This window comes from Streptomyces sp. NPDC059788 (genome assembly GCF_042732265.1).
GTDB lineage: Bacteria > Actinomycetota > Actinomycetes > Streptomycetales > Streptomycetaceae > Streptomyces.
On the sequence record NZ_JBHWHY010000058.1, the window covers coordinates 1 to 57,671 of the forward strand.

49 protein-coding genes, 1 tRNA gene, 1 other RNA gene and 1 pseudogene (1 of these 52 running past the window's edge) are annotated in these 57,671 nt (G+C 70.2%); 22 read left to right on the top strand and 30 right to left on the bottom strand.

Annotation, left to right across the window (positions count from 1 at the left end):
* The 3 genes from ACFV57_RS36200 to ACFV57_RS36210 all read right to left on the bottom strand — a co-directional run.
* Window positions 1-528, bottom strand: a 528-nt coding sequence (locus tag ACFV57_RS36200; RefSeq protein ID WP_385241285.1) for a transposase family protein, incomplete at its 3' end; no start/stop codon positions are given.
* A 330-nt stretch (window positions 529-858) separates the two neighbouring features.
* Complete coding sequence (locus ACFV57_RS36205; RefSeq protein WP_385241288.1) at window positions 859-1,515, bottom strand: Eco29kI family restriction endonuclease; 657 nt, start codon at window positions 1,513-1,515, stop codon at window positions 859-861.
* A gap of 77 nt (window positions 1,516-1,592) precedes the next feature.
* Complete coding sequence (locus ACFV57_RS36210) at window positions 1,593-2,432, bottom strand: GIY-YIG nuclease family protein (RefSeq protein ID WP_385241291.1); 840 nt, start codon at window positions 2,430-2,432, stop codon at window positions 1,593-1,595.
* Between the two features lie 118 nt (window positions 2,433-2,550).
* Between ACFV57_RS36210 and ACFV57_RS36215 the strand changes: the two genes are divergently transcribed.
* The 10 genes from ACFV57_RS36215 (at window position 2,551) to ACFV57_RS36260 (ending at window position 16,700) form a co-directional block, all read left to right on the top strand.
* Window positions 2,551-3,885, top strand: coding sequence for a DNA cytosine methyltransferase (locus ACFV57_RS36215; RefSeq protein WP_385241294.1), 1,335 nt, complete (start codon window positions 2,551-2,553; stop codon window positions 3,883-3,885).
* Window positions 3,886-3,889: 4 nt separating this feature from the next.
* On the top strand, window positions 3,890-4,711 hold the full coding sequence (locus ACFV57_RS36220) for a very short patch repair endonuclease (protein ID WP_385241297.1): 822 nt from the start codon (window positions 3,890-3,892) through the stop codon (window positions 4,709-4,711).
* A 576-nt stretch (window positions 4,712-5,287) separates the two neighbouring features.
* Window positions 5,288-7,636, top strand: a complete 2,349-nt coding sequence (locus tag ACFV57_RS36225; RefSeq protein WP_385241299.1) for an ATP-binding protein — start codon at window positions 5,288-5,290, stop codon at window positions 7,634-7,636.
* Window positions 7,633-9,297 carry a DEAD/DEAH box helicase family protein gene (locus ACFV57_RS36230; RefSeq protein ID WP_385241302.1) on the top strand — a complete coding sequence of 555 codons (1,665 nt, stop codon included), beginning with the start codon at window positions 7,633-7,635 and terminating at the stop codon, window positions 9,295-9,297. Before ACFV57_RS36225 ends, ACFV57_RS36230 begins: the two co-directional genes overlap by 4 nt.
* On the top strand, window positions 9,294-9,893 hold the full coding sequence (locus ACFV57_RS36235; RefSeq protein WP_385241305.1) for a hypothetical protein: 600 nt from the start codon (window positions 9,294-9,296) through the stop codon (window positions 9,891-9,893). The genes ACFV57_RS36230 and ACFV57_RS36235 overlap by 4 nt, the downstream gene beginning before the upstream one ends.
* A 30-nt stretch (window positions 9,894-9,923) precedes the next feature.
* Window positions 9,924-11,288 carry a sigma factor-like helix-turn-helix DNA-binding protein gene (locus ACFV57_RS36240; RefSeq protein WP_385241308.1) on the top strand — a complete coding sequence of 455 codons (1,365 nt, stop codon included), beginning with the start codon at window positions 9,924-9,926 and terminating at the stop codon, window positions 11,286-11,288.
* Between the two features lie 185 nt (window positions 11,289-11,473).
* Entirely contained in the window at window positions 11,474-12,034 is a 561-nt protein-coding gene (locus ACFV57_RS36245) for a hypothetical protein (protein ID WP_385241312.1), read from the top strand.
* Window positions 12,031-12,711, top strand: coding sequence for a hypothetical protein (locus ACFV57_RS36250; RefSeq protein WP_385241315.1), 681 nt, complete (start codon window positions 12,031-12,033; stop codon window positions 12,709-12,711). The genes ACFV57_RS36245 and ACFV57_RS36250 overlap by 4 nt, the downstream gene beginning before the upstream one ends.
* 539 nt (window positions 12,712-13,250) lie before the next feature.
* Window positions 13,251-13,418: a hypothetical protein gene (locus tag ACFV57_RS36255; RefSeq protein ID WP_385241317.1), complete on the top strand. Its 168-nt coding sequence runs from the start codon at window positions 13,251-13,253 to the stop codon at window positions 13,416-13,418.
* Between the two features lie 183 nt (window positions 13,419-13,601).
* Window positions 13,602-16,700, top strand: a complete 3,099-nt coding sequence (locus ACFV57_RS36260; RefSeq protein ID WP_385241319.1) for an NACHT domain-containing protein — start codon at window positions 13,602-13,604, stop codon at window positions 16,698-16,700.
* On the opposite strand, the gene ACFV57_RS36265 is transcribed toward ACFV57_RS36260, so the two are convergent.
* Entirely contained in the window at window positions 16,693-17,685 is a 993-nt protein-coding gene (locus ACFV57_RS36265; RefSeq protein ID WP_385241322.1) for an ArsR/SmtB family transcription factor, read from the bottom strand. The genes ACFV57_RS36260 and ACFV57_RS36265 overlap by 8 nt on opposite strands.
* Before the next feature lie 527 nt (window positions 17,686-18,212).
* Here ACFV57_RS36265 and ACFV57_RS36270 point away from each other — a divergent pair.
* The 3 genes from ACFV57_RS36270 (at window position 18,213) to ACFV57_RS36280 (ending at window position 20,687) form a co-directional block, all read left to right on the top strand.
* Window positions 18,213-19,154: an alpha/beta hydrolase gene (locus tag ACFV57_RS36270; RefSeq protein WP_385241424.1), complete on the top strand. Its 942-nt coding sequence runs from the start codon at window positions 18,213-18,215 to the stop codon at window positions 19,152-19,154.
* 124 nt (window positions 19,155-19,278) lie between these two features.
* Entirely contained in the window at window positions 19,279-19,530 is a 252-nt protein-coding gene (locus tag ACFV57_RS36275; protein ID WP_385241325.1) for a hypothetical protein, read from the top strand.
* Between the two features lie 14 nt (window positions 19,531-19,544).
* Complete coding sequence (locus ACFV57_RS36280; protein ID WP_385241328.1) at window positions 19,545-20,687, top strand: flotillin family protein; 1,143 nt, start codon at window positions 19,545-19,547, stop codon at window positions 20,685-20,687.
* A gap of 185 nt (window positions 20,688-20,872) precedes the next feature.
* Here ACFV57_RS36280 and ACFV57_RS36285 read toward each other — a convergent pair whose 3' ends face one another.
* The 3 genes from ACFV57_RS36285 to ACFV57_RS36295 all read right to left on the bottom strand — a co-directional run bounded on the left by ACFV57_RS36285 (window position 20,873) and on the right by ACFV57_RS36295 (window position 24,518).
* Window positions 20,873-21,430 carry a hypothetical protein gene (locus tag ACFV57_RS36285; RefSeq protein ID WP_385241331.1) on the bottom strand — a complete coding sequence of 186 codons (558 nt, stop codon included), beginning with the start codon at window positions 21,428-21,430 and terminating at the stop codon, window positions 20,873-20,875.
* Window positions 21,431-21,568: 138 nt separating this feature from the next.
* Window positions 21,569-23,383, bottom strand: a complete 1,815-nt coding sequence (gene ctaD / locus ACFV57_RS36290; protein ID WP_385241334.1) for a cytochrome c oxidase subunit I — start codon at window positions 23,381-23,383, stop codon at window positions 21,569-21,571.
* 391 nt (window positions 23,384-23,774) lie between these two features.
* The gene (locus ACFV57_RS36295) at window positions 23,775-24,518 is read right to left on the bottom strand and encodes a response regulator (protein WP_385241336.1); all 744 of its coding nucleotides are present in this window, start codon (window positions 24,516-24,518) and stop codon (window positions 23,775-23,777) included.
* A gap of 510 nt (window positions 24,519-25,028) precedes the next feature.
* Between ACFV57_RS36295 and ACFV57_RS36300 the strand changes: the two genes are divergently transcribed.
* The 6 genes from ACFV57_RS36300 to ACFV57_RS36325 all read left to right on the top strand — a co-directional run bounded on the left by ACFV57_RS36300 (window position 25,029) and on the right by ACFV57_RS36325 (window position 32,133).
* Entirely contained in the window at window positions 25,029-26,552 is a 1,524-nt protein-coding gene (locus tag ACFV57_RS36300) for a globin domain-containing protein (protein WP_385241339.1), read from the top strand.
* A complete protein-coding gene (locus tag ACFV57_RS36305) occupies window positions 26,549-28,111 on the top strand; it encodes a protoporphyrinogen/coproporphyrinogen oxidase (protein ID WP_385241342.1) in 1,563 nt (520 codons plus the stop codon). Before ACFV57_RS36300 ends, ACFV57_RS36305 begins: the two co-directional genes overlap by 4 nt.
* 350 nt (window positions 28,112-28,461) lie before the next feature.
* On the top strand, window positions 28,462-28,836 hold the full coding sequence (locus ACFV57_RS36310; protein WP_385241345.1) for a hypothetical protein: 375 nt from the start codon (window positions 28,462-28,464) through the stop codon (window positions 28,834-28,836).
* Between the two features lie 168 nt (window positions 28,837-29,004).
* Window positions 29,005-29,382 carry a hypothetical protein gene (locus ACFV57_RS36315; RefSeq protein ID WP_385241348.1) on the top strand — a complete coding sequence of 126 codons (378 nt, stop codon included), beginning with the start codon at window positions 29,005-29,007 and terminating at the stop codon, window positions 29,380-29,382.
* Between the two features lie 108 nt (window positions 29,383-29,490).
* Window positions 29,491-30,876: a cryptochrome/photolyase family protein gene (locus ACFV57_RS36320; RefSeq protein WP_385241351.1), complete on the top strand. Its 1,386-nt coding sequence runs from the start codon at window positions 29,491-29,493 to the stop codon at window positions 30,874-30,876.
* Between the two features lie 231 nt (window positions 30,877-31,107).
* Entirely contained in the window at window positions 31,108-32,133 is a 1,026-nt protein-coding gene (locus tag ACFV57_RS36325) for a hypothetical protein (RefSeq protein WP_385241354.1), read from the top strand.
* Between the two features lie 48 nt (window positions 32,134-32,181).
* Here ACFV57_RS36325 and ACFV57_RS36330 read toward each other — a convergent pair whose 3' ends face one another.
* Window positions 32,182-33,027 carry a class I SAM-dependent methyltransferase gene (locus ACFV57_RS36330; protein ID WP_385241356.1) on the bottom strand — a complete coding sequence of 282 codons (846 nt, stop codon included), beginning with the start codon at window positions 33,025-33,027 and terminating at the stop codon, window positions 32,182-32,184.
* Window positions 33,028-33,096: 69 nt separating this feature from the next.
* Here ACFV57_RS36330 and ACFV57_RS36335 point away from each other — a divergent pair, with 69 nt between their 5' ends.
* A complete protein-coding gene (locus tag ACFV57_RS36335) occupies window positions 33,097-34,968 on the top strand; it encodes a prolyl oligopeptidase family serine peptidase (protein ID WP_385241358.1) in 1,872 nt (623 codons plus the stop codon).
* Window positions 34,969-35,229: 261 nt separating this feature from the next.
* The gene (locus ACFV57_RS36340) at window positions 35,230-36,066 is read left to right on the top strand and encodes a pentapeptide repeat-containing protein (RefSeq protein ID WP_385241361.1); all 837 of its coding nucleotides are present in this window, start codon (window positions 35,230-35,232) and stop codon (window positions 36,064-36,066) included.
* Here the strand turns inward: ACFV57_RS36340 and ACFV57_RS36345 are convergent.
* From ACFV57_RS36345 to ffs, 10 genes are all read right to left on the bottom strand, one after another.
* Window positions 36,044-37,003, bottom strand: a complete 960-nt coding sequence (locus ACFV57_RS36345; RefSeq protein ID WP_385241363.1) for an SURF1 family protein — start codon at window positions 37,001-37,003, stop codon at window positions 36,044-36,046. The two genes, ACFV57_RS36340 and ACFV57_RS36345, sit on opposite strands and share 23 nt — an antisense overlap.
* Window positions 37,004-37,087: 84 nt before the next feature.
* Window positions 37,088-38,515, bottom strand: a complete 1,428-nt coding sequence (locus ACFV57_RS36350) for a DUF4232 domain-containing protein (RefSeq protein ID WP_385241366.1) — start codon at window positions 38,513-38,515, stop codon at window positions 37,088-37,090.
* Window positions 38,512-39,087: a SigE family RNA polymerase sigma factor gene (locus tag ACFV57_RS36355; protein ID WP_338015960.1), complete on the bottom strand. Its 576-nt coding sequence runs from the start codon at window positions 39,085-39,087 to the stop codon at window positions 38,512-38,514. The genes ACFV57_RS36350 and ACFV57_RS36355 overlap by 4 nt, the downstream gene beginning before the upstream one ends.
* A 603-nt stretch (window positions 39,088-39,690) precedes the next feature.
* On the bottom strand, window positions 39,691-40,830 hold the full coding sequence (locus tag ACFV57_RS36360; protein WP_385241369.1) for an aspartate-semialdehyde dehydrogenase: 1,140 nt from the start codon (window positions 40,828-40,830) through the stop codon (window positions 39,691-39,693).
* The gene (locus ACFV57_RS36365) at window positions 40,827-42,098 is read right to left on the bottom strand and encodes an aspartate kinase (RefSeq protein ID WP_003984653.1); all 1,272 of its coding nucleotides are present in this window, start codon (window positions 42,096-42,098) and stop codon (window positions 40,827-40,829) included. The genes ACFV57_RS36360 and ACFV57_RS36365 overlap by 4 nt, the downstream gene beginning before the upstream one ends.
* A gap of 286 nt (window positions 42,099-42,384) precedes the next feature.
* Window positions 42,385-43,050: a DUF5063 domain-containing protein gene (locus tag ACFV57_RS36370; RefSeq protein WP_385241372.1), complete on the bottom strand. Its 666-nt coding sequence runs from the start codon at window positions 43,048-43,050 to the stop codon at window positions 42,385-42,387.
* Window positions 43,043-43,642 carry a recombination mediator RecR gene (recR, locus tag ACFV57_RS36375; protein WP_360140410.1) on the bottom strand — a complete coding sequence of 200 codons (600 nt, stop codon included), beginning with the start codon at window positions 43,640-43,642 and terminating at the stop codon, window positions 43,043-43,045. The genes ACFV57_RS36370 and recR overlap by 8 nt, the downstream gene beginning before the upstream one ends.
* A gap of 204 nt (window positions 43,643-43,846) precedes the next feature.
* Window positions 43,847-44,203: a YbaB/EbfC family nucleoid-associated protein gene (locus ACFV57_RS36380; RefSeq protein ID WP_106968753.1), complete on the bottom strand. Its 357-nt coding sequence runs from the start codon at window positions 44,201-44,203 to the stop codon at window positions 43,847-43,849.
* A 510-nt stretch (window positions 44,204-44,713) separates the two neighbouring features.
* On the bottom strand, window positions 44,714-47,461 hold the full coding sequence (locus ACFV57_RS36385) for a DNA polymerase III subunit gamma and tau (protein ID WP_385241376.1): 2,748 nt from the start codon (window positions 47,459-47,461) through the stop codon (window positions 44,714-44,716).
* Between the two features lie 52 nt (window positions 47,462-47,513).
* Window positions 47,514-47,612: signal recognition particle sRNA small type (gene ffs / locus ACFV57_RS36390), an RNA gene on the bottom strand.
* A 119-nt stretch (window positions 47,613-47,731) separates the two neighbouring features.
* Between ffs and ACFV57_RS36395 the strand changes: the two genes are divergently transcribed.
* Window positions 47,732-47,819: transfer RNA gene (locus ACFV57_RS36395), tRNA-Ser, on the top strand.
* Window positions 47,820-47,882: 63 nt separating this feature from the next.
* On the opposite strand, the pseudogene ACFV57_RS36400 reads toward ACFV57_RS36395, so the two are convergent.
* From ACFV57_RS36400 to ACFV57_RS36455, 12 genes and pseudogenes are all read right to left on the bottom strand, one after another.
* Window positions 47,883-49,165: pseudogene (locus tag ACFV57_RS36400) on the bottom strand (tyrosine-type recombinase/integrase).
* Window positions 49,166-49,247: 82 nt separating this feature from the next.
* On the bottom strand, window positions 49,248-49,475 hold the full coding sequence (locus tag ACFV57_RS36405; protein ID WP_385241379.1) for a helix-turn-helix domain-containing protein: 228 nt from the start codon (window positions 49,473-49,475) through the stop codon (window positions 49,248-49,250).
* Window positions 49,476-49,957: 482 nt separating this feature from the next.
* Window positions 49,958-51,436 (bottom strand): ATP-binding protein, encoded by a 1,479-nt coding sequence (locus ACFV57_RS36410; RefSeq protein WP_385241382.1) that lies wholly within the window; start codon window positions 51,434-51,436, stop codon window positions 49,958-49,960.
* Between the two features lie 2 nt (window positions 51,437-51,438).
* A complete protein-coding gene (locus ACFV57_RS36415; protein ID WP_385241385.1) occupies window positions 51,439-52,266 on the bottom strand; it encodes a bifunctional DNA primase/polymerase in 828 nt (275 codons plus the stop codon).
* A 153-nt stretch (window positions 52,267-52,419) separates the two neighbouring features.
* Entirely contained in the window at window positions 52,420-52,884 is a 465-nt protein-coding gene (locus ACFV57_RS36420) for a hypothetical protein (RefSeq protein WP_385241388.1), read from the bottom strand.
* A gap of 206 nt (window positions 52,885-53,090) precedes the next feature.
* Window positions 53,091-55,205, bottom strand: coding sequence for an FtsK/SpoIIIE domain-containing protein (locus ACFV57_RS36425; RefSeq protein ID WP_385241391.1), 2,115 nt, complete (start codon window positions 55,203-55,205; stop codon window positions 53,091-53,093).
* Window positions 55,206-55,312: 107 nt separating this feature from the next.
* Complete coding sequence (locus ACFV57_RS36430; protein ID WP_385241427.1) at window positions 55,313-55,630, bottom strand: hypothetical protein; 318 nt, start codon at window positions 55,628-55,630, stop codon at window positions 55,313-55,315.
* 1 nt (window position 55,631) lies between these two features.
* Window positions 55,632-55,979, bottom strand: a complete 348-nt coding sequence (locus tag ACFV57_RS36435; protein WP_385241393.1) for an RRQRL motif-containing zinc-binding protein — start codon at window positions 55,977-55,979, stop codon at window positions 55,632-55,634.
* A complete protein-coding gene (locus tag ACFV57_RS36440) occupies window positions 55,979-56,830 on the bottom strand; it encodes a protein spdB (protein ID WP_385241395.1) in 852 nt (283 codons plus the stop codon). Before ACFV57_RS36440 ends, ACFV57_RS36435 begins: the two co-directional genes overlap by 1 nt.
* A complete protein-coding gene (locus ACFV57_RS36445) occupies window positions 56,827-57,105 on the bottom strand; it encodes a DUF6303 family protein (protein WP_385241398.1) in 279 nt (92 codons plus the stop codon). Before ACFV57_RS36445 ends, ACFV57_RS36440 begins: the two co-directional genes overlap by 4 nt.
* Entirely contained in the window at window positions 57,102-57,413 is a 312-nt protein-coding gene (locus ACFV57_RS36450; protein ID WP_385241401.1) for a hypothetical protein, read from the bottom strand. The genes ACFV57_RS36445 and ACFV57_RS36450 overlap by 4 nt, the downstream gene beginning before the upstream one ends.
* 103 nt (window positions 57,414-57,516) lie before the next feature.
* On the bottom strand, window positions 57,517-57,671 hold the 3' portion of the coding sequence (locus ACFV57_RS36455; RefSeq protein ID WP_385241403.1) for a DUF4097 family beta strand repeat-containing protein. The gene runs 655 nt beyond the window's last position; 155 of the gene's 810 nt are visible here — the last part of the coding sequence; its start codon lies beyond the right edge, outside the window — the gene reads right to left on this strand; it ends in the stop codon at window positions 57,517-57,519.

Below are 57,671 nucleotides of genomic sequence, written 5' to 3' on the forward strand. Positions count from 1 at the left end.
CGCAGCGACGTGATCGACGGCTGCCTCACCGGCACCGGACTCACCCCCGCCCCACCATGACGACATCACGCATTCAAGGTCAGTAGTGCAGCCCGCCAGCACCCGCCGCGCGAGCGGCGGTGGCGTCGTGCATCCGTCCCGGCCGCAACGTGTCGTCCCACAGGGTGCACCCTCTGCCGTCGGGATGACGGTGCCCTTCATCGCATTCTGTTTCTTCCTTGCCGACACGAACGCCCGCTTGCCCCTGCGGCCGGCAACAGGCCGACGGGCCTGAGCCTCGGTGGCACCCAGTCTGAGATCGACTCCCTTGGCCGGTGCGTAGGCGAGCACGTCCTCCAGCGTCCGATGTCGCAGGTCCGTACGGTCGGAAACGACGAAGCACCGGTCGTCCAGCAGCCGGCCCACCTCACCAGCAGCCCGGCTGACCGTCGAGCGATCGACACCGAACAAGACGCCCAAGACCGCGGGTGACAGATCGTGTCGCAGATGGATCAGCGTGGCTACCACCCCGTACCGGGCCGCCCGCACGCGGTGGGCGATTCCTCAACCTACCCCGTGCATGAAACCGTCGCCTCTCAGCTGACGCCGTCCACCGCCGGGCCAGCTCCTCTACCAAACCTGCCAGATGCCCCGCCGGGGCGCCTGTGAACGAGGGACGCGTCAGGCCCCCAATCGACCATGCCCCTCACGATCAGGGCTTGCCCGCCCGCTGTCACGCAGCAAATAGTAAGTCCGCGCCCCAGCCGGCCGGTCACCGCGTCGGCAACGGTGTAGTTGGCCAGCGCCTTCGGGGACCTCTCGAGGTCACCTCCTCCATGGCGCCGATCGCCTTGGAACGGACGTGGACGACAGTCGAGCTCACGGGGTGTCGAGGTCAAGGTAGCTCTCGGTGGCAGGATGGGGCCACGGCAGCTTGTCATAGTCGGTCACTTGCCGCGCAATGTGGATCTCGGCCTCCGCGACCAGCTTCTTGATGTCATGCACAACGCCACCGTGAGTTCGCCGACGCCCATCATGCACCGTGTCCCATTTACTCTTCTTGCTTTGGCGGGTCGTCGCCCCCTGCTCTTTGCTGCCGAAGCCCTTGAGTTTGCTGTTCCAAACCGGCGTGTATCCGACGCGAAGCGCGTTCTCTCCCAGGTCGGCGTGCACGTCAGGCAGCAGGAGGGCACGGAACCGGAAGTCGGTTATCGGGAGACCACCTTCCATGATCGACAAACGGTGCTGCTTGATCCTGCTATGGAGGGGATACCGCTCCCGAACCTTCTCCCCGGTGGCGGTGTTACTGGAAAGAGCCTGCCCCGCGTAGACAGGAATCTGAAGGCTGGCGAGCGGCAGGTATAGGTCTACGCTCGCGCCACGATAGTAAAGGGCATACAGCCCGGAACCCTCGAACCTCGGGATCTCGTCAGTCATGGATACCAGGGGTTGTCGCTCGAAAGTCTCACAGATGGTGTTCGCGATCTGCACGGTCGACAGTGGGTCGAACGACGCAGGGGTGTACTCGGCGGGCATGGCTTCCTGATAGGTGATCGAGCGTATGCGAGAACGGTCAGCTTGGACGGGCCGCGTTCGACTTCCGCGCTTCCTAGTCACTCGCCGGCATCGAATAGATCATCTTGGGTCATCTCCTCGGGCGACGCCTCGGGCTCAGTTTCGACCACTCTGCCGGACCGGTAGTACCGCCAAGCGCTTCTGTACTCGTCCGGGGAGTCCGCATACATAATCACGTACCCCATAAGGGCAGCGATCTGCCATGTCTCCGGAAGCGCCTCGGATACTAAATGAAACGCCTCGTGGGCGGATAAGCCAGCCTGCGGCACAGTCACGAAGGTCGCCTTCGAGCGTGGCGGCTCGGCGTATCGGAAGTTGTAGGGCAGACCATTCTTGAGCACTTTGAGAAAGGCACTCAGCGCGATTTTCCCGGGCTCTAGGCCCTCGACCGCACGATCCAGGTCAATCGGATAGACGATGTCGAAGTGGTTTTTCTTCAGGACCGTACTGTCACGTTGACGCCCCGGGTCCTTGTTGCCGAACCCATTGTTGTTCCACGGTATGTTTCCCATTTCCTTGTGATGGCTTATGAGCAGCTGCTCGGGAGCCAGGGCGGAGAAGTCCTCGTCGACGTACAGGCAGGAGAACGCAACATCGCGGAGGTCGATGTTGCGTCGGCCCGAGAGCTTCCGCAGATGGTTGGCCAGTCGACTGGGCAGGGATTTATCAGCCTTGCCTACGTAGACAAACTCGTCGTGAAGGTATAGCTGGTAGACGCCTGGCCGCTCGTCGAGGCGGGCGAGGTACTGCTCGGCGAGCGGAGCACGACCGAGGTCCGTCAGCGCCCGCGCCAGTTGATCACCAAGGGCCTTGGTGATGCTCAGCCGGAAGTCATCGTGGTAGGTGCCACGACCGTCTGACCTGACCGCCTGCGTCATTCTCGTGGGCCCCTTCTGCCGCGTTGGTCACCACGGACCCTATGGTCTTTCTCACTTATAGGCGACCCGTTCGAGTGAAAAGGCGCCATGATCACCAACTCCGCGGTATGGTTTCCCCATGGTTGACCTGCCTGAAGAAGTAACGAAGCCGCGGACCAGCGTTGAACTGTTCGCAGGTGGGGGCGGCCTTGCCATGGCGGTCCACCAAGCGGGCTTCCGCCCACTCCTATTCAACGAGTTCAACAACCGGGCCTGCGAGACGCTGATCGCGAGCGCGCGGAAGACCCTCGGCGTCGACGGCTTGGAGCGTACCGAGGAGAGGAACCCCAAGCCCCCACAGCCGGGGCAGCCCGCCCCCCTCTACCCGGGGGACGTACGCGACCTAGACCTGAGCGCCCTCCAGGGTGAGGTCGATGTCCTCGCCGGGGGCCCTCCGTGCCAGCCGTTCAGCGCTGGCGGAGCCGCCAAGGGCGACGAGGACAAGCGCAATATGTTCCCCGCCATGTTCAAGGCCGTGCGGGAGATGCGCCCGAAGGCAGTTATCTGCGAAAACGTCCGCGGACTACTGCGACCGTCATTCGCTGAGTACTTCCAATACATCCAGAACGAGCTGCGACTTCCGTTTGAGAAGCGCGTCGATCGCGTCAAGTGGCAGGACCACAACGCCCACCTGACGCGCATTCTCAACCAACTGCCCGATGAGGACAGTGACCCGGATCACTACAAGGTCGTAATGGTGCGGGTCAACGCCGCCAACTATGGAGTTCCGCAGGTACGCAACCGCGTCGTGATCGTGGCCTTTCGGGCAGACCTCGGCGTGGACGTCGACGCCTTCGAGAAGTACGTCACGACGGAGAGGTTCTCCGAGGACGCCCTGTACCGATCCATGCGCGACGAGGACGGACCTTACTGGCAGCGTCACCCAGAGGTAAAGGATCACGTTCGCGACCGAGTACGAAAGCACCTTCCGAAGGTAATCAAGGAAGACGACTGCCAGCCGTGGCGCACGTTGCGCGACGCCATACAGGGCTACGGCACGGACGTGAAGCTCCCGGCACTGCCCTCCGTCGACCTGGAGCGCCTCCTCGAGAAGTTCGATTTCGGCCGGGAGATCGGCGCCGTCGGTCACATCGGGTGGCCTGGAGCCCGCATCTACAAGGGACACACTCCAAACGAACTCGATCGTCCCGCGAAGACCGTCAAGGCCGGCGTTCACGGCGTGCCGGGTGGTGAGTCCGTGATGCGACTGGACGAGCGGGTGCCTGGAACCGACGGCTTGTACCGCTACATGACCGTGCGCGAGACCGCCCGAGTAATGACGTTCCCGGACGAATGGCACGGCTCCGGCCCCCGAGGCGAGCAAATGCGGCAGTTGGGCAACGCCGTTCCAGTCGTCCTCGGTGAGTTCTTCGCCAAGGCTGTCGCCGATGCTCTCTCTGCGGCTGGACACTAGAGTCATGCCGCAGACAGGGGCCGGGGGGCGCTGGAAGGACAGACTGCCCCCGGAGCGCGCGTATAAGCGTCGAGCTGGCGCGGCCACACCGGCAGTCGAGCAAGACCGCACCGCCGGCGGCCGCAATCGGCGCTATGTCGATCTGGGCGACGGGCGCCTCGCGCGTGCCTCAATCACACTTCGCCTATACCGGAGCACACGGCGCATTCGCGCGTATCTACGCTGGTCACAGGACGGCAAGACCGAAGAGAGGTACGTCTGCGAGGTCGAGTTCGACTCGCGCAAACAGAATCTAGCCGAGGCATGGCGACAAGCACGAGCGAAGGGGCTCCTGGCCGAGGAAACGCTTCCTCCCGAGTCGACAGCGTCATCGATCGAGGTGCGGGCTTCGATGCGCGGCAACCGCGGCAAGAACACCAGACCGGAGCTGCTGCTTCGCAGCCTGCTCCATCGCCGCGGCATGCGCTACAGAGTGGACGCCCGGCCGATCGCCGACGTCCGGCGGAGAGCCGACCTCGTATTCCCCGGCGACCACGTCGCGGTGTTCGTGGACGGTTGCTTCTGGCATGGCTGCCCTAACCACTATCGGCCTGCCACGAAGAACGCGGACTTCTGGCGCGAGAAGATCAACGGCAACATGGCAAGGGACACGGAGACCAACGAGACGCTGGCCGCAGCCGGCTGGACAGTCATCCGCATTTGGGAACACGACGACCTCGCCCAAGCGGCGACTCGAATCGAGAATGCCGTCCGGAGAAAACGCACTCAACCCACCTCGTCACTACGGCGAGCAACCACTGGCCAGACCACTGACAGCGTCAGCTAAACAGCGCAGGCTTCGGTCCTACTGTCACTGTGGGCCAGTGATGTCTTACCGGGGGCACAAAAAGCCCCAGCCAGCATATTTATAGGCAAGGCAACTGCGCCGTCGGCGTCAATGGTGACTTCGGGTGGGCCTCGAATCATCACCCCGGCCTTTCGCGCGTGGTGGAAGTAAGATCGACCAAAAGGGCGCTGCGGCGAGTCAGACAGCTTGCCGTGTGCTCTGAGCCGACGCGGGTGCGGGTGACTGCGCGTCGTCCTCCTCGGGAGCACGAAGGCCCCGACCACCGCGGCACCCGTCGCAAACCTGGTGCGCGAGCAGGCCGTGACCGTGACGGCCACTCGTCCCTCTCACCATCCGTGACCGGAACGTCCCTGTTCACGGAGATACAACACTTTCATCCTTTTTCCGATAGCCACACGATTCCCCCTGGTTCGCAAACTTCGGCCAGATTGTCAGTGGTCACCTCTATCCTTCAGACTCGAACGCTCGGCTCATGAGAGTCGGGCGGCTTCGCCGTGCCCACGCACGCCGCGGCCGTCGTGCAGCGTCCCCACCCGTCAGGAGGGTTCCGCCGGAGTGAAGATCACCCCTTCCGCCCGCGTGCTGAGCATGCTGGGTGAGATCGATTTCGATGAGTGGCAGTGCGTGGCCGAACTCGTCGACAACCCCTTCGATGACTTTCTCGACATCCTCCGCTCGGGGACGGAGTGGCCGGACGGCTTCACGGTCAGCGTGACCCTGCCATCGTCCCCGAAGGGGATTCTGGAGGTCCGCGACACCGGTCGGGGCATGTCGTACGACCGGCTGGCGCGCGCGGTACGGGCCGGCTGGTCCGGGAATGACATGCACGACAAGCTCGGCCTGTTCGGTATGGGCTTCAATATCTCAACCGCCCGCCTCGGTAGACGCACCCGCGTCCTGACAACCCGAGCGGGCGACACGGAATGGATCGGTGTCGAGATCGACCTCGACCAGATCAAGGACGACTTCGAGGCGAAGGACATCACCGAGCCGAAGACCGACCCGTCCCAGCACGGCACGAGGATCATCGTCGACCGCCTTCACCGAACGCGGGCCGAGTGGTTGCGCCGCAACGGCGCCTCTCTCCGCAACACCCTGGGGTCGGTGTACTCGTGGATCCTCACCGAACACCCCTTCGACCTCTACATCGGCGGGAACCGCGTCAAGCCGGTCCGCCACTGCCGCTGGGGCGACGATCGTTACGTGCTCTACAACGGCAAAGAACGGATCCCCGCCTACATCAAGATCGACGAAAAGCTCCAGGACGGGATCGCCTGCCGTGACTGCGGGGAGTGGCAGCTTGGTTCGGGCGATGTTTGCTCGATCTGCGGCAGCGGGAACCTGACCGTACGTGAACGCCGGATCCACGGCTGGCTCGGCGTCCAGCGCTATCTCGACAAGACAGAGTACGGAATCGACTTCCTACGCAACGGCCGGAAGATCTTGCGCTGGGACAAGAAGCTCTTCGCCTGGAAGAACCCCGAAAGCCGCGAGGGCGACGAGGAGGTTCCTGAGTATCCGGTCGAACTCGCTCACCAGGGTGGCCGTCTCATCGGCGAGATCCATCTCGACCACGTCCCCGTCACCTACCAGAAGGACGCTTTCGAGTACGGAGATCGCAGTTGGCTCGCGGCTGTTGAATTGCTGCGCGGCGTGGCACCGCTCCAACCCAAGCGCGCTCCAGGCTACCCGGAGAACGACAGTCCGCTCGCCCTGCTGTTCAAGGGCTTCCGGCGTAACGACGCCGGCCTTCGCTACCTTGTTCCCGGCGACGGCCAAAAGCCTGTCCATAAGGACGCTCGAGACTGGGGCAGGAAGTTCCAGGCGGGCGTCCCCGAGTTCCAGACGGACGAGCACTGGTGGCAGACGGTCCTACGGCACGAAGAGATCAAGAAGCGCGGCAAGGAGGACAAGACGGCGGCCAGTGTGCCGGCCCAGCCCGATGAGAAGGCCGTCGAGGAAGCCCTCGGGTTTCCGACCGGCATGCCGTCCTCCGGCGCGGCTCACCCGCAGAGCACGTCCACCACCGCCGCCACACCTGTCTCGGCGGCCCTCCTGTCGCTGAAGGAGAAGAAGGTAACCCGCAGCGAGCGCCTGGCCCGCTACGAGCAGGCGGCGACGCCCCACGCGTACCTAAGTCGATCGTTGGGCCACCCCGAACTCGGCTATGTGAAGGTGCGGAGCCTGCTGCTGAAGCCGGGCGAGCGGCTTCTCGGCGACGATGGCCTACACGTTCCGCTCCTCCTCGACCAGCGGTCCGGCAACGAGCTCACCGCCCTCATCGACCCCGAGCACGCCGTGTTCCGACGGTTCGGGGCGGACTACGCCGATCTCCTCCTCGTCGAACTGGCCGCCGTCCTCAAGGTGCGGGCGCGGTCCGAATGGAGCCCGTCCCAGCTCGTCGCCGCGATCCGCGCCGAGTCCCTGCAGGACAGCGCGCTCGACGGCATCACCGTCGGCGCGGAGGCTCGCGACCTGCTTAATGAGATCCGGGAACGTGTGGCTGCGGTGCTCGACCAGAACGATGGCTACACAGTGGCCTACGATCACCTCCGCCAGGAGGAGAAGACCGCGACCGAAGAAGAGATGATCGCCGCCGGACAAATTGGTCTCGTCAGCCGTCTGGGCCGGAACTCCGGCTTCGTCCACTACATGCCCGCACTGGCACTGGTCCGGCTCATCGAGACGATGCCGGAGTCGTTCATGGATGGTGGAGTCTTCCGTGGCCCGTACACCGGGGTGTCGTCGCCCTCCGCGAAAGCGCTGAGCCTGGCTCGGGTCACCGGCTGCCTCGCGGACGTGGCGACGCACGGCACATTCGCGGGTGGGGTCACCGCCCAGCAGCTGCGGCGGGCCCGTCTGAGCATCGCCTTGCTGCGCGACGAGCTGGTTGGCGAAGGATGAGTGCCGTGTTCCTGGCCGCCGACGAACTGCGCGAAGGTGGCCCGGACGGACTGACCAAGGCGCTCGAACGATCTCTGTGGCATCTGGGATTCCAAGACGTTCGCGTCATCGACGGCGCTCATGACCACGGTGCCGACCTGCTCGCGGTCCGCGAACGCGAGCAGTGGGTGTTCCAGTGCAAGTGGAAGGCTACTGGCACAGCTGACCACGCCGGCGTCGACGATCTCGAGCGCGCTCGCACCCACTACCGCGCCGACAAGGCCGTACTGGTCACCAACACGAACATCACCGCGTCGGCGGAGGCTCGGCGGAAGGAGCTGGAGGGGATCGGGGTCGACATCACCCTGTGGCATGGGGCCACTCTGCACGCGATCGGCCAGAGGATGCCCAGCCACGTGCCCACCGCATACTCCTTGCGACCGTACCAGGAAAGGGCCGTGGCTGCGATCGAACGGGATCTCGACGCCGCAGGGACAGCCTTGCTGGTCCTGGCGACAGGGTTGGGGAAGACGCTCGTCGGCGGAGAGGTCATCGGGAACCTGCTGTCATCGCGGCCGAACGCGCGTGTCCTGGTCGTCGCCCACATGCGCGACCTGGTCGGCCAACTGGAGAAGGCACTGTGGCGGCACCTCCCGAAGAGCGTGCCTACCCGCCTGCTCACTGGCGAGAACAAGCCCCGCGCCCTCGACGGGGTCGTCGTGGCGACTGTCGAGTCGGCGCTGTCCGCCGTGCGTGCGGGCTACGAACCCGAACTCATCATGATCGACGAGACGCATCACGTGGCCGAGACCGGCAGGTTTGCGGAACTCCTCGATCTATGCGGGGCTACGGGACGATTCGGAGTCACCGCCACCCCTTGGCGCGGCGACAAGTTCGACATCACCGCCCGCTTCGGCCGTCCCAGTTTCAAGATGGGTATCGCAGAGGGCATGGCAGCGGGCTACCTGTCGGCCGTCGACTACAAGTTGTACGCGGACGGAGTCGACTGGGACACCGTTCAGGACGTCAGCCGTCACGGCTACTCAATCAAGGACCTCAACCGGCGCCTGTTCCTCCCTCAGCGGGATGAGGAGATCGTCGAGCACCTGCGGGCGGCGTGGCGGGAGACCGCTGAGCCCCGTGCGATTCTTTTCTGTCAGACAATCGAGCACGCTGAGCACATGGCAGGGCTCCTCGCTGTCTCGGATCCGGCGTGGGGCAATGCCTCTCACCTGCACAGCGGCCTGGCGAAGCGTCATCGGGACGTCCTACTTAACGAGTTCCGTCTCGGCCGGATCCCGGTGATTACCTGCGTGGACGTGTTCAACGAAGGCGTCGACGTGCCCGACGTGAACTTGATCGCCTTCCTCCGTGTCACCCACAGTCGGAGGATCTTCGTGCAGCAGCTGGGCCGCGGGCTGCGGCTGAGCCCCGGTAAGACAGCTCTGAAGGTACTCGACTTCGTCACCGACATCCGCCGTGCCGCAGCGGTGCTGAACCTGCGACGGACGCTGGAGGCCGAAGAGACGGAGCACCTGGAACTCCCGCATGTTTCCCGGATCGAGTTCCAGGACGAGACGGTCGGTTCCCTGATGGACATGTGGATCCAAGACGCCGCCGACCTCGAGACCGCGGCGGACGAGGTCCGCCTCCAATTCCCCTTTCCGAAAGGAATCCTGTGACTGACTACAAGATCCCTCCCGCAGTTGAAAAGGCTGTGGTCACGCGGATCTACGCCCAGGCCGAAGCGGCCCAGTGGCCGCATCTCCAGGACGCGGACCGCACCCGGCTGTACCAGGAATGGACGGAGGACCAGGAGATCGGCGGTCGTATCCTCGACTTCGTCGGGCAGCAGGCCAACATCCGTCCTTGGCTCAAGGATTGCCCCATGAAGGAGTACGAGCGGGCACGGCGCGGCGAGGGCAAGTACGCCAAGTACGTGACGCGGCCAGCAGCGACGCTCGAACAGATGGTGACGGCGGCCATTGGGCCCGACTGGGAGGTCATCCCGGGGACCACCCAGCAGAAACCGATGCGAGCCAAAATCCGCGAGGTCGGCACTGAGGACGAGGAACAGCACTTCGTGGTCGGCACGGCGGCGAACCTCAAGCACCTCATGTGGCCGGCGGTCCTCGACCGGTCCACCGGTGAGACCTGGCCCTGGACGATCTGTGTCGTCGATCCCTTCCGCGCCCCCGTGCCGCCCGAGAAGAAGGAGGAACACCGGCGCTTGGCTGAGTTCCTCGGCGTGCGGGTCGTTTATTTCAACGAGATGTAGGGGGTGTCGATGGGGAACGGCAGGTGGTCTATGGACGAGTGGCTGGTCAGGGCGTGGGAGACCGGGGCCTTCAACGAGCGTGAGCGGGTCGTCATCACTGGCCGGGCCGAGGGACGGACACTGGGCGAGGTGGGAGATCTGCTCGGGCTGAACCGCGAGCGCGTGCGCCAGATCCAGAAACGTGCGCGGGAGCGACTCGTGGAGATGGCGGACATCATCCAGAGCGGTTGGCGAGAGACAGCCCGGGCCGCAGGCGCAGGCCCGGCCACCCCGCGAGAGACTTTCGCCGCCACGCTTGAGGTTGTCGACCACGTGGCGCTGGAGGAGCTCCTGACCGCAGCAGGGTTGAAGACGCCGCGTACGTGGGCGGGGCCCCTGCGTGGCTGGTGGAGTGCCGACCCCGACGCGTTCAGCGCCGCCCTGCGCCGTCTCGTCGAGGCCGCTCCATTTCGAGGCGACGAACTCGATCAAGTGGCCTTCGAGGCTGGACTGCCCGCTGGTCTTCCCCTGGCCAGGCTCCTGAGCCACTCCGAGTCGCGACTCGCCCCGAGTTCGAACGGACACTGGGTCCGCCGTAAGGCGCGAGGACGCGACGCCGCATACCTGTGGCTTCTGGAGATGGGCCGTCCCTGCCAAGCCGACGAGCTGCTCGCCCCGATGGAGGCGACGACCGTTGCGGCCGTGCGGGAGGCCCTGCGTCGTGACGACCGATTTCGACACATCCGGCCCGAGGGGACCTGGGCCCTGGCGGAGTGGACGCACTTGCGCGCGTCCACGTACACCTCCGCAGTGGAAGTCATGGTCGCGGTGGTCACCGAGTCAGGCCCCCTATCGCAAGCCCAGCTCTTCGCCAGAGTGACGGAGTTGTACCCGGTCACCCCATGGCGTTTGAAGCAGTGCCTGCTCAGTGATCAGCTCGGTGAGACCTCTGACGGTCGTGTCGACCTCATTTCCCGCGGCGCCCACCCGTTCGTGGAGGAGGAACCGGTCCGGCCAGACACGATGGCCGTCGAAGGGCAGGCCCTCGGCGTGCGGATCCCCGTGAGCCGGGACGTCCTGCGGGGTAGCGGCGTCAACGTGCACACCTGGCTGGCCTGGAGGATCGGGCTTCGCCAGGCCCCGACGAGCCGCACGTTCACAACGCCCGGTGACCACTCACCACTCGTTGTCCGCCGCAGCACGAGCAGCGCCCAACTCTCTAGCCTCCGCCGTCACGCACTCGAACTCGGGGTAGTCGACGGCTGCGTGCTCGCCGTCCTCCTCCGCCTCGACGACGGCACCGCGCGTATCGGCCATGGCTGCGAGCCGGACGCTTGTCCGGCTCGGCGGACGTCGGCTGCGGTGCCATCGACAGCGAATGCCTCACGCGACGTTGACGTCAACGCTCCAATATAAGAATCACTTGCGCAGCCAACTGCCCTGGCCTCCATATGGCCGCCCTCACCGATACCTAGGAGCCGCCGTTCCACATGCCGGTCGGCGCTGGTGGCGCTTCCTCGGCGGCTGAGCGCGCCCCGTCGAGATAGCAAAGCGCCGGAAGGCCACGAACCGTCAAGCAGGAACTTCGAAACGAGGGGAAGATGAATCAACTCGAACTGCGCCGCGTGGAGCGACAGCTCCGCGAAGCGCTGCAAGACACCACCCTGAGTTGGGTGCTCGACGACGTCGACACGGCAATCGCCGCAGGAGTACCTGAAGAGAAGATCCTCCGCCGACGCCAGCAGCGCCGCGGCGATGACTCCCCTGCCACGAGTCCGGCGGCGGCAGCGGCTCGATACGAGGTCGTAGACCGCAGCGTGCTTGGCCTCGGAGAGTACGAGTCACCACGCAGGGGAGGAACACTGGTCATCGCCACGCGAGCCATGACAGACGAAGAGCGTGTGCAGCTCCTCCTGGACGCGCTAAAGCGCGTGCTCCTCGACCTGCCTGAGATGGAACTGGAGGTGCTGAAGACGCTCCGGTCCGAGCCCGAGGGCGACGCCGGCAGTCGGAACATGGTTGAGGGAGTCGTATTCGAGCCGGACGAAAGCACTCGATCGCGCCGCAGCCGAACTGAGTTCCGGGCAGATCGGCTGCCGACTGAGCAACGTACACGTGTAGGTCAACTACTGGCCGAGGTGACGAGGGAGGTAGTCAGTTGAGCACGGTCGATCACCTGGTCAACGAGATCAAGAGCCTTCTGGCTGCCGGGACAGTGTCGTATGACTCCACTTCGAAGCCGTCCGACGTCTACGAGGGCTTCATCTTCTCCCTGATTGTCGCGACCGCGAGTCGGCATGGCGCTACCGTCACCTACGAAGACGTCTACGGGGCGAAGGCCAGCCACCTCGTCTTCCGTACGGGGCCTGGTCGCCTGTACAGCAACAGCAAGCCGTTCACCCACGCCGTGATCGAGTTCGACGGGGCTCCTGCCCTTGAAGTCCACCTCGGCGTCTACGTGACCGGCTCGTCGGGTGTACTGCACGAGTGCGACGTGCTCGTGCTACCAGCCGAGGAAGCTGCTCTGAGCCGAGCGCAGGGCATCGCACCGCGAGGTAGTCAGAGCGTCCTCATCGTCGAGTGCAAGTACTATGTCTCCAACCTCGGCATCGGCCTCGCACGGAACTTTGAGGGACTGCGCGCCGACATCCGCACCCAGAACGAACTCTTCGTCGCCAACTCCAGGTCGTCGAACATCGTACGGTACCTCGATGCCCGAAAGAGAGGGTTCGAGCCCGACGTGGTGCCCAACTCACCGCAGGCAGGCTACCTTCAAGCGGAGATCAGGAAGACCTTTAAGAGCTACCTCAGCAAGCACGCTCCCTCGACGGTGATCTGAGCCCTTCGGACGAGCGCCACCACCCCTGATCCGGCGCGAGCCAACACGCCGGGACAGGCAGCTTCAGCGTCCGTCGATTGGGAGCCATCTGGGAGCCGACCCGCTCCCCGAGTCCTTTTCACACCACCCGAGACCGTCCCAGTCCAACGCCCTGGCCAGGCACGTCATCAATCCGCCTGGTGTCGATCTTGCCCGGACCTCATTCGGGACGAAGAGGTCGTGGGTTCAAATCCCGCCACCCCGACTGAAGGAACACCAGGTCAGGGGCCTGATCCGCGAGAGCGGGTCGGGCCCCTGATGTGTTTCCAGGGGCGCTTGGTATTTGGGGCTCGGAAAGGTGGGGCTCGGCTCCGCGTGGCCAGGTTGTCGGTTCGTCGTGGGCCAGAACCGCTTCGCGGTGGCGGGGCCGCGTGCAAGTGAAGTGCGACACATGGGCGGTCGCCGGGGCGGCTTCCCCTGATGTTCCGGTCGGTCCTGCGGGCGGCCTCCTCCCGGAGGTGCCACGGCATCTTTCCGGAAGCGAGTCCGCCCACCCCGCCGTGACCGCTGCTGTCCTCGGCGCCCTCGGTGACGATGCCGAGGCCTGGGCCCGGTTCGCCTCCAGCCCCGCCTCATACGCGGGAGCCACCGCCTGGCTCCGCCTCGGAGACCTCCTCGACGCGGCGGCGGCCGGCGCTTCCTGGCCCAAACCGCCGCAGTCCAGGTAACCGGGACGGTAGAGGGAGGAGGCAGGGCTTCGGTCCGGCGGCGCTGTCTGTAGGGACCGGAGGGCCAGGCGACCATCGGCCCGTATGGGTTTGCCGTGTCGATGCGTTGTCGGGGCCCCTGCCTCCGTCCGCTGCCACAATCCGCTGCCACAATGCCTGGGTTCGCGAGGAGGAGGGGTCCCTATGATCGCGGAGACGGCGGCGTTACGGCTGGGTACGGTCGTGGCGCAGGCGGCGGGGCGGTTGTGGCTGGGCGGCAAGCAGCGTGAGCAGGAGCGTTTGCTGCCGATGGAGGAGCTGGTCCGGGTGCGCGTGCCCGGCCTGCGGCTCCAGCGTGAGGTGCGGCAGCAGTTCGAGCAGATCACCAACGCGGTGTTCGACCGGCTGGAGCCGTTCCTGAAACATGCGTTCCAGCGTTTGGACGAGGGCGGCCGTCAGGCCGTGCTCGACGCCGTTTCCGACACGTTCCTGCGGGCCGATCTCTCGGACGAGGCGCTCCTTGCCGCGGACGCCCAGCCGGCCGCGCTCATCCGCCGCATCACTGGTTCCGTGAGCGCGCCGAGCGGGCTCAACGAGGCGGAGACCCAGCTGTACGAGGTGCTCTTCGCCGAATGCGTCGAGTACTACGTCCGCATCGTGCGCAGCCTCCCCGTATTCGAGGAGCGGGTAGCAGGGGAACTGCTGGCCCGAACTGCCACGCTGGGCGCCGAAGTCGGGAGAATTCTGGAGCGGCTGCCCGATCGTTCGCTGTTCGCGCCGGACGGAACCGACCAGGACACGGCCTTCCGCCGTGCCTATCTGGAACTGGTCAGCAGGGATCTCGACGAGGTGGAGCTGTTCCGCCGTACGTCCGAGCAGGGGACCGCTCCCCGCGTACGGCTCTCGGTCGCCTACGTCAGCCTGCGGGCCACCGGAGACGACGGCTCCCGCCGGCGGTCCATCCGCTGCCTGCCACGGCTCAGGCCCGACATGAGCTTCTGGGAGGAAGCCGCGGGCGAGAGTTCCGGCATGCGCGTCGAGGCCGCGTTGAGCGGTGCGTCACGGGTGTTGCTGCGGGGCGAGGCCGGCTCGGGCAAGACGACCTTGCTGCGCTGGCTGGCCATCATGGCGGCGCGCGGGGCTTTCAAAGGCGAACTTGCCGCCTGGAACGGGCTCACCCCCATCTTCATCAAGCTGCGCGAGTACGGCGACCGGACGCCGCCCAATCCGGAAGCGATGCTCGACGGAATCGCCGGGCCCATCACCGGTATCCAGCCCAAGGGCTGGGTGGAACGGCAGCTCGCCGGGGGCGGTGCGCTGCTCCTGATCGACGGGGTGGATGAGCTGCTCGAACGGGAACGCCGAGCGGTGCGCGAGTGGCTGCGCAAGCTCCTGGGGCAGTACGACAAGGTACGGGTGGTCGTCACCTCGCGTCCCGCCGCGGCCGGCGTGGACTGGCTGCGGCAGGTGGGCTTCGCAGCCCTCCACCTGGACCGGATGTCGCCCCCGGACCTGGCAGCGTTCGTACGGCAGTGGCACCTCGCCGTACGGGAACTGGGCGATGAACTGCCATGCGCCGTCGATGACCTGCCGAGGTACGAGCAGTCCCTGCTCACCAGCCTCAAGGACCGCGCGCATCTTCAGTCCTTGGCGGGCACGCCGTTGTTGGCGGCCATGCTGTGCGCCATGCACCTGAACCGGGGGCGGCAGCTTCCCCGGGACCGCATGGAGCTGTACCGAAATGCCTTGCACACACTCGTCCACGACCGGGACGCGGACAGGAACGTGCCGAGCGCGGTGGACAGCAAACTCAGTCTCCGCGACAAGCTCGTCATATTACGGGACCTCGCATGGCGTCTTTCTGACAACAACCGTAGTGAGATCGACTTGGAGAGAGCGGCTGTATACGTCTCGGCGCAGCTGCGGGCCATGCGCCATCTTGATATTCCGGACGGCACTCAGGTGCTGGAACAGCTACGGCACCGGTCAGGGATTCTCCGGTCCCCTGCCAAGGGCCGCATGGACTTCGTGCACCGTACGTTCCAGGAATATCTCGCCGCCAACGAGGCCGCGGAGGAGGACCGCATCGGCAATCTGGTCGGCCGGGCGCATCTGGACCTGTGGCGGGAGACCATCATCATGGCGGCCGGCCATGCCAACTCCCGGCAGCGTGAAGAACTGCTGGGCGGGATTCTCGACCGCGCCGAGGAGGAACCCCGGCACGCCCGGACACTGCGGCTGCTGGCAGCGGCCTGCCAGGAGACGCTGCCTTCCGTGCCGGACGGGCTCGCCGACCGCCTGGACAAGGCCGTGACCAAGCTGCTCCCGGCCCGGCGGAGGACGGACCCGCCCGCGCTGGCGGCGGTGGGGGCCAGTCTGCTGCGCTGGATGCCCAGGTCCTTGGGGCACCTGACCGAGAATGCCGCGGAGCGGACGGTGGAAACCGTGGCGTTGATCGGTGGGGAAGAGTCCCTGGAGCTGCTGGCGGGGTATGTGGGCGACGAACGCCAGGGCGTTGTCGACGGACTGATCAACGCATGGGACTACTTCGACGCCGGCACCTATGCCGACCGGGTTCTGTCTCGGCTGCCGTTGGAAGAGACCGATGTCCGGTTCACTCATTCTGGTCAGCTGAACGCGGCAAGCCGGTTGCCCTCGCTGACCTCCGTCTCAGTCAATCACCCTGTGAGAGATTTGGGATTCCTCGCAGAGTTTCCACCCTTGCAGCATGTGTATGTCAGCGGGTTGCGGGCGGAGGCAGACTTGTCCGTACTCCGGCTCCACCCCGGCCTCAAGCAACTCCTGGTGTTCGGCAGCGGGGCGGTGAGCAGGGAATCGGTCCTCACGGATCTCACAGAACTGAACTGGCTGGCACTCCCATTATCCGAGGGCCTGAACCTGGAAATTTTGCAGAGGATGCCGAAACTCCGATCCGTGGCCTTGTCCCGGGTCACAGCAGCCACCGACGTGAGCGCGGTGACAGAGGTCCCCCACCTGGAGAGTGTGCACCTGCTCGGGTCACACAATGGCATGCCGACAGGTTTTGAAGAGCTAGCAGACATGGCCGCCCTCAAGGACCTGAATCTCTTCAATCACGACGTGTCCACCTGGCTCACGGCGCTCAGAAGCGCGCCGCCCTCGCTGTCCTACCTGCACCTGCGCGCCTGTGTCGTCCCCCCTGACCCCCAGGCTTTCGCGCGCTTCGAAGCACTCCGAAGCGTGGATCTCGGCCACTGCCGCACCCCCGACGGCACCCCCATCACCAGCCTGGACATCCAGGGCGTGAACGTCAGCGTCACCTGACCCCACCGCGGCCCCCAGTGCCGCCCTGCGCCAGGATCGCCCCCAGCGCCGTCCGCTCATGGACCACTGCCCGCCCCGCCCGCGTCGTCGTGACGAGTCCCGCGCTGCGCAGGGCTGTGGTGTGGGTGGAAATGGTGGGGGCGCTGAGGCTGAGGCGGCGGGCCAGGGCGGTGGTGGTGTGGGGGGTGATGAGGAGATGGAGGATTTTGGTGCGGGTGTGGCCGAGGACCGGGGCCAGGGTGTCGTGCGGGGCGGATGTGCCGGTGGGCTGGAGCGGGAGACCTGGGCCGGCCGGGTAGGTGAGGGCCAGGGGGTGGTCGTGGCGGTCGGCCACGAGGGGGTGGCCGGTCCAGTGGAAGGTGGGGTGGAGGAGGATGCCCCGGCCGTTGAGACGGATGGTTCGGGGGGTGGGGGCGGGGAGGGACCAGGTGTGGTCGTCGAGGTTGAGGTGGGTGTTGGGGAGCAGTTGGGACAGGGCGGCGGCGGTGCCGTGTTCCGCGGTGGTCAGGGCGTGGCGGGTGAACTCCGCTCGGTGGAGATCCTGAACCAGGGGCCAGACCGGGCGTAGGACGGTTTCGAAGGCCATGTGTTGGGCTCGGAGGAGCAAGGACCAGGCGTCATCGTCGCCGCGATGGAGGGCCTGGATCCAGGCCGGTGGGGGATGCGGTCCGGCAGCGTAGACGCGTCGCAGTTCGGTGCTGATCAGCGTCGGACGGGACGACCGTAGGGTCTCCAGCGCCTCGGGGAGCGAGTCGCTGTACACGTCGAGGAAGCTGGGGGCCCGGCCGCCGGGGACCAGGTCTCGTAGCGGCAGGACGGCAGGGGGCAGGGAGCGGAGCAGACGCTGCCGCCAGCGGCCGAACAGGAGCGGGTTGTCGCCGGACGCCATTTTCATGAAGGCGGTGTTCAGCTCCAGCAGCGGGGCCGGGCGGGGCGCTATGCGGATGCGGGCGAAATCCGCAGTAGTGAAGTGGATCTGCAGCACTGCTCCCCCTGGTGGTGCTCGCGCCATCGTTTTGGGCTGGGGCTAAAGGTTCGCCCGGGTTCGCCTCCGGGCGCCATGGTGCGGGTACGGCGGGTGCGTTCGCACGGGCCGTCGGATGGGGACCAGTTGGCCGGTGGGAGTCGGCTGGTGACAGGGGAGGAGAGATGGACATGGTGCGTGCAGGCAGGGGATCGGGCGGGCCGGGGCGGCGTGGGGCGTTGAAGATGGGCGTGGCCGGTGTGGTGAGTGTGGCGGGGTTGGTTACGGGGCGCGGTAGTTCCGCGGAGGCTCGGCAGGGTCTGGGGAGGGCGCCTGGGGATGTCGTGCTGCGGTTGCCGGAGCCGACCGGGCCGCATCCGGTCGGGGCTGTGGAGCTGTACTTGGTTGATGGCGGCCGGCGGGACCCTTGGGAGGACATTGCCGTACGGGAGGTGATGGTCTCGGTGTTCTATCCGGCGCGGTCGGTGCGGGGATTTCCGGTGGGGCGGCAGATGTCCCAGGACGTGGCGCGGGAATTCGGGGCCCTTATGCCGCGGGTGCACCCGGAGTTGCCTTCGGCAGGGGTGGACTGGGCGGCCACCCGTACGCATGCGCACCTCGGCGCGCCTGTGCTGAGGGGCGGTCGTCGGCCGGTCCTGCTGTACAGCCCTGGTGGCGGGGACCCGCGTGGGCTGGGGACGTCTGCTGCTGAGGAGATGGCGAGTCATGGGTGGGTGGTGGTGTGTGTCGACCATCCGGGGGACGCGGTGGCGGTCGAGTTTCCGGTGGGGCGGGAGGGGCGTAGGAGGGTGAGGGCCACGGTGTTCAGGGGGGATCCGAGGGCGGATGCGGGGTTGTTCCGGACCGTTGTGGAGACGCGGGTGGCGGATGTGCGGTTTGTGTTGAACGAGTTGGAGGAATGGGCGGGCGGCGGGCGGTCAACGGACGCGGCGGGCCGGCCGGCACCGGAGGGGCTGGCTCGGGCGTTGGATTTGCGGCGGGTGGGCGTGTACGGGCACTCGGTCGGCGGGACCACAGCGGCGCAGGCGATGTACGAGGACCGCAGTGGCCCACGAGGCCGGCACAGCCGGCGTATCGAGGCAGCGGTCGACTGGGAGGGCTTTCTCGATCAGGCACCGGATGCCTCGGGGCGGCCCGGTGAGCTGCTTCCGGTGGCCCGGTACGGCGTGGACCGGCCGCTGCTCCTGGTGGGTACGGACGGCTTCCAGGGCAGGACGGAGATGGAGCGGTCCTGGAGCGCGATGCTTTCCCACCCGGGAGGGCGTACCTGTCGGCAGCGGATCGGTGGCGCCGCGCACTGGGTGTTCACGGATCTCGCGGCGATGGTGCCGCAATTGCAGGACGCGGGGCTGATGACGGCCGAGGGGCGGAAGAGGCTGGTGGGAGCCGCCGGGCCGGAGGTGTCGGTGCCGGCCGTACGCCGGAGTGTGCGGGCGGGCTTCGCGCGGCATCTGCCGCCTCCCTCCTGAACGAGAGGCCGAAAGCCCAGGAGCTGGTCAAGAAGTTGAACGGCGGGGCTGGGGAGGATGGGCGGGCGAACGGTCGGGCGCTAGAGTCGGGTTGCAGGCCAGAGCGACGAGGGGGCGGCCGCCGATGATGCCGGACGAGGCTGTGGTCGGCTGTGCCGGAGAGCTGGTCCTCGGGACCCGTGGCGCCGCCGGGCCCGGTGAGGTCCTGGTACGGGTCAGAGGTGGGACCGAGACGTTCCTCGCGTGGTCCGACGATCCGCTGCCGCGTGGGACGGCCGTGCTCGTGGTCGAGTCCCGGGGCGGCCGCCAGGTCGACGTGATCAGATGGGCCGATCCATTGGACGCGTTGGCCGGTGACGCCGGCGACGCCGGTTGAGGAGACGACGAGAGATGTTCGGTTACCGCGTTCCGGCCCCCAACGAGGCGATGCTGATCTCGGGTGGCAGGCGTGGGCTCGGGGGTGCGCCGTTCCGCGTGGTGACCGGCCACGGCAAGTTCGTCCTGCCGATCTTCCGCAAGACCCGCTTCCTGACCCTGGCGATGTGCGAGTCGGAGGTCGTCGAGACCTGTGTGACCCGGCAGGGCATCGCCCTGACCGTACGGGCCGTGATCGCCTTCAAGGTCGGCAACGACACCGAGAGCATCGTCAACGCGGGGCAGCGGTTCCTCTCCGACCAGGACCAGATGTCGGTGCTGACCGGCCGGATCTTCGCCGGTCACCTGCGGTCCATCATCGGGTCGATGACGGTGGAGGAGATCGTCACCGAGCGGCAGAAGCTGGCCACGGAGGTGCTGGACACCTCCAAGTCGGAGATGGCGAAGATCGGGCTGCACGTGGACTCGTTGCAGATCCAGTCGATTGACGACGGTGACACCGGCTACATCGACGCCATGTCCGCCCCCCACAAGGCGGCGATCCAGCGCCAGGCGCAGATCGCGCAGGCGCAGGCGACGCAGGCCGCGTCCGAGGCGGAGCAGGAGGCGGCGCGCAAGCAGGCCGAGTACGCGCGGCAGACGGCCGTCGTCCAGGCCGAGTACAAGGCCGAGGTGGACCGGGCGCAGGCCCAGTCCGCGCAGGCCGGTCCGCTGGCGGAGGCGCACGCGCAGCAGGAGGTGCTGGACGCGCAGACCGAACTTGCCGAGCGGGCCGCGCAGTTGCGCCAGCAGCAGCTGGTGGCCGAGGTGGTCAAGCCCGCCGAGGCGGACGCGGAGCGCATCCGGGTGCTGGCCATGGCCGAGGCCGAGCGGATGAAGATCCAGGCGGAGGCGGCCGCGTCGTACGACCGGGTGGCGCTGGACCGGATGCTGATCGACCAGCTCCCGCAGATCGTCAAGGAGGCCGCCGCCGGCCTCTCCGGCGCGAACGTCAACGTCCTCAACGGCGCGGACGGGCTCGGGGAGATCGCGGCGGGCCTGGTCGGGCAGGGGCTGACGATCCTGGATTCCGTACGGCGGAACCTGGGCGCGCCGGAAGAGGGCACGGGCGAGAAGCGGGTGCCGGAGCAGGGCAGCGGGCGGGTGGAGATCGAGTAGGGGAGCAGGTGGAGGAGCCCGCCAGGCGTGCAGGGAATCGGTAGGTGGGGGCGGGCACGGGCGCGGGCGGGTTTGATCGCCGTACGGGAAGCGGGCGGGCCGGTCGGTGACAGCGACCGGCCCGTGGCGGCGACCTGCGCCGGAGACCGGTCGGTGCCCTTTCGCCGACCGGTGTCGGCGACCGCTCAGTGGCGGCGGCCGGCCTGGGCGCGGGTGCCGGCGACGGCCAGAGAGGCGGCGGAGATGCCGACGGCGGTCATGGTCGCGGTGACGGCGCTCTGCCGGGTCAGGCTGTCCGCCGTCAGCAGGACGGTGGCGGCGATGACCGAGGCGACGATGTTGCCCGGTAAGAGGTAGAGCAGGAACGTCAGTTGCGGGTGGTTCGGGTTGCGGGGCGGTGCCGGGGCGGGGACGTCCGGGTGGCTCTGGTGGAGGCTGGACCAGCGCTGGGTCTCCTCGTGCTGTTCGCGGGAGCGTTGCAGACGGGATACGGCCAGGAGGGCCGCGGCCGTAAGGGCCCCGGCGGCCGTGACGGCGCCGAGGGCGGGCCATGGCACCGGGGTCAGCAGAAGGACGGCGACGAGTGCGGGCGTGCACCAGAAGGTGAGGCAGGACGCGGCGGCGATGCGGTGCGAGTACGGCCGGTCGGCGCCGGCGCGCAGGGCGGCGGCCGCGGGGAGGTACCAGACGCAGCCGGCGGCGAAGAGGGCGGTGGCGCCGAGGGCGAGGGTGGCGTGGGACACGGGGGTTCCTCCCTCGTGGGAGAGGGGTGGTGGGGCGGGGGTGCGTCGGGAGCGGGAACCGAGGGTGACGGGACCGCGGCTGCGGGGCCCACGGCTGCGTACGCGTCGGCGTGCGCACGCAGCCGTGGGCCGGGGACGTCAGGTGGTCCGGGCCGTCTCCAGGGCGGCGACCTCCGGGTGATGCAGGTCGAAGGCCGGGGATTCGCTGCGGATGCGCGGCAGCGAGGTGAAGTTGTGGCGGGGCGGCGGGCAGGAGGTGGCCCATTCCAGGGAGCGGCTGTAGCCCCAGGGGTCGTCGACGGTGACCTTCTTGCCGTATTTGGCGGTCTTCCAGACGTTGTAGAAGAAGGGCAGGAAGGACAGGCCGAGCAGGAACGAGCCGATGGTGGAGAGGGTGTTGAGGGTGGTGAATCCGTCGGCGGCGAGATAGTCGGCGTACCGCCGGGGCATTCCCGCCGCGCCGAGCCAGTGCTGGACGAGGAAGGTGAGGTTGAAGCCGACGGTGAGGGTCCAGAAGGTGATTTTGCCGAGCCGCTCGTCGAGCATCTTGCCGGTGAACTTGGGCCACCAGAAGTGGAATCCGGCGAACATCGCGTACACGACCGTGCCGAAGAGCGTGTAGTGGAAGTGCGCGACGACGAAGTACGTGTCGGATACGTGGAAGTCCATGGGCGGCGAGGCCAGGATGACGCCGGTCAGGCCGCCGAAGACGAAGGTGATGAGGAAGCCGGTGGCCCAGAGCATCGGTGCCTCGAAGGACAGTGAGCCCTTCCACATCGTGCCGATCCAGTTGAAGAACTTCACTCCGGTCGGCACGGCGATCAGGAACGTCATGAAGGCGAAGAAGGGCAGCAGTACGCCACCGGTGACGTACATGTGGTGGGCCCACACGGTGATCGACAGACCCGCGATGGAAATCGTGGCGGCGATCAGTCCGATGTAGCCGAACATCGGCTTGCGGGAGAAGACCGGGATGACCTCGGAGATGATGCCGAAGAACGGCAGGGCGAGGACGTAGACCTCGGGGTGGCCGAAGAACCAGAACAGGTGCTGCCACAGCAGCGCGCCGCCATTGGCCGCGTCGAAGATGTGCGAACCGAATTTACGGTCCATTTCGAGGGCGAAGAGGGCGGCGGCCAGTACGGGGAAGACCATCAGGATCAGCAGCGCGGTCAGCAGCACGTTCCAGGTGAAGATCGGCATCCGGAACATCGTCATGCCGGGCGCGCGCATACAGATGATGGTGGTGATGAAGTTGACGGCGCCCAGGATGGACCCGAAGCCGGAGAACGCCACGCCCATGATCCACATGTCGGCGCCGACGCCGGGCGAGTGCACCGCGTCCGACAGCGGCGCGTATGCGAACCAGCCGAAGTCGGCGGCGCCCTGCGGGGTGAGGAAACCGGCCGCCGCGATCAGCGAACCGAACAGGAACAGCCAGTAGGCGAGCATGTTCAGGCGCGGGAAGGCCACGTCCGGAGCGCCGATCTGCAGCGGCATCAGCCAGTTCGCGAAGCCGGTGAACAGCGGCATCGCGAACAGCAGCAGCATCACCGAGCCGTGCATCGTGAACGCCTGGTTGAACTGCTCGTTGGACATGATCTGCGTGCCGGGCCGGGCGAGTTCGGCGCGCATCAGCAGCGCCATCAGGCCGCCCACCAGGAAGAACACGAAGGCGGTGACGAGGTAGAGCGTCCCGATCTTCTTGTGGTCGGTGGTGGTCAGCCACTCCACCGGGATACGGCGGCGGGTCGGGCGGGGGCCGAGCGCGGCGGGCCGCGGCTCGGTGACGGCGCCGGGCGGCGGGCCGGTGTCGGGCCCGCCCCCGTCGGCCGCGCCGTCGTGCCCGTCCGGATTCCGGTGGGTGCCCGGCTCGGTGGCGGGCCCGCCCCGGGCGCCGGGGTCTCCCTGCGCTCCGGGGTCTTGCTGCGTACGTGTAACCGATCCGTCCACCGGGCTGTGTCCTTCACCTCTGGCGCATGACTTCGACTGGCCGGGAAGAGCCTTCAGCACGGGGGAGAGACCGGCTCTTCCCGGCCGCACCAGGATCAGTCGCGCCGCGTGCGCCGCCATAGGGCCGGGCGGACCCGGGCCACCGCCGAGGGTCCCTGACCGGAACGGCCCTCCGGGCCCGGGGCCGACGGGCCGGGAGGGCCTGCCGGACGGGCGCGGTGGCAACGGGCCGGGAAAGCCCGCCGGACGGGCGCGGCCGGGCGGGCCCGCCGGACGGGCGCGTGCGGCGCCGTACCGCGGCAGGCACGCGTGGGGGCGGTGCCGTACTGACACCGCCGGGCCCGGAGAGCCGTCCGGAGACGTCCGAAGCAGACCTCCGTACGCCCCTCCCCTACCGCCCCCCGCCGCGCCGCTGCTCCTGCTGTCCCCGTATCCGGCCGGCGATCACCGCGGCCTGCACCCGACGCCCGACGCCGAGCTTGGACAGGATCGTGGAGATGCGGTTCTTCACCGTCTTCTCCGCGAGGAACAGGCGGTCCGCGATCTCCCGGTTGGTCAGGCCCTCGCCGATCAGCTCCAGGATCTCGCGCTCCCGGGGCGCGAGCCGGTCCAGTTCGGACTGCGGGGACGCCTCGGCCTGCTGCGGGGCGCGCAGCCGCGCCATCACGCGGGAGGCCGTGCGCGGGTCCAGCATCGACTTGCCGGCCGCCACCGTCCGTACGGCGTTCACCAGGTCGGAGCCGTTGATCTGTTTGAGGACGTACCCGGCGGCGCCCGCCATGATGGCATCGAACAGGGCCTCGTCGTCGTCGAAGGACGTGAGCATCAGGCAGGCCAGTTCCGGCATCCGGGCGCGCAGTTCGCGGCACACCTCGATGCCCTCGTGGTCGCCGCCCGACGACTCGCCCCGCTCCCCCAGCCGTACGTCGAGCACCGCCACCTGCGGGCGCACCGCGGGCACCCGGGCCAGCGCCTCGGGGCCGCTGGACGCCTCTCCCACGACCTCGATGCCGTCCTCCGCGTCGAGGAGGTCGCGGACGCCGCGGCGGACCACCTCGTGGTCGTCGAGGATGAAGACGCGCAGGGGCGGCGCGTCCGGTGCGGCGGGGCCGGCGGGTCCGGTGTGCTGGTTCATACGGCTCTCGATCTGTCGGCCTGGCGGGCCGGCGGGTGCCGGTCCGGGGCGCGGTGGTCCGGTGGGCGGCCCGGTCGGACGGGCCGGCCGGCGGCTGTCCGGGCCGGGTGGTCCGGTGGCCCGGATTCCGCCGTAACGCCCAGTATCGTCACGCGCGTTGGCGACGCGCGCACGAGGTGCGGGGCCTGCGCGCAAAGGGTCCGCAGGGCATCACACACCGGTGCGCCGGTCGGCGGCGAGGGCCGAAAGTCCTGCGGGAATAGGGCCGTTTGGGCACCTTTGCCTGGTGCCATACTGGCGCGCCCCATCCCCTTCAGGAGGTCCGCTCATGCCACGCCTCGCGTCGTACGCCCGCACGGTCAGAGCGCTCCGAGCCGTTCCGGCCCTCCCTTCGTTCCCCCTGCCCGCCTCCCGCCCGGCCCGTGCCGCCTGCCCGGACGGTGCGTCCTTCCGGGCCGTCGAGGGCAGTTCCGCCGCCTCGATGTACGCCGCGCGTCCGGCCGTGCGCCCATGAGTACCGTCAACGAGGACTACCACGCCCTGCTCGCCCGGCACGAGGCCATGCGGCTGCGCCGCAGAATCCTTTCGCCGAACGGGGAGCGCGAGGGCGCCGCCCAGGACCGCCCGGCCTACGGCGCCCCGGCCGGCGGCCCCCGCGCCCTCGGAAGTTCCGCCATCCCGTCCGGAAACGTCTCGGGGCCCGGCGCCGCCGGGCCGTACCCGGCGGCGTCCGGGGGCGATGCGTACGACGGCGCCGCCGACCAGCGGGTGATCACCGAGTACCTGGAACTCGTGACGCCGTTCGGCGAACTGATCACCCATCTCTACGACGCGATGTTCCGGAGGTGGCCCTACCTGCGGTCGCTCTTCCCGGAGTCGATGGAATTCCAGCGCGCCCATCTGGCGCGCGCCTTCTGGTACTTGATCGAGAACCTGCACCGTCCCGACGACATCGCGGAGGTCTTCGGGCGGCTCGGCCGCGACCACCGCAAGCTCGGGGTGCGCCCCGTGCACTTCGAGGCGTTCGAGGCGGCGCTGTGCGAGGCGCTGCGCCGTACGGCGGGGCCGCGCTGGGCCGAGGCCGTGGAGCAGGCGTGGGTGCGGATGCTGCGGTTCGCCGTCGCCGCCATGGTCAGCGGCGCCGAGGCCGCCCTCGGCGAACCGCCGTACTGGCTCGCCACGGTGACCGAGCACGAGCACCGCCGCCCGGGCCTCGCCGTGCTGCGCGTGCGGATGCACGAGCCGTACCCGTATCGCGCCGGGCAGTTCGCGGCGCTGGAGTCGCCGCATCTGCCGCAGGCGTGGCGGCAGTACTCGATCGCCTGCGCGCCCCGGGACGACGGCGAGCTGGAGTTCCACGTGCGGCAGACCTGCACGGGCGGCGTGAGCGAGGCCCTGGTCGCGCACACCCGGGTCGGCGACACCCTGCGGGTCGGCCCGCCGCGCGGATCGTTGACGCTGGACGACGAGCTGGCGAGCGACCTGGTCCTGGTGGCGGCCGACACCGGCTGGGCGCCGATGAAGGCGCTGCTGGAGGAGCTGTCCGCGCGCCGCGGCCACCGCAACGTGCGGCTGTTCCTCGGCGCGCACAGCTTCGCCGACCTGTACGACGCGGGCGCGCCGTCCGAGCTGGAGCGGCGGCGTCCCTGGCTGCGGGTGACGCCCGTCATCGGGCGGCGGCCGGAGACCGGCGGTTCCTTCGGGCCGGACGCGTACGGCTACGACGCGCTGGCCGAGGCGGTGGCCGACGCGGTGACGCGGCACGGCGACTGGTCGGGGCACCTGGCGTACGTCAGCGGGCCGACCGCGGTGGTCGGCGCGACCGTGGCGCGGCTGACGGCCGCGGGGGTGCCGCCGCACCACATCCGGCACGATCCGCTCTCCGACATCCTGCGCCCGCCGTCCGGCCCCGAGGCCGCGGCCGGCGACCCGGCGGCGGGCGGGCCCGCCGTGGTGTCCCGGTCCCGGGGCGCCGCGTCCGGCAGGGGCACGGGTACGACTGCGAGCACCGCGTTCGAAGGAGCCGACTCATGAGCGTGCCGACGACCGCGTCCGCCGTACGGACCGGCGGCGCGACCGGACCCGCCGCTTCCGGGCAGGCTCTCGCGCGGCACATCGTCGTCATCGGCGGCGGCATCGCCGGGCTCGCCGCCGCCCACCGGCTGACCGGCGCCGGTCTGCGGGTGACGCTGCTGGAGTCCACCGGCCGGCTGGGCGGCAAGCTGCGTTCGGGCGAGATCGCCGGGACACCGGTGGACCTGGGCGCCGAGGCGCTGCGGGTGCCCCGTCCGGAAGCGGTCGATCTGGCGCGCGAGGTCGGTCTCGGCGACCGGCTGCGGGTCCCGGCGACGACGGACGCCGCGCTGTGGACGCGGGGCGCGCTGCGGCCGATTCCGAGCTGCCGCGGGCGGGACGTCCTCGGCAGGGCGCGTACGGCCGACACGTACGAGGTGTCCCTGCGGGCCGCCGTGCCGCAGCTGTTCGAGGCGGCGCGGGACGACGGGGCGCTGCTCACCGGTGTGCGGAAGGTGCGGCGGCGGTCGGCCGAGCAGCAGCGGCGCCTGGCCGAGGAGCGGCAGGCGGCGGAACGGCGGCGGATCGCGGAGGAACGCCGGATCGCGGAGCAGCGCCGGATCGCCGACCGGCCCGGCAGCACGGACCGGCCGGGGCCCGCCGGCCGGCCGCGGTCCGGGCCGCTCGTCCCGCGTCCCCGTTCCGGGTTCACCCGGCCGGGTCCGGGCGCGGGCTGCGCCGGGCCGGAGTACGCGGACCCGGGGGCCGGGGCTGACCCGGGGGCGGCCCGCACCATTCCGGACCTGTCCCGCGGCGGCCCCGACTACCTGGGCCTGGACGGGGGCGCGGGCACCCTGGCGGGCGCCGTGGCCGATGCCGTACGCGCCGCCGGCGGCGAGATCCTGCGCAACACCCCGGCCCTCGCGCTGACCCGTGGCCCGTTCGGCTGGGAGGTGCGCACGGCCGCCCGCACCCTGCTGTGCGACGGACTGGTCCTCGCGACTCCGGCCTGGACGGCGGCCACCCTGCTCGCCGCCGAGGCGCCGCTCGCGGCGGCCGAGCTGTCCGAGGTCGCGTACGCGTCGATGGCGCTCGTCACGATGGCGTTCCGGCGCTCGCACATGGAGGGCCTGACGGCGTTCGACGGCCGGTGCGGCTTCCTCGTACCGCCCGGGGACGGGCACACGATCAAGGCGTCGACGTTCCTGACCCGTAAGTGGGACTGGCTGTCGGAGCGGGCACGGGACCTGTTCGTGCTGCGGACGTCCATCGGCCGGTACGGCCAGGAGGAGGTCCTCTACCTGGACGACGCCGACCTGGTGGGCGCCGCGCTGCGCGATCTGGGCGAGGCGACCGGGCTGGCCGCGCGGCCGGTGGCGACGGACGTGACCCGGTGGATCGGCGGTCTGCCGCACTACGCCGTCGGGCATCCGGCGCGCGTGACGCGGGTCCGCAACGGGCTGTCGGCGCTGCCGGGGCTGCGGCTGTGCGGCGCGGCGTACGACGGCGTGGGGGTGGCGGACTGCGTGGCGAGCGGGCAGCGCGCGGCCGACGAGATCATCGCCGGGGCGGTGGCCTGACGGTCCTGGGCTGACGGCCCCGGGCCGCTGGGCCGGGGGCCGCTGGGCCGGGGGCCGCTGGGCCGGGGGCCGCTGGGATTTCAGGGGCGCCGGGGGCGCGTACGCACACTGAGGCGTGCGGATACGTGCCCCGGCGCACGCCGCACCTTTCACGCGCGCGTAAAGCCGGGGCGCGCCGTCAACCGCCACCACCATGGCATCGGAAGCACCCCTGATGCGACGTCAACGGGCTTGCGCACGTGCCAAACTGAGCCCGTGGAGCAGCCACCGCGCTCTCCTGGTGTGCCGGGAAGTCTGGTCGGCGGTCGGTTCGTCGTGCGAGCGGGTCCATGCGCCCGGGGCAGGTGGCCATGGCAGGCATCGATGAGACGCTGCGTGACCTGGTGCGGCTGGAAGGCGTGCGAGGTGCCTCGATCGTCGACTACTTCAGCCGCCTGACGCTCGGCGCGGTCGGCGACCCGTCCGGCCTCGACCTCGAAGCGGCGGCCCGCGGGGACACCGACGTGGTGCGCGCCAAGCTGTCCACCCTGGAGCTCCTCGGTTACCGCCCCGAGCGGATCGAGGACATCCTCATCACGCTGGACGACGAGTTCCACCTCATCCGGCCCCTCACCCGGCGCACGTGCCAGGGCATCTTCGTCTACCTCGTACTGGACCGGGCCGGCGGCGATCTGGAGACCGCGCGGGAGAGCCTGCGGAAGGTCGAGTCGGAGCTCGACGTGTGAGCCGTCCCCTCGCCGAGCCGCCCACCGGGCGCGTTGTGCCGGGCGCGTTGTGCCGGGCGCGTTGTGCCGGGCGCGTTGTGCCGTCGGAAGGCGGCGGAGGGGGAAGAGTGGGTACGCGCAGGTGTACGGCCCGGCCCTGCCGTGGCGGCGAACAGGAGGAGGCGGACGATGCACGTGGGACTGCTGCGCACAGTGGGCGCGACGACGGCGGTGTACGGCCTGGCGGTCACCGCCTGGCCCGGCCTGCTGGCCAAGCCCTCCGGACTGGCGGAGGCGGACGGCCGGACGGCCGCCGCCACCCGCACCTCGCTGCGCCCGCTGGCCTGGCGTGACGCGGCCTGCGGCCTGGCGCTCGCCCTGGCGCCGGCGGGCCCTGCGCTGCGGACCGCCGCCTGTCTCCGGGTCGCGGCGGACTTCGGCGACGCGGCGCTGCTGGGCGTGACGCTGCCCGGACGGGCCCGGCGGCGGGCGGCGGTGGCCGTCTCCGTGGGGTGGGGTGCGCTGTCGGTCGCGGGGCTTCTGTGGCCGGGGCCCCGGCCCGCGTGACGCCCCGTCCTCGTGCTCCCGTACCCCCGTCCTCGTAACCCCCTCCCCCCTCCCCCTCCTTGCGATCCCGCCTTCCCCTCCTCCCCCACGAAGACCGGAGCGACCCGCGTGAGTGCTGCCTCGATCGCCCTGTTCACCTCCGACCTGCGGATCCACGACAACCCCGTCCTGCACGCCGCCGCGAAGGGCACGGGCGGCGTCGTGCCGCTGTTCGTCGTCGACGACGGGGTGCGGGCCGCGGGCTTCGACGCGCCCAACCGCCGGGCGTTCCTGGCGGATTGCCTGGCGGACCTGGACGACGCGCTGCGCGCACGCGGGGGGCGGCTCGTCGTCCGTTCGGGTGATGTTGTCGAGCAGACCGCCAAGGCAGCGGCCGAGGCGGACGCCCGCGACGTGCATGTGGCGGGCGGGGTCAGTGGTTACGCGCAGCGCCGCGAGGAGCGGCTGCGGCGCGCGCTGGAGGCCGACGGGCGGCGGCTGCACGTGCACGACGCGGTGGTCACCGCCCTCGCGCCGGGCGAGGTCACCCCGGCGGGCCGGGACCACTTCGCGGTCTTCACCCCGTACTTCCGCCGCTGGCAGGCCGAACGCCACCGCGACGTGCTGCGGGCGCCCCGGCGGGTGCGCGTCCCCGACGCGGTCCGCTCGCGGGCTGTGCCGCGGCGGCGGGACGTGTCGGGGGTGTCCCCGGGGCTGGCGGCGGGCGGCGAGTCCGAGGGGCGCCGCCGGATGTCGTCCTGGACGGGCAGCCCGCTGCGCCGCTATGCGCAAGGGCAGGACGACCTCGCCGGCGACGCTACGTCCCGCCTGTCCCCGCATCTGCACTTCGGTACGTTGTCGGCCATCGAGCTGGTCCACAAGGCCCGTAAGGCAGGCGGCGACGGTGACGGCGCCGAGGCCTTCGTACGGCAGCTCGCCTGGCGGGACTTCCACCACCAGGTCCTCGCGGCCCGCCCCTCAGCGGCGCACGCCGACTACCGGGGACGGCACGACCGCTGGCGCCGCGATGAGGAGGAGGCCGAGGCGTGGCGTACTGGCCGTACCGGTTACCCGATCGTGGACGCGGCGATGCGGCAGCTCGCCCATGAGGGGTGGATGCACAACCGCGCGCGGCTGCTGACCGCCAGTTTCCTGACCAAGACGCTGTATCTGGACTGGCGGCTGGGCGCGGCGCACTTCCTGTCGCTCCTGGTCGACGGCGACCTGGCCAACAACCAGCTGAACTGGCAGTGGGCGGCAGGCACCGGCACCGACACGCGGCCTAACCGGGTGCTCAATCCCCTGGCGCAGGCGAAGCGTTTCGACGCCGACGGCGCGTACGTACGGCGCTGGGTGCCGGAGCTGGCGGACGTATCGGGTCTGGAGGGCGGCGCGGTCCACCAGCCGTGGAAGCTGTCGCCCGCGAAGGCGCGGGCGGAGCTGGACTATCCGGACCCGGTCGTCGACCTGGCCGACGGGCTGGCGCGGTTCAAGCGGGCCCGCGGGCTCGACTGAGGGGGCGGGCTCCGCTGAGGGGGGCCGCGGGCATCTCCTGGGTGCGAACGGTCTGCGGAGTGCGGGCGGACGAGCCGGGCTGCGGGGTGCGGGCGGATGCCGTCGATGTCGCTCTTGGCCGGGTATGGCGGGCGGTTCCGGTCAATCGACCGGTCCGTGTTCTCGGGCGCGGTTCCCGTGGCTAGCCTGTGCGCCGACCTGCTCCACTCGTACGCACGAAGGAGAGCGATCATGGTCGACATCCCCACCACACCCGGTACCGCCTGGGACGAGGTCTCGTCCCTGTACGGGCAGATCGTCGGCAACCCCTCCGTGGCCCCGAACGCCGACGGCCGGCTGCAGGTGTTCGCCCGCGGCAAGAACGAGCAGGCACTGTGGACCATCTGGCAAAAGCACGACGGCGGCTGGAGCGACTGGGAGAACCTGGGCGGTTCGCTGGGCAGCGAGCCCAACGCCGTGCGCGGCGTCGACGGCCGGATCTCCGTCTTCTACAAGGGCTCCGACGGGCATCTGCACCACGTACGGCAGGGCGCCGTCAACGTGGGCTTCAACCCGGACGACGTCCTCGTACGCAACATCGGCGGCGACCCGGTCCCCGCCGTGAACGCCGACGGCCGCCTGGACGTCTTCTTCCGCGGCACCGACACCCAGCTGTGGCACGTGTACCAGCAGAACGTCGACTACGAGAGCTGGGTGGCGCCGTCCAGCCTGGCCGGCGGCGTGCAGGGCAACCCGGCGGTGGCGCGGGCCGGCGACGGCAAGCTGGAGGTCTTCCACCACAGCACCAACGGCAACCTCTACGACAACCAGCAGAAGGTCCCCGACTCCAGCGACTCCTGGAGCGGGCACTTCGAGCTCGTACGCAACATCGGCGGCGGCGTCGAGGCCGGTCTCGACTCCGACCAGCGCATCCAGGTGTTCTTCCGCGGCACGGACACCCAGCTGTGGCACATCCAGCAGAAGGCCGGCTACGACTCCTGGACCTCGGCGTCCAGCCTGGCCGGCGGCGTCCAGGGCACACCGGCGCTGGCGCGCGCGGCGGACGGGCGGCTGGTGGTCTTCCACCACAGCACCAACGGTCACATGTACGTGGCCGAGCAGTCGAAGATCAACGGCGTGGACTGGAGCGGCCACTTCGAGCTGGTGCGCAACGTCGGCGGCGACCCGGTGGTCGGCACCAACCGGGACGGGCGGCTGGAGCTGTTCTTCCGCGGCACGGACGAGGCGCTGTGGCACCGGCCGCAGAAGTTCGTGTAAGCCGGTCGTTCCTGTAGGGGCGGGGGCGGCGCGGGGCGGGCGGTGCCGTCAGGGGCGCGTCGCTTTGAGCGAGTACATGAGCGGGACGCGGGGGCGGTCGGCGGGCAGCCGGTAGAAGCCGTCGTCCCCGCGTTCCAGCGAGCCGAAGCGCTGGAACATCGTCCAGTCGTGTTCGTGCAGGAAGTCCAGGCGCAGGCCCGACGCGGCCAGCGCCGAGACGACGTCGCCGAGGGGGTGCTGCCACTCGACGCGGCGGTTGTTGACCGTCGGCGCCGCGAAGTCCGTGTACGTGCCCGGGCTCTCGTCGATCCAGGCATCCCGGCTGAAGTAGTCGTGCGCGACGCGCGAGGCGCTCTCGTCGTCCAGGATGTCGGTGATCGGGTGGAACTCGGCGAGGTAGAGGAAGCCGCCGGGGGCGACGAGGGAGGCCGCCGTCTCGGCCCAGCCGCGGATGTCGGGGAGCCAGCAGAGCGAGCCGATGCCGGTGTAGACGATGTCGTACGTGTCGGGAGCGGCCGCCGAGGCGGCGACGGCCCCGGCGGCGTCGTACACGTCGGCCGTGAGGAAGGTGGCGCGGTCCGGGCCGATGCCGACCTCGGCGGCCAGGGTGCGGGCGGCGGCCACGGCGGGCTCGGAGAAGTCCAGGCCGACGACGTGGGCGGCGCCGCGGTGCGCCCAGGACAGGGTGTCCTGGCCGATGTGGCACTGCAGGTGCAGCAGCGTCCGGCCGGTCACGTCGCCGACCTCCGCGACCTCGAAGTCGCGGATGACGTCGCGGCGCCGGCGGAAGCCGTCCTGGTCGTAGTAGTCGCTGGCGAGGTGAAGAGGAACCCGCTCGTCCCACATGGCTCGGTTCGCCACACGCCAGTCCTCAGGTCCCGTGTGTTTCACCATCCGCCGAAGTTATCCACAGGCTGGGGGCCGCGCCAGCGGAATTTTCCCGGGCCTGCGCAGAATGGGGCCATGACTGACGAGACCACCAACGCCAACACCGACGCTTCGGGGCCGGGCGCCCCGGGGACGCCCGGCTCTCCCGGAGCCGCCGCACCGGACTGGGTGCAGCGCTTCCGGGCGCCGCGGGTCGGCCTGCCCGAGTGGGCCGAGGACGCCCCGGCCCGCTCCCTGTTCGTGTCCAACGCGACCGGCACCTTCGAGCTGTACGCCTGGGACCGCGCGAGCGGCGAGCAGCGGCAGGCCACCGACCGGCCGAACGGCACGACGGACGGCACCCTCACGCCGGACGGCGAGTGGATCTGGTGGTTCTCGGACACCGACGGGGACGAGTTCGGTGTCTGGCGTCGGCAGCCGTTCGGCGGCGGCGCGGACGAGCCGGCCACGCCGGGCCTGGAGGCCTCGTATCCGGCGGGCCTGGCGCTCGGCCGGGACGGCACGGCGGTGGTCGGCCGCTCCACCGACGAGGACGGCACCACCGTCCATGTCGTACGGCCGGGGCAGGAGCCCGTGGAGATCTACCGGCACCGCGAGTCGGCCGGCGTGGGCGCCCTGTCGCACGACGGTGCGCTGATCGCCATCGAGCACACCGAGCACGGTGACGCGATGCACTCCGCGATCCGCGTGGTGCGGCCGGACGGCTCGACGGTCGCGGAGCTGGACGACACCAAGGGCGGCACCGAGGAGCTGGGCCTGTCGGTGATGGGCTTCGCGCCGGTGGACGGGGATTCCCGGCTGCTGGTGGGGCACCAGCGGCGGGGCCGCTGGGAGCCGATGATCTGGGACCCGCTGTCGGGCGAGGAGAGCGCCCTGGACATCGACCTGCCGGGCGACGTGGCCGCCGACTGGTATCCGGACGGCGCGGCCCTGCTGGTGGAGCACGAGTTCCGGGCGCGCGCCGAGCTGTGGCGCTACGAGCCCCTGACGCGGATGCTGACCCGTGTCGAGACGCCGGCCGGGACGGTCTCCGGGGCGACGGCGCGGCCGGACGGTTCGGTGGAGTACCTCTGGTCGTCGGCCGCGCAGCCGCCGGAGGTGCGCTCGACGAGCGGGCGGGTCGTCCTCGACCCGCCCGGTGTGAAGGCGCCGGGCTCGGTGCCGGTGACCGACGCGTGGGTGGAGGGCCCCGGCGGCACGGTCCACGCGCTGGTGCAGCAGCCGGCTGGCGATGGCCCGTTCCCGACGGTGTTCGAGATCCACGGCGGCCCGACGTGGCACGACAGCGATGCTTTCGCGTCCGCGCCCGCGGCGTGGGTGGATCACGGCTTCGCCGTGGTGCGGGTCAACTACCGCGGCTCGACGGGTTACGGCCGGGAGTGGACGGACGCGCTCAAGCACCGCGTCGGGCTGATCGAGCTGGAGGACATCGCGGCGGTGCGGGAGTGGGCCGTCTCCTCCGGGCTGGCCGACCCGGAGCGGCTGGTGCTGTCCGGCGGCTCGTGGGGCGGATATCTGACGCTGCTCGGGCTGGGCACCCAGCCCGAGGCGTGGGCGCTGGGCCTGGCGGCGGTCCCCGTGGCGGACTACGTCACGGCGTACCACGACGAGATGGAGGCCCTGAAGGCGATGGACCGCACGCTGCTGGGCGGCACGCCGGAGGAGGTGCCGGAGCGCTTCGAGGCGTCCTCGCCGCTGACGTACGTGGACGCGGTGCGCGCCCCGGTCTACATCTCCGCCGGGGTCAACGACCCGCGCTGCCCCATCCGCCAGGTGGAGAACTATGTCGACCGCCTGAAGAAGCGCGGCCACCCCCACGAGGTGTACCGCTACGACGCCGGCCACGGCTCGCTGGTCGTCGAGGAGCGCATCAAGCAGGTCCGCCTGGAACTGGACTTCACGCGCCGGTACCTGGGCCTGGGCGGAGATGGAGCCCTTAAGGAGTAGCTACCTACGGCGGGGCGGGGGGGGTGGGCGGGGGGGGAGGGCCCCCGGAGCGTCACGGGGTCGCTGCCCCACCCTCGCCCCCGGCCCAGCCCCGTCCCGTGCCGACTCCGCCTCGCCCCACCCCGCCCCGTCCCCCGTCGCCCCCACACCCGTCCGTCCGGGACAATGGAGGTTTGTACGGAGCACGGCGGTCTCGGAAGCGGTGCTCATCACGGGGCAGGGGAGCACTCCTGCTCGTCATGCGGCAGGAGAACAAGCGCGGTGTCCCAGAAGCACGAAGCCCCCTCGGCCGGGGGCGACCGTCTCGACCTGCAGGCCGACTGCGGCAGCTGCTTCGGCCTGTGCTGCGTCGCGCTGCCCTTCGCCGCCTCCGCCGACTTCGCGGTCGACAAGCCCGCCGGCAAGCCGTGCTCGAACCTCCAGGCGGACTTCAGCTGCGGCATCCACGCCCGCCTCCGCGACAAGGGCTTCTCCGGCTGTACGGTCTTCGACTGCTTCGGCGCGGGCCAGAAGGTCTCGCAGGTCACCTTCGGCGGCAAGGACTGGCGCAGCGCGCCCGGCACCTCACGGCAGATGTTCGACGTGTTCCCGGTGATGCGCCAGCTCCACGAGCTGCTCTGGTACCTGTCCGAGGCGCTGACGCTGCCCGCCGCCCGCCCCATCCACAAGGACCTCCGCCGCGCGCTCAAGGAGACCGACCGGCTCACCCGCGGCAGCGCCGATGCGCTCGCGGAGGTGGACGTGGCGGCCGTACGGCAGGACGTCAACGCTCTGCTGCTGCGCACCAGCGAACTGGTGCGGGCCGCCGTTCCCGGCCGTAAGAAGAAGAACCACCGGGGAGCCGACCTGATCGGCGCCCGGCTTCGGGGAGCCGACCTGCGGGGCGCCAACCTGCGCGGCGCCTATCTGATCGCCGCCGACCTCAACGGCGCCGATCTGCGGACCGCCGACCTGATCGGCGTGGACTTCCGTGACGCGGATCTCGGCGGCGCCGACCTCACCGGCAGCATCTTCCTCACCCAGGCCCAGGTGAACGCGGCCAAGGGCGACGCGGCGACCAAGCTGCCGCCGGGCCTCAGCCGTCCCGCTCACTGGTAGCCGCGGCGCTCACACCCGTGGAACCGGAGCCGCAGGCGGAACCAGCACCGGAACCGGAGGCGGAACCGGAACCAGCACCGGAGCCGACCCCAGAAGCCCCATCGCCCGCGCTCTCCTCGCCCTCGCCCCCGTCGCCCGCGCCCCCATCGCCCGCGCCCTCCGCCGGTACCAGCCCCAGCGCCACGTCCCTGGCCGCCTCCGCCTCCCGGCGGAACAGCCGGAACCACATGAAGACGACGAACCCGGCGAACACGAACCATTCACCGGTGTACCCCAGGTTCTGGAACGCCTTCAGGTCCAGCCCGCTGCCCTCCGCCGCCGCCGGCGGTACGGCCACCAGCGGCGCCTGCGCCTTGGTGACGGTGATCCAGGCGTCGTACACGTCGTACGGCACGATGTTGACCAGCGACGCCGCGCTGATCATGCCGAGCTGCCCCGACGGCAGCCCGCCGCCCGCGTGCACCCCGTCGGTGCCCTGGTTCTCCGACGCCTGCAGGGCCCCGGTGACCGTCACCGCGCCGCTCGGCGGCGCGGGCACCTTCGCCCGGGTGTCCCGCGCGTCGACGTCACCGGGCAGCCAGCCCCGTACGACCGGGAGGGCCTTGCCGCCGTCCGTGCGCAGCAGCGTCAGCACGTAGAAGCCGCGCCGTTCGTCCAGCTGCCGGTCCGGTACGAGCAGCTGGTGCGCGGTGTCGTAGTGGCCGGTGGCGGTGGTCTGGCGGCCGGAGGTGACCTTGTCCACCGGCAGCAGCTCGTCCAGCGGCCGGGCGGCGGCGGCCGCCGCCTCGGCGGACCGGTCCTCCTGCTGGTGGTGCGTGTCGACGCGGTCCTCGAAGCGGCTCAGCTGCCAGCTGCCCATGAAGATGCAGAAAGGAATCGCCAGTACGGCGAAGACGTTGATTCCCCACCACCGCGGGGTCAGCAGGAACCGGTACACAACGCCAACGGTACGGGGAGCGCCGCCCGGACCGGACGGCGGGGCCGCGGCCACGTCGCGCCACGGGGCCCGGCCCACCGCCGGCTACTGGGTCGGCAGCGCTTCGGTGCGGTAGACCGTGCCGGCGCAGGCGTCCGGAACCTTGGCGTCCGCCGCCGCGGGCTGCCCGGCCTCCGGCGTGTGGCTGAGCACGACACCGCCCGACGGGTTGGAGCCGCCGCTCCCCGGGGACCCCTCGCCGCCGCCGGCCTGACTGCCGCCCGTATCGGCGCTGCCCCCCTCGCCGGAGGACGAGGAGGCACCCGGCGATGTCTCCCCGGGGGCCTTCGAGGGCGGCGGGGACGGCGACGGCGGCGCGGCACAGCCGGTCGTCCCGCCACCCTCCGCCGGGATCCACGCGAACTTGACCTCGTACGCCTCGCCCGGCTTGAGCACCAGCTGATCAGGGGTCGTGATCGGGTCGGGCAGGCCGGGGGCCGCGTCGCCCGCCGTGTGATCGACGACGTGGACGCGCGAACTGTCCGTACTGCCCTTGGCGACCACGCCGACCTCACCGCCGCCTTCGACCGAGCACGCCGCGTCGGAGGTGTTCACCACCCGGAACGAGCCGTAGACGCGGCCCGCCGAATCGGCCGGGCCGACCGAGCTGACACCGTTGCCGAGCTGCGCGCGCGAGCAGGCCGGCGAGGTGACGTCCATCGTCCCGGACGGGCCGGGCGTGGTGACGCCGGTGCCCGGCTGCTTGCCGTTCTTGTCCGGGCCCTTGCCGGGATCGGTGGGCTTGCCCTCTTCGTCGGTCTTCTTCCCGCCGGGACCGGCCGACGGCTTGCCGCTGTGCTCCGTGCCCTCGCCGTGCTCGCCTCCGGTGCTGCCCGGTGTGCGCTGCGTACTGGCGGCGTTGGCGGGGCGGTCCTCGGGGCCGTCGGTGAAGGCGGCCACATGCACCATCGCGGGGATGGACGTACCGCCGAGCAGGACGGCCGCCGCCGCGCCGACGACGGCATGGCGGCGTCGGCGGCGACGGGCCGGGACCGCGCGGCGCAGCTGTTCCAGCGAGTCGGGGGAGGGCTCCAGGTCGCCGACGGCGGAGCGCAGCAGCCGCCGCAGCTCGTCCTCGCCTACGCCGGGGCCGTCGGGGGTGGGGCCGTCGTTGCCGGGTCCAGCGGTGCCGGGGCCGCCGGTACAGGAGTCGGCAGGGCCGGGGGCATGGGCGCCGGGGGCTTCGTGTGTTCCCCGCGGCTGCGGCTCTTGCGTTCCGTTCAGGTTCTCAGGGTTCTTCGAGCTCTTCGGGTCGTTCGGGTCGTTAGGGCCGTTCGGGTCGTTCGGCTTGCTCGGACTGTTCGGGTTTGCCTCGAGGTTCGAGTCCCGCGGACCCTGCACTCCCTCCGGACCCCGCACTCCCTCCGGGCCCCGCTCCCTCGCCGAGCCCCGCCCTTCCTCCGAGTCGTACGGTGCTTCCTGCCGGTCGAACGGTTCCTGCGGGTCGTACGGGTCGAACTGCTTGCCACTCATGCGGGAGCCTCCATGGCGACGCGCAGCGCCGCGATACCCCGTGAGCCGTACGCCTTCACCGAACCGAGCGATATCCCCAACGTCTCGGCGACCTGGGCCTCGGTCATGTCCGCGAAGTACCGCAGGACCAGGACCTCGCGCTGGCGACGCTGCAGCCCCCGCATCGCCTTGATCAATTGGTCGCGCTCCAGGAGGTCGTACGCGCCTTCCTCGGCGCTCGCCATGTCGGGCATCGGCTTGGAGAGCAGCTTCAGCCCGAGGATGCGGCGGCGCAGCGCCGAACGGGAGAGATTGACGACTGTCTGGCGCAGATAGGCGAGCGTCTTCTCCGGATCGCGCACCCGGCCCCGGGCGGAGTGCACCCGGATGAAGGCCTCCTGGACGACGTCCTCGCACGAGGCGGTGTCGTCCAGCAGCAGAGCGGCCAGTCCCAGCAGTGAACGGTAGTGCGCGCGGTAGGTCTCGGTGAGATGGTCGACAGTCGTGCCCGCAGCCATCGCGTCGTCAGTGTCCCCACGCTGAGAGGAGATCTGCGCGGGCTGCGCGGCGGGCCACGGGGCGATCACCGGCATACCCCCGGGCATGCGGGGCCGCAACGGCCGCACTGCTGTGCCGCCGGAGCCCCCTGGGGCGATCGCGATGCCGAGTACCTCTGCCACGCCTGTTGGACACGTTTCCCCCCATCAGGGTTGTACGCGCAAGACACCGTGTTTGACGGCGAGCCAAATGCCCTCATGCGTACCAGCTCTTCCCCAATACCCCAGTTGTCCCGCAGGTCCATGGACGCCCTTGAAGGGCGGCCACAAAGACGCTCCCCGCCCAACTACCGGTTGCAGCAAGGGGGGAGCGAATAGTCGAACACAGCGTCGGGCCAGTTCAAGTGGTTTGGACCAACGAGTCGCCCACAGGACCTTCACACAACTCACAAGGTATCTCCTGAGCGGATCAGTGACAGCACCAATCGGGTCAGAGACCGTTCGAATCGGCACTCCTCGGCCATGAACCGCGCTTCCCGGCCAACCGAGGGTCGCATACCGGTTCCCGGACCCGACGGCCGGTCCCCGGAAGTCCCGGCCACCTCGTCCGCCCCAGCCAACCCCGGCCCTCCGACTGCCGGTCCGCACGGCCGCACGGCCGCACGCCCGCCTGGTCGACCGCCCGCCGACGTCCATCCCCTACACCGTCATCTCCCCCGCGACCACCTCGGCGATCTGCACGGTGTTCAGCGCCGCCCCCTTGCGCAGGTTGTCCCCGCACACGAACAGCTCCAGCGCCCGCGGGTCGTCCAGCGACCGCCGTACCCGCCCGACCCAGGTCGGGTCCGTACCGACCACGTCGGCCGGCGTCGGATACTCGCCCTGCTCCGGATCGTCGCAGACCACGACGCCCGGCGCGGAGGCCAGGATCTCGTGCGCCCCGGCGACCGTCACCTCGTTCTCGAAGCGCGCGTGCACGGTCAGCGAGTGGGTGGTGATCACGGGAACCCGTACGCAGGTCGCGCTGACCCGCAGATCGGACAGCCCCAGGATCTTCCGCGACTCGTCGCGGACCTTGAGCTCCTCCGAGGACCAGCCGTCCTCCTTCGGGGACCCGGCCCACGGCACCACGTTGAGCGCGACCGGCGCCGGGAACGGGCCGAGCGTGTCCCCCATCGCCCGCCGTACGTCGCCGGGCGAGGTGCCCAGTTCCGTACCGGACACCGCGGCGAGCTGGGACCGCAGCGTGTCGACGCCGTCCTTGCCCGCGCCCGAGACGGCCTGGTACGAGGAGACGATCAGCTCGCTGAGCCCGTACTCGGCGTGCAGGGCGCCCAGCGCGACGATCATCGACAGCGTCGTGCAGTTCGGGTTCGCGATGATGCCGCGCGGGCGGACCCGCGCCGCGTGCGCGTTGACCTCGGGGACGACCAGCGGCACGTCCGGGTCCATCCGGAACGCCGCGGAGTTGTCCACGACCACCGCGCCCTTGGCCGCGGCGATCGGCGCCCACTGCGCGGAGACCTCGTCCGGCACGTCGAACATCGCGATGTCGATGCCGTCGAAGACGTCCTCGGTCAGCGCGAGGACCTCGACCTCCTCGCCCCGCACGGTCAGCTTGCGACCGGCCGAGCGGGAGTCCCCCCTGCTCGAACGCAGCTGAGGGCTTGGGGCAGCGATCAGCCGGACCTCGCCCCAGATGTCGGCCCGCTCGGAGAGGATGCCGAGCAGCACCGAGCCGACCGCGCCGGTGGCGCCGACGACGGCCAGATGCGGCTTACGGGCCGCGCGGTCACCCGCGCGGCCCGTACCCGTCGAACCAGTCGGACCAGTGGTCATCGACCGGTGCCGCCGTACACCACGGCCTCGTCGCTCTCGCTGTCGAGACCGAAGGCGCTGTGCACGGCCTGCACGGCTTCCTTGACGTCGTCGGCGCGGGTGACGACCGAGATACGGATCTCGGACGTCGAGATCAGCTCGATGTTCACGCCCGCGTTGGACAGCGCCTCGAAGAAGGTCGCCGTCACGCCGGGGTTGGTCTTCATACCCGCGCCGACCAGCGAGATCTTGGCGATCTGGTCGTCGTAACGCAGCGAGTCGAAGCCCACCGACGCCTTGGTCTTCTCCAGCGCCGCGACGGCCTTGCGGCCCTCGTCCTTCGGCAGCGTGAAGGAGATGTCGGTCAGACCCGTCGAGGCGGCCGACACGTTCTGTACGACCATGTCGATGTTGACCTCGGAGTCCGCGATGGCACGGAAGATCGTCGCGGCCTCGCCCGGCTTGTCCGGCACGCCGACGACGGTGACCTTCGCCTCGGAGGTGTCGTGCGCGACGCCCGAGATGATCGCCTGCTCCATGGGCTGGTCCCCTTGCGGTTCGTTGCTGACCCAGGTGCCGCGCAGTCCGGAGAAGGACGAGCGGACGTGGATCGGGATGTTGTAACGGCGGGCGTACTCGACGCAGCGGTGCAGCAGCACCTTGGAACCGGAGCTGGCCAGCTCCAGCATGTCCTCGAACGAGATCCAGTCGATCTTCCGGGCCTTCTTCACGACCCGGGGGTCGGCGGTGAAGACGCCGTCCACGTCGGTGTAGATCTCGCAGACATCCGCGTCCAGCGCCGCGGCCAGCGCGACGGCGGTGGTGTCCGAGCCGCCACGGCCCAGCGTGGTGATGTCCTTCTTGTCCTGGGAGACGCCCTGGAAGCCGGCGACGATGGCGATGTTGCCCTCGTCCACGGACGTCTTGATGCGGCCCGGCGTGACATCGATGATCCGTGCCTTGTTGTGCACGGAGTCGGTGATGACACCGGCCTGGCTGCCGGTGAAGGACTGCGCCTCATGGCCGAGGTTTTTGATCGCCATCGCCAGCAAGGCCATGGAGATCCGCTCTCCGGCGGTCAGCAGCATGTCGAACTCGCGCCCCGACGGCATCGGGGACACTTCCTGAGCGAGATCGATCAGCTCGTCCGTCGTGTCGCCCATCGCGGAGACCACCACAACCACCTGGTTGCCGTTCTTCTTGGCCTCGACGATTCGCTTGGCAACGCGCTTGATGCCCTCGGCATCCGCAACGGATGAGCCGCCGTACTTCTGCACGACAAGGCCCACGTGCGCTCCTCGCAACTGTCTCTTCGGGAGTTTCCTCCCGGACCCCCGGAAACGGGGGTACTGCGGTCGGCTCAGTCTAACGAGCAGGCGGAATCCGCCTCGCCAATACCACATGGTGAGACACATTGCTCACGTCACGATCGCCCGTGGACCGGCGTGGGCGCGCCGTTGCGCCCGCTCGGCCAGCACATGCCCGCTTCTCACAAGGGCACACGGAAAGGTAAGCCAGGTCACACCCGGCCCCCGCGCCCGGCCGTCCGTACGCGTCACCGGCCGGCCGCCCGTCTCACACCTTGCGCAGCCCCAGCGGCCCGGCGATCTCCGCCGCCATGACCTTGCCGGCCTCCTCGGCGAGCCGTTCCTCGTCGCCGTCCGCCGCGTCGCTGTCCGTGTCCAGGCCGTCCAGCTCGTCCAGCGGCTGGTCCAGCCGTACGTGGGCGACCAGCGACTGCAGCGCGCGCAGCGCCGCGCTCGCCGTCGGCCCCCAGTTCGACAGGTACGAGAACTGCCACCACCACAGCGCCTCGCTGATCCGGCCCGACCGGTAGTGCGCCAGGCCGTGCCGCAGGTCCGTGATGACGTCCGCGAGGTCGTCGGAGATCCGGCACGCGACGGGCGCGCTGCGCGGTACGTACGGGTCGAAGACCTCGGAGTACACGTCCACCGGGTCCAGCAGCCGCGCGAAACGCTCCCGCAGCTCGTCGACGTCCGGCTCCGGGCCGACATCGGGCTCGTACCGCTCGTCCGGCACGATGTCCTCGTGCGCCCCCAGACGGCCGCCGGTCAGCAGCAGCTGGGAGATCTCCAGCAGCAGGAACGGCACGGCGCTGTCCGGCTCGTCGCCCTTGGCCACCTCGGTGACCGCGACGATGAAGCTCTCGATCGAGTCGGAGATCTGTACGGCGAAATCGTCCGGGTCCCGCGTCGCGTCGTGCAGCGTGGCATCAGACATCGAGAAGTCTCCTCCCTTCGAAGGCCCGCCCGAGCGTGACCTCGTCGGCATACTCCAGATCGCCCCCGACGGGCAGTCCGCTGGCCAGCCGCGTCACCCGAAGGCCCATCGGCTTGACCATGCGCGCGAGGTACGTGGCCGTGGCCTCGCCCTCCAGGTTCGGGTCGGTGGCCAGGATCAGCTCGGTGATCGTGCCGTCCGCGAGCCTGGCCAGGAGTTCCCGTATCCGCAGATCGTCGGGGCCCACGCCCTCGATCGGGCTGATCGCCCCACCGAGCACGTGGTAGCGGCCGCGGAACTCGCGGGTCCGCTCGATCGCCACGACGTCCTTGGGTTCCTCCACGACACAGATGACCGCCGGGTCGCGGCGCGGGTCCTGGCAGACCCGGCACTGCTCGTCCTGTGCGACGTTGCCGCACACGCTGCAGAACCGGACCTTCGCCTTGACCTCCATCAGCGCGTTCGCGAGCCGTCGGACATCGGTCGGCTCGGCCTGAAGAATGTGGAAGGCGATCCGCTGCGCGCTCTTGGGACCGACGCCGGGCAGTCTGCCCAGCTCGTCGATCAGATCCTGGACCACGCCTTCATACACGGAACGTCTTCTCTCTCTTCTGCCGTGCTGCGTACGCTAGTTGGCTCCTCCCCGGAAAGGGAGACCAATCACTCGAAGTCTTCAGCCTCCAACTCCTGATTCCGCTCCCGGTTCCACGACCCCGAAACCGGGAGCAAAACCTTGGTTTCGGCGCCAAAATCCAGAACCGAGGTCGGAATCAGAGGCTGGAGGGCCCGAAAATCCCTAGAAGGGAAGGCCGGGGATGCCTCCGCCGCCCAGCCCCTGGGCGAGCGGGCCGAGCTTCTCCTGCTGGAGCTGCTGGGCACTGGCGTTCGCGTCCCGTACCGCTGCCAGGACGAGATCCGCGAGGGTCTCGGCGTTCTCCTCGGCGGTACCCGCCTCGGGGTCCACCGCCTTGGGGTCGATGACCAGGCCCTGGAGCTCGCCGGAGCCGTTCACGGTCGCCTTGACCAGACCGCCTCCCGCCGAGCCCTCGACGGGGGTTTCGGCCAGCTCCTGCTGGGCCGCCGCGAGATCCTGCTGCATCTTCTGGGCCTGCTGGAGCAGCTGCTGCATGTTGGGCTGACCACCGGGGATCACTACGTGACTCCTGCCGTACGACAACGATTGGTGCGGTAGCCCGAGCCTACGTGCTCGAACGGCGCTACGCCCTACGCCGTACGAAGGAGCACGGCTGTACGCCCCGGTCACCCACGACGGCCGGTGGCCCGGCAACCGGGACGTGCGCGTGCCGACGTCCGGGGCGTGCGCGTGCCCACGCCCGGGACGTGCGCGTGCCCACGCCCGGGACGGGGCAGCAGTCGTGACGTGCCGGCGCTCGCAACGTACCGGCGCTCGCGCTCGCGACGTGCCAACGCGCACGGCTCACGGACACTCGCGACTCACCCGGCATCGGGCAGTCGCCGGCGTCGGGCAGTCGCCGGATTCGGGCAGTCGCCGGATTTGGCAGCCGCCGGCATCGGACATTCGCCGGCGTCGGGGAGGACTCGCTGCTGGCAGGACTGGCCAGTACCCGCAGGACTGGCTAGCACCCGCAGGACTCACTGGTCCCACAGGACTCGCCGACGCCCCCGGACTCACCAGCACCCGCTAATACTCGTTGTTGAACTCCTCCACCACCGTCGCCCCCAGCTCGCGGACGATCAGGTCGTGCCCGCTGAGCGCGGAATCGACGAGGTCGGGGTCGTCCTCCGCCGGCATGTCGTCCTCTATGGACACCGGCGCGGGCTCCGGCTCCCGGTAGGCGGTCTCCGCGGCGCCGCCGCCTCCGCCCCCCGAAGCCGCGGCACCGCCCCCGTAAGAACCACTGGAACCACCGGAACCGCTGTTCCCCCCACCACCGGCATGTCCAGCACCGCCACCGGCCCCGTAGCCGCCGCCACCGCCGCCTGCCGGGGCACCCGTAGGCGCCACCGCCTGCCGGGCCATCTGCGCACCCTGGCCACCGCCCGTGGCACCGCCACCGGCGTCGTACCCGGAGCCGCCGTCCTGCGCGCCGCCCCCCGGGCCGCCCTGCGCCGGAGCGCCGGAGGGCCCGCCGCCGAAGCCACCACTGTTGCCGAAGCCACCACTGTTGCCGCCGAAGCCACCGCCCTGCGGCGCGCCCCCGCCGACACCGCCGCCAGGAGGCTGGGTGCCCCCCGACGGGTCGACGATCGCCTCGACCTTCCACTGCACGTTGAACTTCTCGGCCAGCGCCTGCCGCAGCACGTCCTCACTGCCGCCGTTGGCGAAGCTGTCCCGGGCACCGGCATTCGGAAAGCCGATCTGCAGCGTCGTGCCGTCGAATCCGGCGACCTGCGCGTTCTGGCTGAGCAGGATCCACGTGAAACGTCGGCGGCCCTTCACGGCCTCCAGGATCTCCGGCCACAGCTGCCGCACCTGCGCGGCGCCCTGCGCCATGTTCCCGCCGCCCTGCGCGGCCTGCTGAGGCTGCTGTACGGGTACGGACTGGCCCGCAGCGGACGGCGCTCCGCCGCCACCCGGCCCTCCGGGTCCACCCGCCTGACCAGACTGGGCTCCGTACCCGCCAGGGCCGCCCTGCCCCGGCGCCGCGGCCGTGGGCCACCCGCCAGGCTGCCGCCCTGCCGAGCCCCCGCTCCCCTGCTGCCCAGGCCACGCACCGGGCTGCTGCGCACCGCCGCCCTGTCCACCGGACGCGTTTCCGGCCCCTTGCTGACCGGGCCACGCCCCGGGCTGCCGCTGCTCGGCCCCCTGGCCACCCTGGCCGCCTCCCTGCGCGGGCCAAGCCCCAGCCTGCGCCGACTGCTCAGCCCCCGCGCCAGTGCCCGCACCAGCGCCCGTCGCACCCGCCCCCGTGCCTGCACCTGCACCCGTGCCCGCGGCACCTGCGTTTCCGGCCCCCTGCTGACCGGGCCAGGCACCCGGCGCCGCGCCGGCCGCGGACTCGGCCGCGTAAGCCCCCTGCGCACCACCAGCAGCACCCTCAGGCACAGCCGCCCCAGAAACCCCAGCCGCACCAGCATCAGCGCCACCACCGGCAGCACCAGCACCACCCATCCCCCGCACCGCGGCGCGCGCGGCGGCAGGGCCGGCTGGCCCGGCGGGCGGTCCTGCGGGCGGCGTGACCGCATGGGCTCCCGGCCCGGGCACGTACTCGACCGTGGGCCCGCCGATCCCTGTCGCCACCGCCCCGCCGAGGCCCAGCCCGGCCGTGCTCGCCCCGCGCTCCAGGCGGTCGAGACGCGCCTGCACCGAGCGCTCGTCGTCGTACGCGGCGGGCAGCAGGACGCGCGCGCAGATCAGCTCCAGCTGGAGCCGCGGCGAGGTAGCCCCGCGCATCTCCGTCAATCCGGCATTGACCAGGTCCGCGGCCCGCGCCAGCTCCGCGCCCCCGAACACCGACGCCTGGGCCTGCATCCGCTCGACGACATCGGCGGGCGAATCGATCAGACCCTTCTCCGCCGCGTCCGGCACCGCGGCCAGGATCACCAGGTCCCGCAGCCGCTCCAGCAGATCGGCCACGAACCGCCGCGGGTCGTTCCCGCCCTCGATGACCTGGTCCACAACCTCGAAGGCCGCCGCCCCGTCACCCGCCGCGAACGCCTCCACGATCGAGTCCAGCAGCGACCCGTCGGTGTACCCGAGCAGGGCCGTGGCCATGGCATACGTCACACCCGCATCACTCGCCCCGGCGAGCAACTGGTCCATCACCGACATCGAGTCCCGCACGGACCCGGCCCCGGCCCGCACCACCAGCGGCAGCACGCCCTCGTCGACCGGAATGTCCTCCTGCCCGCACACCTGGCCCAGGTAGTCGCGCAGCGTCCCCGGCGGCACCAGGCGGAACGGGTAGTGGTGCGTACGCGACCGGATCGTCCCGATGACCTTCTCGGGCTCGGTCGTCGCGAAGATGAACTTCAGATGCTCCGGCGGCTCCTCGACCACCTTCAGCAGCGCGTTGAAGCCCGCCGACGTGACCATGTGGGCCTCGTCGATGATGTAGATCTTGTACCGGCTGCCGGCCGGCCCGAAGAACGCCTTCTCCCGCAGCTCACGCGCGTCGTCGACACCACCGTGCGAGGCGGCGTCGATCTCGATGACGTCAATGCTCCCCCGCCCGTTCCTGGCGAGATCCACACACGACTGGCACTCCCCGCACGGATCGGGAGTGGGACCCTTCTCACAGTTCAGACAGCGCGCCAGGATCCGCGCACTGGTCGTCTTGCCACAGCCACGCGGCCCGCTGAAGAGATACGCGTGGTTGACCCTGTTGTTCCGCAGGGCCTGCTGGAGCGGATCGGTCACGTGCTCTTGCCCGATGACCTGAGCGAAGGTCTCGGGACGGTAGCGGCGGTACAGCGCAAGGGACGACACGCATACGACGATATCGGCCCGCACTGACAACCGGCCCGCCCCCGATCCCGGGAACGCAAACGCCCCCCACGCACCCGCCAGAGCTCACTTACCCTTGCTGCCTTCCGGCCCTGGGGGAGTTCGGTGAGATAGCGCCACGTGAGGGGCTGCGCCCAACCCTAGCGGATCCCCCGCCCCACACACGACCCCACCCCGCTCCAAGATCCCTCCCGACCCCCTCCGCCGGATCATGTTCGCGAGCACCCCTCAACGTCTTGTATTGTTTGCGGCGGAGGATTCGCCTAGTGGCCTAGGGCGCACGCTTGGAAAGCGTGTTGGGGGCAACCCCTCACGAGTTCGAATCTCGTATCCTCCGCCAGTGCCTCACCGGGCACTACGTCGAAGGCCCCTACCGTTCGCGGTGGGGGCCTTCGTCGCGTTCTCACCCCCCGTTGTCCTGGTTTTTGTCCACAAGGGGTGTCTCCTGGGGCCCCAGATGGCTTCGGCGATCTTCCGGGCCACGTCCTTGAGCATGGCGTCCGGCACATGGAGGTAGCGCGCCCTCATGCTCGCGGAGGTGCCCGGTTCCCAACCCATGATCTGGTCAATGACGCGGTCCGGGACACCGAGCAGCATGAGCACGGTGGCGGCCGTGTGACGGGCGTCATGAAGGCGGGCGTCACGGACGCCGGCGTCTTCCAGCAGACGCTTCCAGTCGTGATAGTCCGTGTTCGGGCTCAGCGGGCCACCCAACGGCTTGGTGAACACGTAGTCCGACTCAATCCACAGGTCGCCGGCCGCCTTGCGTTCGATCTCCTGCTCCCCAGCGTGCAGGCGCAGCATCTCGACCAGAGGCCCCGGCAGGGGGACCGCACGGCGCCCCGCCCTTGACTTCGTGTTCTTGGTTTCGCGCCGCACCTGTTTCCGTACCGGGCAATATCCGGCTTTCCGGCCGCAGGGCGCGGCCTCCGAGCATCCATGCTCGTACTTCGGACGCAACCGGTTTCGGCGCAGTTTCAGGTACTCGTTGTCCAGGTCGACGTCAGCCCAGCGCAGCCCCAACGTCTCACCCTGCCGCAGTCCGAGTGCCAGAGCCAGCATCCACCGGGCGCTGTTCCGTCGCTTCTTGGCTTGGAGCAGGAGACGCTGCACCTCTTCAACGGAGTAGGGCTCAACCTCGGATTCGTCCTCTTCCATCCGTGGCGGCTTCGCCAGCGCGGCGGCGTTCTTCGCCGCGTAGCCGCGCCGTACGGCCTCCCCCAGAGCGGTTCGGGCGGTGCGGTGAGCCTGATGAGCCGTTCCGGCCTTGCGTGCCCCGTTCGCCTGCATACGGCGGTACAGGCTCTCCAGGTGCTCAGGCTGCAAGCGGTCAAGGCGGTGCTTGCCGATACCAGGCACCAGGTGGACACGAACAGCAACCTCGTACCCGTCATACGTGTTTTCGCTGACGGTCGGCTTGGCGATGTTCTCAACCCAGTGCCAAAGCCACTTCTCGACCGTCCACGGCTTCCCCGGGCGGCGTGCCGAACCCTGGTCGCGCTGCTTCTCCAGCCTCCGGACTTCTTCGACCAGTTCCTCACGCGTGGAACGGGTCGTGTGCCTGCGGTACGGCTCTCCGTTGTCCTTGTAACCCATCGGCACGCGCGTGTGCCAACGTCCGTCCTTGCCGAAGTAGATGGCCGTTTCACCGTTGGCGCGGCGGGTGCGCTTCTTCTCATCTGCCACAGGCAGACTCCTGTTCAGTGCGTCGGGATGGTGCCGGGGCGGCGGGCTGTCCTGTCCGGGAGTGCCGCCGCCCCGGGAGTGGTCAAGCTGCTCGTTGGGCCGCGCGTCGACGGGCGACGTACGCGGCGGGGGCGTCCGCGGGGACGCGTCGGAGGCGGCCGATGTCGATGGACTCCAGCTCTCCGGTGCGGATGAGGGCGAAGCATGTGGTCCGGCCGATGCGGAGTCGGCGGGCGGCCTCTTCCACCGTGAGGAGAACCAGCGTCGTGTCGTCGTCAGCGGTGGGTGTGACGGTGCCGTGTTCGTCCAAGGCTCACTCCTGTACGACTCAGTTCGTGGGCAGGTGCCGGGGACTTGGGGGGGGGCCGATAGCGAGAGTCCGCGTCTGTCCGAGGTGCGGATTTCTGCGTCACCTGCGTCATCTGCGTCATCCGTGGCTCTGACCAGCCATTTCGGGGTGACGCAGGACTCTGAGAGCGCGTCACCGGTGACGAAGAGCTTCGTCACCGGTGACGCAGATGACGCGGGGTGACGCAGCGATCGGCCGTCTGCGTCACCCCTGTTCCGGCTGGTCACGCACCGTTTGCGGGGCGTGGGTGACGCAGGTGACGCAGCGTCTTTCTACTTCGGACAGAGAGGGGTGGTGTCTGTTGTGATGCGCGGCTCGGAGCGTGAAGAAGGAGCCGCTTCGCGGCGCGACCTTCGCAGGGCGGCGGAGCCGCCGAACAGCAAGAGGAGCACGCGTTGCCGGGTGCTCCTCTTGCTTGTCCGGGCGGCCGTGGTGCCGCGCGGTCAGAAGGCCGCTTCCTGCTCGGGCGGAGACGGTGCGGCGGTCGGCCGCGCGATCTCGATGTAGCGGGAGGTCTTGGTGCGTCCCCAGTCGATGAGGACGCCCCGGGCCGCGAGGGTGGGCTGCAGGCGCTTGAGACGGTCCGAGAGCACCTTGCCGGTGGTCGGCCACCCTTTAGGCAGGGGGCGGAAGTCCTCGCCCGTGTAGAGGCCCGTGAGGCAGTGCAGCCATTCGGCGGACGTCATCCGCTGCTCGGCGCCCGGGGCGATGCCGGCGGCGTGCTTGAGCACGGTCTGCGCCAACAGGTCGCCCTCGATGACGTCGTCGTTGAGGTCGTCCAGGCTGGCCCGGTAGGCGGCGAGCGCCCCCAGACCGGTGGCCGCGTCGAGCTGCGCGCACAGGTGCGCGAAGTCGGCCATGCGCAGGTCGGTCGGGATGTCCGCCTCCGCCGCCCGCACCTGCACCGTGAGGTCCAGGAGCGAGCCGAGGATGACGGGCAGCACCTCGGCGAAGTCCGACCACAGTTCCGCCTCGGTGCGCCGCACGCGGGGGCGCTCCAGCCGCAGGGGCAAGAGCCGTTCGGCAAGGTCGGGCCGGATCACGCCCACATCGATGCCGGTCAGCAACAGGGGACGACGGTAGCCGACGCGGAACACGTCCCCGTCGGTGAACAGGGCCCGCTTAACGTTCTCCGCGCCGGTCACGATGCAGCACATCGCATCGGACAACTCCGGGGTCATGTGGGAGAGGTTGTCCAGGGCGGTGACCCATCCGGCCGCCACCGCCGTGATCAGGTTCTCCTCATCCTTCGGGGCCCGGCGCAGGTCCCCGGTCATGCCCTCGATGATCCGTACGAGCATCCGGCCCCCGGTGGACTTGCCCGCGCCCTGCGGGCCGGTCAGGAACGGGGCCGGGACGGGCACGGCCGGGCCCAGGCAGCCGATCAGCCACGCGATGGCCAGGCACTCCGTCTCGGCGGTGGCGAAGTTGCACAGCCGCATCAGCAGGTCGATGCCCTTGCCGTCGGTGTCCTTCACCGGCAGGGGCAGTTCCCCGGTGAGCTGGGTACGCCGCCAGGACACTTCCCGCGGGTCCGGGGTGCGGATGTCCCACCCGGTGGGGTGGATACGTACGGACTGCCCGTCGGCGCGGCCCAGGTCCAGCCACGTGGCCCCGTCGAATCCGGGGGCGACGCGGATGTGCACGGGCTGCACGTCCTCGGTCAGCGCCAGCGCTTCGATCAGGTCGAGCGCCTCTTTCATGGCGGTGCCGTTGAACACGCCCGCACCGTCGCGGAACAGGCCCACCATGAGTTCTTGGCGGTGGCTGCCGGTGGTGCCTTGGGAGCGGATCGGGCGGGCCACGGGGTGGCCGTTCCGCTGTGCGTACACGGTCCCGTCGGCGGTGCGGAAGTAGCGGAAGTGGGCTTGGGCGTAGTCGGTGATGATCTCGCGGGCCGGTGTCTTGTCGTCCTCGGACACGGCTACACCCCCAGGGCGGTGCGGGCGTTGGCCCACGCATCAGCGCAGTGCCGCGGGGACTCGCCCTTGGCCTGCGCGGCGGTGAACAGCCGCGCCACGTGGCCGTCGGTCAGGCAGCCGCACCGGCCGTGCACGGACAGCACCGCCAAGAACGTGCGATACACGGTCGTGTGGACCGCACAGGTGGCCTCGGTGATGCGCTGCACGGCCATGGCGATGCCGCGTTCCAGGTAGGCGGGCGTGCGATGCGGGCACGCCCCGCCGCCGGCGGGTGCGGGCACGGTCCGGACCGTGGCGGGCTTCTTCGCGGTCAGCGCGCGCACGGCGTCGGGCAGATCGGTCAGGGTGCCGGTCCCGGGGCCGAGCCACCGTGCGTAAGACATGAGCGACTTGAGGTCGACGCCCGGACGTACAGCGTTCGCGGACTGCATCGCGCCCCGGTAGATCCAGTGCTCCCCGCGCGTCGTCGGCACGGTCCGGGTGGCCGGCAGGGTCCGGCGGGCCCAGGCGACGGCCGCCGCGTTGTCCAGGTCGACCACCGTCAGCCCCGCCCCGCCGGGGTGGTAGCCGACGCAGACGGCTTGTCGCCATACCGCCGTCCAGGCCGCAGAGGCGATGACGCACGGGTCGGTGGTGGCGGCGGCCCAGGCGTGGCAGATGCCGGGGCACCGGCAGGGGCCCGCAGTCTTCATGTTCGGCCGGCCGCCGCAGGCGTTCTTGGCGCAGGTGCGGCAGTTGCCGAACGGTACCTTTCCCGCCCGCAGCGGCAGCACCGGCACACCGGCCCCCGCGAGGCCCAGCGCGGCACGCAGCAGATCATGCGCGCTCATGCCGCCCTCCCCGGCGCCCGGAAAACGCGGCCGGGATACGGCTCGCCGGAACGAGGTGGGTTGAGTCATGCTGGAGGTCTCCTGTTTCTGTCGAAGGGACGGAGAACCGGGGCGGTCGCGGTCTTTGGCGAGAGGCGACCGCCCCAGCCACGTCTAGGCGTGGAAGTGGTTGCGCTTGATGACGGCCTTGCGGATGTTGACCGTGGTTCCGCCGCTGTGGCCGCTCGTGCGGAAGACCTGCGTGGCGATCCAGCCGCCGAAGATGACGGCGGCGAGGATGATGAGCTTCGCGACCAGCGCGGTCAGGGCGGCGATGAACGAGGTGAGCAGCAGCAGACCGCCGCAGGCGGCGAGGAAGCCGACGCCCCCGAGGGCGACGTTCACCGCTGCGCGGGAGACGGCCGGCTTGGCGGCGAGCGGTTCGGGCTGGGCCGGTTCGATGGCGTAGCCGGTGACGATCCGGCCGTCCGGCAGGACCACGCTCGACACCGCCGGGACCGTGCCCGGCTGCATGGGTACGAGTGGTGCCGGCGTCATGGCGGCGGGGGTGATGGGGGTGGGCCGGTGGACCTTCACGGCCTGCTCGTCGGCCCCGAGGCGGGCGGGTTCGGGGTACATGCGGAATCCCTTCACGGGGGCGGGCGGGGAGGCAGAGACATCCCCTGCGGGGGTGCGTCTGGAGGGGGTTTCAGGGGTGCTGACCTGCGCGCCTCCCCGCCTCCCCGAAGCGGTGTTTTCGCTGATCAGCTCGGGGGAGGCGGTCCGGGGAGGCGGTTGGGGAGTTCTCCCCGTCTCCCCGGACCGGGAGGCGCTGCCTCCCCGGATCAGGAGACGGAAGCGGAATCGTCGTCCGCGCGGTCGGCGAGCGCGGCGTGAACGGCGTCGCGGCGTACGACCATGCGGCCGTGCGACTTGTACGGCTCCACCCCGTCCGCCTCCAGGACGCGCTTGAGGTCGGCGAAGGTCCACGAGCCGTAGGCGTCCGCGTTCAGCAGCGACAGCCGCTTGAGGATGTCGGCGGTCAGCGGGCGCTCGACATCGCCGATGGCGTCGGCGATGTCGGCCAGCGGATCACGCTCCTCGCCGCGCTCGACGGCGTGCAGCGTGGTCACGCCGTCGCGCAGCGCCTTGGCCCGGTCGGTGATGGCCACGGCCGCCTCATCATCGATGTAGTGCGTGCGCACGGTGAGGGATGACTGCCCGGCGGGGATGGTGATGCCGTCGGAGGCGACGACCAGGGTTCCCCGGTCCAGGCCCGGACGCAGCAGGTTGGGGGCGGCGCCGCCGTCGACGGCCTTGTCCCCCAGCGCCATGCGCGCCTGCGACTCCGTACCCAGCGCGAGGGAAGCCCGGGTGTGGGCCCCTTCGCGGACCAGCTTGGGCAGGTTCTCGTTGGTCGGGTCCTGAGTGCCCTGCCACATCAGCACGTTCACGGCACGCCCCTGGTTGTGGATCTTGCGGACGGCCATGAAGTACCGGGAGTTGGCCTTGGCGCCGCCGTAGGGACGCTTGTCCTCGTCCTTGGCCGGGCACATGAACGCCACCTGCGCCTCGTCCACCAGCACGATCAGCGGCGGGAAGACGGTGCCGGGAGGCGCCTGGATACGGCGGTTCATCTCGTCCACCGCGCCCTCGACCATCTCGGTGACCTGGATGACGTGCTCATCCGTCGGGCCCTGGATGAGGGTGGTGGCGAGCCCGTCGAACATGGCCCAGTCGCCCACGCCCTTCAGGTCGCCCATGAGGAACTGCACCGACCTGTCGAGCGCCAGCCACAGCGCCAGCGAACGCAGCGCCACGGTCTTGCCCTGGTTCGACAGACCCGTGATGAGCAGGTGCCGTTGGTAGAGGCTCAGGGCGGCGGCGTCCCCGCGCAGGTCCTGACCCCACGGCGCGCGGCCCTTGGCGTAGTCGGCGGTCAGCGTCTCGTCGGTGACCAGCGGGGACGGGCCGATCGGCTCGTCCAGGGCGCCGGAGTCGGCGATCCACAGCCGCACCGTACGGGCAGCCTGCGGGATGGTGATGAACACCTCGTGCTCGTGCCGGGTCAGGTTCTCCGCCAGCTTCCGGCGGCGCCCCTGCACCTCCACCGTCGACACCCCGGACGGCAGGGTCACATCGACTTCCACGCCGCATCCGGCGATGGTGATCGGTCCCAGCATGGAGGCGCCGGCGTCGCCCATTTCCTTGATGGCGTTGCGCAGCGCCGGAACCCCCAGGTCCCGCAGCGCCTTGACCACGATGGACGGGGTGATCGGCTCGCCCTCACCGGAGCGGGCGTTGGCGGGCAGCGCCCACTGGGGGGCGGCCTGCTGCTTACGGCCGACCGACCACAGCGCCAGCAGGGCCAGCAGCGGCCCGACCGTGAGCGCCGGGCCCCACACGATGCGCACGATGCGGATCAGCAGGGCGATGAAGTCGACCGTCGCCGACAGCGGCGTGATCACATCTCCGACGTGCTTGGTGTTCAGGGCCATGACGACGCCGAGCGCGACCAGCACGCCGATGCTCATGCCGGCGCCGACGGCGACGCCCTTGACGGCCTCCACCGGGGAGTGCAGCAGGTCCATGCGCCGGTGATGGCGGGCGGCGCGGAAGCGCTGCAACCGCTCCTCCCACTCCTCGGCCGCCTCCAGGTTCCCCGCGGCCTCGGCGGCGCGCAGCATCCGCTCGTAGCGGGCGCCGGTGCGGCCGTCCCAGGTGCGGCGGGCCACGATCCGCCCGCCGTTGACCGTGTAGAGGCCGTGCCGGGCCGCCGCGCGGACCGCCGCCCGTGTCCTGTCGTGGGTGACGGCCGTCTTGATCGCGTGCCCGGAGCGCACCCACAGCGGCACCGGGGGTGCCGGCGGCGCGTCCGGTACGACGGTCAGGGTGGTCACCGGCTCGTTCTCGTCGGGCAGAGGGGCGGGCTTGTGGAGCTGGACGACGTTCTCAGACATGCTGGAGCTCTCCTGACTGCCCCATCGGGGCGGGAGTAAGGGAGAGCCGGGGTGGCCGTGTCCGTGCAAAGAGGCGGCCACCCCGGCCAGTGAGCGAAAGGGGCCGGTCACCACCAGCCGGAGGACTTCTTCGCGGCCCTGGCGCGGGCCGCCTCGGTGATCAGGCGCTGCCGCTCGCCGTGCAGGGCGGTCAGCTCCGCGGTCAGCCGCATCTCGGCGGCGGACCCGGCCGCGTCCATCTGCTCCTCGGCGCCGCTGGTGTCGCGGCCGCGGGCGTAGCGGTAGGACCCGGCCGCCAGCGCGCGGGCCATGGCCCGGCGCTCACGCCCGTTCAGCGGCCACCGCTCCCCCCGGCGGAGGGCTTCGAGCTTCTTCGTCGTCGCCCGGATCTCACGGTCCAGGCGGCGGATGTCGGCGTTGCCCATCTCAAGTGCTCCCATCGGACCCATGCGGGCCGGGGTCGGCGCACGGCACGCAGGTGCCGAGCGAGGCGGGAATGACGTAGCCGGCATCCCGCCGGCAGCCGGGGCAGGTGCGGCGGGCACGCATCGCGGCGTCCAGCGCCGCCCGTCGGCCCGGCGTCATCGGCCTCACCGGCCGGGCCAGGTCGATGCGGTAGAGGTAGGCGACCAGCGGGCCCCGGCGGCGACGCGGGCGTTCGAGCTGCGCGGCCACCGGCTGACCGCCGGGCCGCAAGCCCCGGGCGCGGAGTTGGCGGCGGGTGGCGTAGCCGTCCGGGGCCAGGCGCCACCGGAAGACCGGCAGCGCCGCCATCAGGCGACCACGCGCTTCCAGGCGGCCCGCAGGCGGACCTCGGAGGCGGAGTGGCCGGCGGCGCGGAAGCGGGCGGCCAACTCGCGGTAGGACAGGGCCGGGACTTCGCTGTGCCGGATCTGGTCGACCAGCGCGTCCAGCGCCTCGTCGGTAAGCGCGGGCGCCGCCCCCGGCGCGAGCGCCGGCACCGGTTCGGTGGGGCCCCACACCGGCAGGTCCCAGCGGGGCGTGACACCGGGCGTGACAGGGGTCGTCACGCAGGTCAGCGCCCGTGCGGTGTCCTCGCCGTCGCGGGCCGTCTCCAGCGTCGACCACGCCTTGGAGAGGGTCTGTGCGGTCTTGGCCTGGACGCGTGCGACGCGGGCCCCAGCCTGCGTCACAGCCGTCAGCCGGGTCTCCTCGGTGACGGCTTGCGCCCGCAGCCGGGCGCGGGCCACGGCCGCCTCGTCGCGGGCTTCCTGCTGGATGCCGCGGATCGCTCCCAGCGCGCCCGGGGTGAGCGCGGTGCGCTCCCACAGGCCGTGCACCAGCCACAGTGCCTTGGCCGCAACCGGCAGCCATGCCACCGCCAGCCACGCCCCGGCGGGCTCCTCGGCGGTGAGCGCGTGGGCGACCAGGACGCCGGCTGCCAACAGGCCGAAGCACCAGCCGACGGCGGTCACCGCGCGGTTGTGGTCGCCCTGTGCGGCAAGGCGGCGTTCGTAGGCGAGGGTGGCCAGCCATCCGCCGTCGATGCCCAGGGCGACGGGCCACGGCACGGCCGTGCCCAGCCACATCACGACCACAGCCAGGGTGAGCACCATGGACACCGTCGTCATCGCCACGGCGGGAAGCACGGTCTTGGCCTTCATGCCGGCACCCCCGCTCGGGTCCGCACGGTGACGGCCGCGATCAGCAGGACCGGCGTGCTGTCGTCGTCGGGGTCAGCGCTGTCCTCGGTCCACGCCCACTCGGCACCGGGCCGCACCTCGTACCCGAGAGCGGCCAGCACCTCCCGCCGCTCAGCCACGGTCGGCACCGGACCCGCCTCAATCGCAGCGGTCGGCCAGTCGGCAGACCCCGGCACCACGACGTACAGGCGCCACGGTCCGCCGTCGCTCGACATCTGCGCCGTCAGCACGCTCATGCCGCCTCCCCCGCTTCCGGGAGGGCGGTGCGGGCGGCGCGCAGGAACGGCACGGTGCGGGTCAGGGCGTCGGCGTACAGGGCGTCCCAGGCGGCGATCTCGTCGCCGTTCTCGCCCATCGCCCGCAGGTCCGCGGCGATGTCGCGGGCCGCGTCCTCGCGGGCGCGGCGCTCGTCGGCCGTCTCCGGCCGCAGCGGGCCGCGGAACAGCTCGACGTCCAGGCCGGTCGGCCGCTCGTCGAAGCCGAACGCCAGCTCTTCGAGCTCGGTCTGGTTCACGAGCTGGTGATGGCCGATGTAGTTACGCATGGCAGAATTCCTGACATCGAAGGGATGCCGGGGCGGTCGCGGTCTTTGGCGAGAGGCGACCACCCCGGAAGACGAGAGTTGGCCCGCGGATGCGGGCCGGGTGCTAGCTGATCTGGACGTAGCCGCTGGTCACCCGGCGGCGGACGTTCAGGTGCGAGGCACCGGTGATGCGCGCGCACCCCGAGGTGGCGCTGACCGTCAGACGGCCGCTGGCCTGCGCCGTCGCGGCCATCTGGACGTTGCCGGAGGTGAGGTTCA

Excerpts from the sequence above, each read along its gene's own strand:
- ACFV57_RS36205 (WP_385241288.1), bottom strand. The coding sequence starts at position 1,515 with ATGCCCGCCGAGTACACCCCTGCGTCGTTCGACCCACTGTCGACCGTG.
- ACFV57_RS36210 (WP_385241291.1), bottom strand. The coding sequence starts at position 2,432 with ATGACGCAGGCGGTCAGGTCAGACGGTCGTGGCACCTACCACGATGAC.
- ACFV57_RS36215 (WP_385241294.1), top strand. The coding sequence starts at position 2,551 with ATGGTTGACCTGCCTGAAGAAGTAACGAAGCCGCGGACCAGCGTTGAA.
- ACFV57_RS36220 (WP_385241297.1), top strand. The coding sequence starts at position 3,890 with ATGCCGCAGACAGGGGCCGGGGGGCGCTGGAAGGACAGACTGCCCCCG.
- ACFV57_RS36230 (WP_385241302.1), top strand. The coding sequence starts at position 7,633 with ATGAGTGCCGTGTTCCTGGCCGCCGACGAACTGCGCGAAGGTGGCCCG.
- ACFV57_RS36240 (WP_385241308.1), top strand. The coding sequence starts at position 9,924 with ATGGACGAGTGGCTGGTCAGGGCGTGGGAGACCGGGGCCTTCAACGAG.
- ACFV57_RS36245 (WP_385241312.1), top strand. The coding sequence starts at position 11,474 with ATGAATCAACTCGAACTGCGCCGCGTGGAGCGACAGCTCCGCGAAGCG.
- ACFV57_RS36260 (WP_385241319.1), top strand. The coding sequence starts at position 13,602 with ATGATCGCGGAGACGGCGGCGTTACGGCTGGGTACGGTCGTGGCGCAG.
- ACFV57_RS36270 (WP_385241424.1), top strand. The coding sequence starts at position 18,213 with ATGCCGCGGGTGCACCCGGAGTTGCCTTCGGCAGGGGTGGACTGGGCG.
- ACFV57_RS36275 (WP_385241325.1), top strand. The coding sequence starts at position 19,279 with ATGATGCCGGACGAGGCTGTGGTCGGCTGTGCCGGAGAGCTGGTCCTC.
- ACFV57_RS36280 (WP_385241328.1), top strand. The coding sequence starts at position 19,545 with ATGTTCGGTTACCGCGTTCCGGCCCCCAACGAGGCGATGCTGATCTCG.
- ACFV57_RS36295 (WP_385241336.1), bottom strand. The coding sequence starts at position 24,518 with ATGAACCAGCACACCGGACCCGCCGGCCCCGCCGCACCGGACGCGCCG.
- ACFV57_RS36300 (WP_385241339.1), top strand. The coding sequence starts at position 25,029 with ATGAGTACCGTCAACGAGGACTACCACGCCCTGCTCGCCCGGCACGAG.
- ACFV57_RS36305 (WP_385241342.1), top strand. The coding sequence starts at position 26,549 with ATGAGCGTGCCGACGACCGCGTCCGCCGTACGGACCGGCGGCGCGACC.
- ACFV57_RS36310 (WP_385241345.1), top strand. The coding sequence starts at position 28,462 with ATGGCAGGCATCGATGAGACGCTGCGTGACCTGGTGCGGCTGGAAGGC.
- ACFV57_RS36315 (WP_385241348.1), top strand. The coding sequence starts at position 29,005 with ATGCACGTGGGACTGCTGCGCACAGTGGGCGCGACGACGGCGGTGTAC.
- ACFV57_RS36325 (WP_385241354.1), top strand. The coding sequence starts at position 31,108 with ATGGTCGACATCCCCACCACACCCGGTACCGCCTGGGACGAGGTCTCG.
- ACFV57_RS36330 (WP_385241356.1), bottom strand. The coding sequence starts at position 33,027 with ATGGTGAAACACACGGGACCTGAGGACTGGCGTGTGGCGAACCGAGCC.
- ACFV57_RS36335 (WP_385241358.1), top strand. The coding sequence starts at position 33,097 with ATGACTGACGAGACCACCAACGCCAACACCGACGCTTCGGGGCCGGGC.
- ACFV57_RS36350 (WP_385241366.1), bottom strand. The coding sequence starts at position 38,515 with ATGAGTGGCAAGCAGTTCGACCCGTACGACCCGCAGGAACCGTTCGAC.
- ACFV57_RS36355 (WP_338015960.1), bottom strand. The coding sequence starts at position 39,087 with ATGCCGGTGATCGCCCCGTGGCCCGCCGCGCAGCCCGCGCAGATCTCC.
- ACFV57_RS36360 (WP_385241369.1), bottom strand. The coding sequence starts at position 40,830 with ATGACCACTGGTCCGACTGGTTCGACGGGTACGGGCCGCGCGGGTGAC.
- ACFV57_RS36370 (WP_385241372.1), bottom strand. The coding sequence starts at position 43,050 with ATGTCTGATGCCACGCTGCACGACGCGACGCGGGACCCGGACGATTTC.
- ACFV57_RS36415 (WP_385241385.1), bottom strand. The coding sequence starts at position 52,266 with ATGAGCGCGCATGATCTGCTGCGTGCCGCGCTGGGCCTCGCGGGGGCC.
- ACFV57_RS36420 (WP_385241388.1), bottom strand. The coding sequence starts at position 52,884 with ATGTACCCCGAACCCGCCCGCCTCGGGGCCGACGAGCAGGCCGTGAAG.
- ACFV57_RS36425 (WP_385241391.1), bottom strand. The coding sequence starts at position 55,205 with ATGTCTGAGAACGTCGTCCAGCTCCACAAGCCCGCCCCTCTGCCCGAC.
- ACFV57_RS36430 (WP_385241427.1), bottom strand. The coding sequence starts at position 55,630 with ATGGGCAACGCCGACATCCGCCGCCTGGACCGTGAGATCCGGGCGACG.
- ACFV57_RS36435 (WP_385241393.1), bottom strand. The coding sequence starts at position 55,979 with ATGGCGGCGCTGCCGGTCTTCCGGTGGCGCCTGGCCCCGGACGGCTAC.
- ACFV57_RS36440 (WP_385241395.1), bottom strand. The coding sequence starts at position 56,830 with ATGAAGGCCAAGACCGTGCTTCCCGCCGTGGCGATGACGACGGTGTCC.
- ACFV57_RS36445 (WP_385241398.1), bottom strand. The coding sequence starts at position 57,105 with ATGAGCGTGCTGACGGCGCAGATGTCGAGCGACGGCGGACCGTGGCGC.
- ACFV57_RS36450 (WP_385241401.1), bottom strand. The coding sequence starts at position 57,413 with ATGCGTAACTACATCGGCCATCACCAGCTCGTGAACCAGACCGAGCTC.